This window comes from Sulfuricella sp., assembly GCF_035531155.1.
Lineage (GTDB): Bacteria > Pseudomonadota > Gammaproteobacteria > Burkholderiales > Sulfuricellaceae > Sulfuricella.
Window position 1 is genome coordinate 1 of record NZ_DATKTK010000049.1, and the last position, 47,293, is coordinate 47,293.

Annotated in this window: 46 protein-coding genes; 37 read left to right on the top strand and 9 right to left on the bottom strand. The window is 58.2% G+C overall.

The genetic code is table 11. The features are described 5' to 3' along the window. The coding region (locus VMV64_RS10405; protein ID WP_325329991.1) for a methyl-accepting chemotaxis protein at positions 1-1,623 on the bottom strand (1,623 nt) is incomplete at its 3' end. A 206-nt stretch (positions 1,624-1,829) separates the two neighbouring features. Here VMV64_RS10405 and menB point away from each other — a divergent pair. The 18 genes from menB to menD all read left to right on the top strand — a co-directional run bounded on the left by menB (position 1,830) and on the right by menD (position 21,557). Continuing rightward, complete coding sequence (gene menB / locus VMV64_RS10410; protein ID WP_325329993.1) at positions 1,830-2,645, top strand: 1,4-dihydroxy-2-naphthoyl-CoA synthase; 816 nt, start codon at positions 1,830-1,832, stop codon at positions 2,643-2,645. A gap of 102 nt (positions 2,646-2,747) precedes the next feature. Then, positions 2,748-3,641 carry a 1,4-dihydroxy-2-naphthoate polyprenyltransferase gene (locus VMV64_RS10415; RefSeq protein WP_325329995.1) on the top strand — a complete coding sequence of 298 codons (894 nt, stop codon included), beginning with the start codon at positions 2,748-2,750 and terminating at the stop codon, positions 3,639-3,641. Continuing rightward, a complete protein-coding gene (locus tag VMV64_RS10420) occupies positions 3,638-4,165 on the top strand; it encodes a TlpA disulfide reductase family protein (RefSeq protein ID WP_325329997.1) in 528 nt (175 codons plus the stop codon). The genes VMV64_RS10415 and VMV64_RS10420 overlap by 4 nt, the downstream gene beginning before the upstream one ends. Before the next feature lie 206 nt (positions 4,166-4,371). Then, positions 4,372-5,457, top strand: coding sequence for an o-succinylbenzoate synthase (gene menC / locus VMV64_RS10425; RefSeq protein WP_325329999.1), 1,086 nt, complete (start codon positions 4,372-4,374; stop codon positions 5,455-5,457). Between the two features lie 256 nt (positions 5,458-5,713). Then, a complete protein-coding gene (nosZ, locus tag VMV64_RS10430) occupies positions 5,714-8,011 on the top strand; it encodes a Sec-dependent nitrous-oxide reductase (protein WP_325330001.1) in 2,298 nt (765 codons plus the stop codon). Between the two features lie 192 nt (positions 8,012-8,203). Then, entirely contained in the window at positions 8,204-8,521 is a 318-nt protein-coding gene (locus tag VMV64_RS10435) for a cytochrome c (protein WP_325330003.1), read from the top strand. Positions 8,522-8,663: 142 nt separating this feature from the next. After that, positions 8,664-9,425 (top strand): c-type cytochrome, encoded by a 762-nt coding sequence (locus tag VMV64_RS10440; RefSeq protein ID WP_325330005.1) that lies wholly within the window; start codon positions 8,664-8,666, stop codon positions 9,423-9,425. 191 nt (positions 9,426-9,616) lie between these two features. Next, positions 9,617-10,588, top strand: a complete 972-nt coding sequence (locus tag VMV64_RS10445; RefSeq protein WP_325330007.1) for a hypothetical protein — start codon at positions 9,617-9,619, stop codon at positions 10,586-10,588. Positions 10,589-10,716: 128 nt separating this feature from the next. After that, on the top strand, positions 10,717-12,027 hold the full coding sequence (gene nosD, locus VMV64_RS10450; protein WP_325330009.1) for a nitrous oxide reductase family maturation protein NosD: 1,311 nt from the start codon (positions 10,717-10,719) through the stop codon (positions 12,025-12,027). 150 nt (positions 12,028-12,177) lie between these two features. Continuing rightward, positions 12,178-13,023 carry a 4Fe-4S dicluster domain-containing protein gene (locus VMV64_RS10455; RefSeq protein WP_325330011.1) on the top strand — a complete coding sequence of 282 codons (846 nt, stop codon included), beginning with the start codon at positions 12,178-12,180 and terminating at the stop codon, positions 13,021-13,023. Continuing rightward, on the top strand, positions 13,023-13,991 hold the full coding sequence (locus VMV64_RS10460) for a NapH/MauN family ferredoxin-type protein (RefSeq protein WP_325330014.1): 969 nt from the start codon (positions 13,023-13,025) through the stop codon (positions 13,989-13,991). The genes VMV64_RS10455 and VMV64_RS10460 overlap by 1 nt, the downstream gene beginning before the upstream one ends. Before the next feature lie 23 nt (positions 13,992-14,014). Then, positions 14,015-14,884 carry an ABC transporter ATP-binding protein gene (locus VMV64_RS10465; RefSeq protein WP_325330022.1) on the top strand — a complete coding sequence of 290 codons (870 nt, stop codon included), beginning with the start codon at positions 14,015-14,017 and terminating at the stop codon, positions 14,882-14,884. Positions 14,885-14,892: 8 nt separating this feature from the next. Beyond that, positions 14,893-15,315, top strand: a complete 423-nt coding sequence (locus tag VMV64_RS10470; RefSeq protein WP_325330024.1) for a nitrous oxide reductase accessory protein NosL — start codon at positions 14,893-14,895, stop codon at positions 15,313-15,315. A 25-nt stretch (positions 15,316-15,340) separates the two neighbouring features. After that, on the top strand, positions 15,341-16,168 hold the full coding sequence (locus tag VMV64_RS10475) for an ABC transporter permease (RefSeq protein ID WP_325330026.1): 828 nt from the start codon (positions 15,341-15,343) through the stop codon (positions 16,166-16,168). A 106-nt stretch (positions 16,169-16,274) separates the two neighbouring features. Further along, the gene (locus VMV64_RS10480; RefSeq protein WP_325330028.1) at positions 16,275-17,000 is read left to right on the top strand and encodes a class I SAM-dependent methyltransferase; all 726 of its coding nucleotides are present in this window, start codon (positions 16,275-16,277) and stop codon (positions 16,998-17,000) included. A gap of 6 nt (positions 17,001-17,006) precedes the next feature. Then, complete coding sequence (locus VMV64_RS10485) at positions 17,007-18,332, top strand: class I adenylate-forming enzyme family protein (RefSeq protein WP_325330030.1); 1,326 nt, start codon at positions 17,007-17,009, stop codon at positions 18,330-18,332. A 178-nt stretch (positions 18,333-18,510) separates the two neighbouring features. Next, positions 18,511-19,863, top strand: coding sequence for an isochorismate synthase (locus VMV64_RS10490; RefSeq protein ID WP_325330032.1), 1,353 nt, complete (start codon positions 18,511-18,513; stop codon positions 19,861-19,863). Next, the gene (menD, locus tag VMV64_RS10495; RefSeq protein ID WP_325330034.1) at positions 19,860-21,557 is read left to right on the top strand and encodes a 2-succinyl-5-enolpyruvyl-6-hydroxy-3-cyclohexene-1-carboxylic-acid synthase; all 1,698 of its coding nucleotides are present in this window, start codon (positions 19,860-19,862) and stop codon (positions 21,555-21,557) included. Before VMV64_RS10490 ends, menD begins: the two co-directional genes overlap by 4 nt. On the opposite strand, the gene napH is transcribed toward menD, so the two are convergent. From napH to VMV64_RS10510, 3 genes are read right to left on the bottom strand one after another with little or no spacing between them, the layout of a single operon-like run. Next, the gene (napH, locus tag VMV64_RS10500; RefSeq protein ID WP_325330036.1) at positions 21,558-22,409 is read right to left on the bottom strand and encodes a quinol dehydrogenase ferredoxin subunit NapH; all 852 of its coding nucleotides are present in this window, start codon (positions 22,407-22,409) and stop codon (positions 21,558-21,560) included. Continuing rightward, positions 22,406-23,179 (bottom strand): ferredoxin-type protein NapG, encoded by a 774-nt coding sequence (napG, locus tag VMV64_RS10505; protein WP_325330038.1) that lies wholly within the window; start codon positions 23,177-23,179, stop codon positions 22,406-22,408. The genes napH and napG overlap by 4 nt, the downstream gene beginning before the upstream one ends. A 12-nt stretch (positions 23,180-23,191) precedes the next feature. Continuing rightward, positions 23,192-23,440, bottom strand: a complete 249-nt coding sequence (locus tag VMV64_RS10510; RefSeq protein ID WP_325330040.1) for a chaperone NapD — start codon at positions 23,438-23,440, stop codon at positions 23,192-23,194. Between the two features lie 329 nt (positions 23,441-23,769). Between VMV64_RS10510 and VMV64_RS10515 the strand changes: the two genes are divergently transcribed. The 12 genes from VMV64_RS10515 to VMV64_RS10570 all read left to right on the top strand — a co-directional run bounded on the left by VMV64_RS10515 (position 23,770) and on the right by VMV64_RS10570 (position 34,788). Beyond that, positions 23,770-25,389 carry a cytochrome D1 domain-containing protein gene (locus VMV64_RS10515; RefSeq protein WP_325330042.1) on the top strand — a complete coding sequence of 540 codons (1,620 nt, stop codon included), beginning with the start codon at positions 23,770-23,772 and terminating at the stop codon, positions 25,387-25,389. Positions 25,390-25,477: 88 nt separating this feature from the next. After that, a complete protein-coding gene (locus VMV64_RS10520) occupies positions 25,478-26,101 on the top strand; it encodes a c-type cytochrome (RefSeq protein ID WP_325330044.1) in 624 nt (207 codons plus the stop codon). A 156-nt stretch (positions 26,102-26,257) separates the two neighbouring features. After that, entirely contained in the window at positions 26,258-26,848 is a 591-nt protein-coding gene (locus VMV64_RS10525) for a NapC/NirT family cytochrome c (protein WP_325330046.1), read from the top strand. Between the two features lie 192 nt (positions 26,849-27,040). Then, a complete protein-coding gene (locus VMV64_RS10530) occupies positions 27,041-27,952 on the top strand; it encodes an ethylbenzene dehydrogenase-related protein (protein ID WP_325330048.1) in 912 nt (303 codons plus the stop codon). A gap of 110 nt (positions 27,953-28,062) precedes the next feature. Beyond that, entirely contained in the window at positions 28,063-28,407 is a 345-nt protein-coding gene (locus tag VMV64_RS10535; RefSeq protein ID WP_325330050.1) for a cupredoxin domain-containing protein, read from the top strand. Beyond that, positions 28,397-28,741 carry a cytochrome c gene (locus VMV64_RS10540; RefSeq protein ID WP_325330052.1) on the top strand — a complete coding sequence of 115 codons (345 nt, stop codon included), beginning with the start codon at positions 28,397-28,399 and terminating at the stop codon, positions 28,739-28,741. The genes VMV64_RS10535 and VMV64_RS10540 overlap by 11 nt, the downstream gene beginning before the upstream one ends. Continuing rightward, positions 28,731-29,969 carry a cytochrome D1 domain-containing protein gene (locus VMV64_RS10545; protein ID WP_325330054.1) on the top strand — a complete coding sequence of 413 codons (1,239 nt, stop codon included), beginning with the start codon at positions 28,731-28,733 and terminating at the stop codon, positions 29,967-29,969. Before VMV64_RS10540 ends, VMV64_RS10545 begins: the two co-directional genes overlap by 11 nt. A 93-nt stretch (positions 29,970-30,062) precedes the next feature. Continuing rightward, positions 30,063-31,103, top strand: a complete 1,041-nt coding sequence (locus tag VMV64_RS10550; RefSeq protein WP_325330056.1) for an Lrp/AsnC family transcriptional regulator — start codon at positions 30,063-30,065, stop codon at positions 31,101-31,103. Positions 31,104-31,111: 8 nt separating this feature from the next. Then, positions 31,112-31,555 (top strand): Lrp/AsnC family transcriptional regulator, encoded by a 444-nt coding sequence (locus VMV64_RS10555; protein WP_325330058.1) that lies wholly within the window; start codon positions 31,112-31,114, stop codon positions 31,553-31,555. Continuing rightward, positions 31,552-32,043, top strand: a complete 492-nt coding sequence (locus tag VMV64_RS10560) for an AsnC family transcriptional regulator (protein ID WP_325330060.1) — start codon at positions 31,552-31,554, stop codon at positions 32,041-32,043. Before VMV64_RS10555 ends, VMV64_RS10560 begins: the two co-directional genes overlap by 4 nt. Before the next feature lie 82 nt (positions 32,044-32,125). Then, positions 32,126-33,289 carry a heme d1 biosynthesis radical SAM protein NirJ gene (gene nirJ, locus VMV64_RS10565; RefSeq protein WP_325330062.1) on the top strand — a complete coding sequence of 388 codons (1,164 nt, stop codon included), beginning with the start codon at positions 32,126-32,128 and terminating at the stop codon, positions 33,287-33,289. Between the two features lie 2 nt (positions 33,290-33,291). Beyond that, positions 33,292-34,788 carry a cytochrome D1 domain-containing protein gene (locus VMV64_RS10570; protein ID WP_325330064.1) on the top strand — a complete coding sequence of 499 codons (1,497 nt, stop codon included), beginning with the start codon at positions 33,292-33,294 and terminating at the stop codon, positions 34,786-34,788. A 1-nt stretch (position 34,789) separates the two neighbouring features. On the opposite strand, the gene VMV64_RS10575 is transcribed toward VMV64_RS10570, so the two are convergent. Continuing rightward, positions 34,790-35,479, bottom strand: a complete 690-nt coding sequence (locus VMV64_RS10575) for a Crp/Fnr family transcriptional regulator (protein ID WP_325330066.1) — start codon at positions 35,477-35,479, stop codon at positions 34,790-34,792. A gap of 191 nt (positions 35,480-35,670) precedes the next feature. On the opposite strand from VMV64_RS10575, the gene napF reads away from it, so the two are divergent. The 5 genes from napF (at position 35,671) to VMV64_RS10600 (ending at position 41,343) form a co-directional block, all read left to right on the top strand. Continuing rightward, a complete protein-coding gene (napF, locus tag VMV64_RS10580) occupies positions 35,671-36,201 on the top strand; it encodes a ferredoxin-type protein NapF (RefSeq protein WP_325330068.1) in 531 nt (176 codons plus the stop codon). Positions 36,202-36,242: 41 nt separating this feature from the next. Then, positions 36,243-38,765: a nitrate reductase catalytic subunit NapA gene (gene napA, locus VMV64_RS10585; RefSeq protein WP_325330070.1), complete on the top strand. Its 2,523-nt coding sequence runs from the start codon at positions 36,243-36,245 to the stop codon at positions 38,763-38,765. 34 nt (positions 38,766-38,799) lie between these two features. Continuing rightward, the gene (locus tag VMV64_RS10590) at positions 38,800-39,273 is read left to right on the top strand and encodes a nitrate reductase cytochrome c-type subunit (protein WP_325330072.1); all 474 of its coding nucleotides are present in this window, start codon (positions 38,800-38,802) and stop codon (positions 39,271-39,273) included. Between the two features lie 198 nt (positions 39,274-39,471). Beyond that, complete coding sequence (locus VMV64_RS10595; protein ID WP_325330074.1) at positions 39,472-40,047, top strand: cytochrome c4; 576 nt, start codon at positions 39,472-39,474, stop codon at positions 40,045-40,047. Between the two features lie 21 nt (positions 40,048-40,068). Beyond that, positions 40,069-41,343 carry an FCSD flavin-binding domain-containing protein gene (locus tag VMV64_RS10600; protein ID WP_325330076.1) on the top strand — a complete coding sequence of 425 codons (1,275 nt, stop codon included), beginning with the start codon at positions 40,069-40,071 and terminating at the stop codon, positions 41,341-41,343. Positions 41,344-41,391: 48 nt separating this feature from the next. On the opposite strand, the gene VMV64_RS10605 is transcribed toward VMV64_RS10600, so the two are convergent. From VMV64_RS10605 to ubiT, 4 genes are all read right to left on the bottom strand, one after another. Further along, entirely contained in the window at positions 41,392-42,087 is a 696-nt protein-coding gene (locus VMV64_RS10605) for an anaerobic ribonucleoside-triphosphate reductase activating protein (RefSeq protein ID WP_325330078.1), read from the bottom strand. Positions 42,088-42,155: 68 nt separating this feature from the next. Beyond that, positions 42,156-42,350 (bottom strand): anaerobic ribonucleoside-triphosphate reductase, encoded by a 195-nt coding sequence (gene nrdD / locus VMV64_RS10610; protein WP_325330080.1) that lies wholly within the window; start codon positions 42,348-42,350, stop codon positions 42,156-42,158. A gap of 34 nt (positions 42,351-42,384) precedes the next feature. Further along, the gene (locus VMV64_RS10615) at positions 42,385-44,433 is read right to left on the bottom strand and encodes a ribonucleoside triphosphate reductase (RefSeq protein WP_325330082.1); all 2,049 of its coding nucleotides are present in this window, start codon (positions 44,431-44,433) and stop codon (positions 42,385-42,387) included. A 184-nt stretch (positions 44,434-44,617) separates the two neighbouring features. Then, complete coding sequence (gene ubiT / locus VMV64_RS10620; protein ID WP_325330084.1) at positions 44,618-45,097, bottom strand: ubiquinone anaerobic biosynthesis accessory factor UbiT; 480 nt, start codon at positions 45,095-45,097, stop codon at positions 44,618-44,620. 210 nt (positions 45,098-45,307) lie between these two features. On the opposite strand from ubiT, the gene VMV64_RS10625 reads away from it, so the two are divergent. Both VMV64_RS10625 and VMV64_RS10630 read left to right on the top strand, forming a co-directional pair. After that, positions 45,308-45,772: a DUF1456 family protein gene (locus VMV64_RS10625; protein WP_325330086.1), complete on the top strand. Its 465-nt coding sequence runs from the start codon at positions 45,308-45,310 to the stop codon at positions 45,770-45,772. Positions 45,773-45,780: 8 nt separating this feature from the next. Continuing rightward, positions 45,781-46,626 (top strand): PA4780 family RIO1-like protein kinase, encoded by an 846-nt coding sequence (locus VMV64_RS10630; RefSeq protein ID WP_325330088.1) that lies wholly within the window; start codon positions 45,781-45,783, stop codon positions 46,624-46,626. The last annotated feature ends 667 nt before the right edge of the window (positions 46,627-47,293 follow it).

Sequence of the window (47,293 nt, forward strand, 5' to 3'; positions counted from 1 at the left end):
GGTATTCGCCAATTCTTGCAGGTTATTTGCCGCACTGGCGGTTTCGGCTGCGGCGGCACTGTTCTCTTCGGTCATTTGCGCCACTTTTTCCACCTGGCTGGCAATGTCATTGCTGGCGCTGCTCTGCTCGGTCAGGGCCGAAGAGATGTCGTTGACGACGCCGACTACCTGCTCTGCCCCGTCCTTGATCTGGATGATGGCCGAGCCGGCCTGGTTTGCCAGCGCCACGCCGCCGCTGACCTGATCGACCGCCGTTTCCATGGTGGAGACCGCGGCTTGGGCGCTGTGCTGCATGGCGGCGATCATCTGGGTGATTTCTTCCGTGGCCTTGGTGGTGCGCTCTGCCAATTTGCGCACTTCATCGGCCACCACGGCAAAGCCCCGGCCTTGCTCACCGGCGCGAGCGGCCTCGATCGCCGCGTTGAGAGCGAGCAGATTGGTCTGGTCGGCGACATCCTTGATGACCTGGACGATAGAGGAAATCTGGTTCGAATGTTGGTCCAGCTCTTCGATGGCTTGGGCGGTGTGGCGCACGGTTTCGGCGATTTGCGACATTTCCGAGGAGGCCTTGTGGATGATTTCCCCGCCCTCGGTGGAGAGTTTGCCCGATTTACGGGAAATCTCCACGGCTTCGCGTGCACTCTCGGAAACGTGATTGATGCTGACGGTCATTTCCTCGACCGCGGCCGCCATGGCGGAGGTCGCTTCGCTCTGGGACGAAGAACTGGTGGCGACCTGACCTGATGCGGCAGAAAGGCTTTGCGCCGCATCCGAGACCTTGGCCACGCTGCCGAGCACTTGGCCGAGAGTCTGCTGCAAAGCGGTCATGAGTTCGTTGAAGGCCTTGGCGGTTTGCCCGACTTCATCTTCGGTGTGGACCGGGATGCGCTGGGTGAAGTCGCCGCTTTTCTCGACCTCGGTGATGGTGGTGCGCATCTGGTTGAGCGGTCCGGTGATCGAGCGGATGATCCACCAGGCCAGGAGCAGTCCGAGCGCCACGCCACCGACGATAGCGCCGATCGAGATGGCGCGCGCGGTGGAGTTTTGGGCTTCGGCCCGGTCGAATTCTTCCTTGGCAACCCGTGTTTGCAGGTCGGTCAGCGCCTGCAGTACCTCGCTCATGTCTTTTAAGTTGGTGCGTGAGCCTTTCAGGAAACGGCTGGTGGTGTCGATGGAGAAATCGTTGTTTTTAAGCGACTGCACTGTTGGCAGCAAGGTTTCCTCGAGGAACACCTTGCGTTTTTGCATGAAGTTTTCCGCCAGCTGTTTTTCTTCAGGAGTAAGGTAAGTCGCCATGTACTCCGCCCAGATTTTGTCTAATTCGGTCTTGCTGGCTTCGATGCGTTTGACATGCTCGGAAACCGGGTGGTCATGCAGTTTGGCGACCTCGTAGCTGGGGTTGTGCTGTAAAGCGCGCAGGACTTGATCGACGTTGGCATTGAATAGTTGCGCCACCTTGGCGAGACTAGCCAGGGGAACGGTACGATCCGTATAAACCGTTTCCAGGCTGCTGACGGCAGTCGAAGTCGCGCGCAAGCCGATGATGCCGATGGCGACCATGAAAATCGTCATCAGGATGACCAGAAAAATCAGGCGTGAGCCCACGTTCAGTTTGCTTGGCATTCTTCTGCTCCAGGGCGGGGATTGCGGTTTTTTTGTGACGGCCGTTTATTTAAGTCTAAATTCTGTAACAATTGTATGCTTGGTTCATTGGCCGCGCAATCGAGCCATTAATAATGAGTGGTGTCTTGAACCGACGACGGTTTGTGAATTTAAATGCGCCCGCATATACTTGTGGCCGTCTTTCGCCAAACAAGCTGAATCGAAACATGGACTGGAAATCTGCGGGTACGTTCGACGACATTCTCTACCACCAGGCCGAGGGTATCGCCCGGATCGCCATCAATCGGCCCGAGGTGCGCAATGCTTTCCGGCCCCAAACTGTGCGGGAGCTGATGGATGCCTTTCATCAGGCGCACATGGACCCGGAAATCGGCGCCATAATATTGACCGGCGCCGGCGACCAGGCCTTTTGTTCCGGCGGCGACCAGAAGGTGCGCGGCGATGACGGTGGCTACCACGACGAGCAAGGTGTGCCCTACCTCAACGTACTGGATTTGCAGCGCCAGATCCGCAGCCTGCCCAAGCCGGTGGTGGCGATGGTGGCGGGTTATGCCATCGGCGGCGGTCATGTGCTGCACCTGATCTGCGATCTGACCATTGCCGCCGACAACGCCCGCTTTGGCCAGACCGGGCCGCGCGTCGGCAGTTTCGATGCCGGTTTCGGCGCCGGCCTGCTGGCGCGCACGGTCGGCATCAAGAAGGCCAAGGAAATCTGGTTCCTGTGCCGCCAGTACGATGCCCAGGAGGCGCTGGCGATGGGGCTGATCAACGCGGTAGTGCCGCTGGCAGAACTGGAAAGCGAAGCCGTCAAATGGTGCCGGGAGATGCTGCAGCTCTCGCCCACTGCGCTAAGGGTGCTGAAGGCGGCATTCAATGCCGATACCGACGGCTTGGCGGGTATACAGGAACTGGCCGGCAACGCCACGGCGCTGTATTACATGACGCCGGAAGGCCAGGAAGGGCGCAATGCCTGGCTGGAAAAGCGGCAGCCCGATTTCGGCAAGTTCCCGCGCCGGCCCTGAATCGTTTGAACCGCAAAGGACGCTAAGGGCGCAAGGAAAAATCAAATTCATGCATTATCTCGCGTACCTTTGCGTTCCTTGCGGTGAATGGATTTTGAACGGATGAATTCATTTCACTCTCGCATTCTTGTCTGGTTGCTGGCTGCCCGCCCCAAGACGCTGACAGTTTCCATCGTGCCGGTGATGGTCGGCAGCAGCCTGGCTTATGCCGAGACCGGCGCTGTGCTATGGCTGCCGCTACTGGTGGCGCTGGCGGCGGCGATGCTGATCCAGATTGGCACTAACTTGCATAACGATGTCAGCGACTTCGAGCGCGGTGCGGATGGCGCTGAGCGCATCGGCCCGGCTCGCGCCACCGCCTCTGGATGGCTCGCCCCTGTAGTCGTGCGGCGCGCCGCTTTCGCCTGTTTCGGCTTGGCTGTACTGCTCGGGATTTACCTGGTCTGGCATGGTGGCTGGCCGATCTTGCTGCTCGGGCTTTGTTCCGTTGCCGCCGGCTGGGCCTATACCGGTGGGCCGCGGCCGATCGCCTACAGCGCCTTGGGGGAGCTGTTCGTCTGGCTGTTCTTCGGCTTGGGGGCGGTGATGGGCAGCTATTATCTGCAAATCCTTAGTCTGGGCTGGAGCGTTTTCGTCGCTGCATCCATGGTCGGTTTGTTAGCCGCAGCCGTAATTACGGTGAACAATTACCGGGATTTCGACAGTGACCGGAAGATAGGCAAGAATACCCTGGCAGTGCGCATCGGGCGCGGCGGTAGTCAGGCAGAATATGCGCTGCTGCTGTTTACGCCCTATTTGCTGCTGCCGCTGTTGGCCCATTTGAGTCATTCCGGGTGGGGGCTCGGGCTGCCGCTGTTGTCGCTGCCCCCGGCGGTATCACTGTGGCGGCGTTTCCGGCATGAACAGCCGGGGCCGGTTTTTAACCTTATCCTGACGCAGACTGCGCAACTGCAGTTGAGTTTCGGGACTCTATTAAGTATCGGGTTAGTGCTATGACCAGACTTGTTTATTTGTTTGCACTGGTTTTTGGTTTGTTGGCTGGCGCGGGTCTGATGGCCGGTGCGTCCGTTGCTGCCGAAATGGAAGTCATGCCCTCCGCCGACCCGGTGTTTGCCGCCACGTTGACCGATTTCGACGGCAAGCCGGTGTCGCTGGCGGAACTGAAGGGGAAGCTGGTGGTGTTGAACTTCTGGGCGACCTGGTGCGGGCCTTGCCGCACGGAGATACCGCACTTGATCGAGGCCCAGGAAAAGTATGGCCCGCGCGGTATCGTGTTCATCGGCGCAGCGGTTGAGGACAATGCCGATTCGGTACGTGATTTTGGCAAGGCCTATGGCATCACCTATGCCGTAGCGATGGCCGGCAAGGACCAGGGCATTGCCCTGTTGCGCGCCCTGGGCAACAAGATCGCAGGCCTGCCCTTTACCATCGTGCTTGACCGCCAAGGCAACATCGTTGCCACCAAGCGCGGAATCATGACGCCAGCGCGCCTGCAGCAGATCCTCGATCCTCTCCTATAAAAAGCACGCAAAAAAGCACGCACCACAGAGGCACAGAGAAATGAGGTTCGCCGGGATGGGCAGTTTTATCGCCCAATTCTCAAAACAATGGATCACCCCCCTAGCCACAGAGTTAAAGAATGCGTTTGGGTCTTGTCTCTTGTTTCTCAACTCTATGCCTTTGTGTCTCTGTGGTAATTCAATTGCTATTTTCAGGATAACTTAAGGTGCGCCTTACCCACTGCACTTTCGCGCCCTATCGCTTGCCGTTGCGCCAGCCGTGGGTCAGTGCGCGCGGTGGTATCGTCGTGCGCGAAGGCTGGTTGGTCAGGCTGGTGACCGACGCGGGACTGATCGGTTACGGCGATTGCGCTCCGCTGCCGCAAGCGGGGACGGAGGATATGGACAGTGCCGCCGCATGCCTGTCGGATTGGGCTGCGACGCTAACCGGGCTGTCGCCGGAGGAGGCGCTCGGCAGGATAGCCGCTAGCGCAGCCGGGACGCCTGCGGCCTGTTGCGGTCTGGAAACAGCGCTGCTCGACTTGCTGGCGCAACAAGCCGGGCTCCCTCTGGCGCGCTGGCTTAACCCGCGTTCATCCCCCGTCGTCAAGGTGAATGCTGTGCTCGGCGGCCTGGATCGGCAGATGGTTGAGCGCGCATTGACCGCAGTGACCGAAGGTTATTCCGTTCTCAAGCTGAAGGTGGGGCTGGCGGCAGGGCATGAGGAAATCCCTTTGCTGCGCGATCTGGCGCGTTGCCTGCCGGCGGGCGTTTCCTTGCGGCTGGACGCGAACTGTGCGTGGAACGAGAGGGAGGCAGAAGATTTTCTCGGTGCATTGGCCGGTCTGCCGGTGGAATCGGTTGAGGACCCCTTTGCCAACCCGGATATGGCGGCGTGGTTTCGTTTGCAGGCTAAAGTTCCTTTCCCGTTGGCGGCGGATGAATCCTTGCAGATCATGGGCGCGGACACGGTGTTTAATCAGCCGCCGGTGCGGCGTGTGGTATTGAAGCCGATGGTGCTGGGTGGACTGGTGCCCGCACTGGCGCTGGCGCGCCGGGCGCGTGAGGCGGAGGTGGAATGCGTGGTGACGACCACGGTTGACAGTGCTGTCGGGGTGACTGCGGCCCTGCATTTGACCGCGGCCGTGGCGAACGATCTGGCGCATGGATTGGCGACTTCGTCATGGCTGGGTGGCGATGTGGGAAATTTGCTGCGAGTGGCATGCGGGGAGTTGCACCTTGGAGATTGTCCGGGGCTGGGATACATTCCCAGAGAAGAAAATGAATATTCGGAGAAAATATTTATTATTTGATATGGATCAAGATAGATGGCAGTGTTATATTACGCACATCGCGGATATTCTTGTCCTGAATGTTGGCGAAGTGGCGCTTCCGGCGCTGAAAACATTGAAATAGATGTAAATAAATCATGTTTGGCTTGATCTAAGTCAAAGATTAAAGATGTGCTATATATAAGACTATGTGTGTCAAATCGCACACTTCAGATTTTGGTTGGCATAAGTCAGGTGCAGGTTTTTTTATGTGGTTTTTTAATAACAGGAGACGTTTATGAAGCTCTTCACTAAGCAGACAGCCACGCTGGCATTAGCGGCGGGGATGGGTTTTGCAGCAGTGTCCAGTGCCTGGTCGGCGGAATCGCTGCAGGACGTAATGAAGCGTCGCGGCTTGTCACAACAGAATTTGCTGGCCGCGGCCAAAACCTACGTTCCGACCGGCGGACGCGATGAATTCATCGCATTCAGCTCTGGCGGCCAGTCTGGCCAGATGATCGTGTACGGCATTCCGTCCATGCGCATCCTGAAATACATCGCCGTGTTTACGCCGGAACCTTGGCAGGGTTATGGTTTCGATGAAGAATCCAAGGAAGTGCTGAAAGGCGGTCGCATCGATGGTAAGGACATCACCTGGGGTGATACTCACCATCCGGCGCTTTCCGAAACCAACGGCAAGTATGACGGCCAGTTCCTCTTCATCAACGACAAAGCCAACCCCCGTCTGGCAGTGCTCGACCTGCGAGACTTCGAAACCAAGCAGATCGTGGTCAACCCGATCTTCAAATCGGAACACGGCGGCGCATTCGTGACCCCGAACACCGATTACATCATCGAGGCTGCCCAGTACCCCACTCCATTTGCAAACAAGAAGTTCGTTCCGCTTGAGCGCTTCAATGAAGAGTATCGCGGTGGTGTGACCTACTGGAAGTTCGACCGCAAGGAAGGCAAGATCGACGTGAAGAAATCCTTCTCGCTCGAGCTGCCCCCTTACAGCCAGGACTTGTCCGATGCGGGTAAAGGCCCGAGCGATGGCTGGTCTTTCACCAACTCCTTCTGCACCGAGCGTTATGTCGGCGGTATCGAGAAAGGGCGTCCTCCCTACGAGGCTGGCTGCTCGGCTAAAGACACCGACTACATGCACGTGATCAACTGGAAACGGGCTGCCGAACTGGTTGCCCAGGGCAAGGCCAAGAAGATCAACGGCATGGATGTGCTCATGATGGACGTGTCCATCAAGGAAGGCGTCCTGTTCCTGATCCCGGAGCCGAAGAGCCCGCACGGCGTGGACGTTACGCCTGACGGCAAACTGATCACCGTGGCCGGCAAGCTGGATACGCACGTTTCGGTGTACAGCTTCGAGAAAATCCAGGCTGCGATCAAGGCCAAGAAGTTCGAGGGTAAAGACCCCTACGGCATTCCCGTGATCGCCATGCAGGACGCGCTGCACAAGCAGGTTCAGTTGGGCTTGGGTCCGCTGCACACCCAGTACGACTCGAAGAAGTGCGTGGCCTACACATCGCTGTATGTGGATTCCCAAGTTGCCAAGTGGGACTACTGCGAAGGCAAGGTGCTGGACAAGATCTCCATTCACTACAACATCGGTCACCTGATGACCATGGAGGGTGATACAATGGATCCGAAGGGCCATTACCTGGTGGCGCTGAACAAGCTGGCGATCGACCGCTTCAACCCGGTGGGCCCGCTGCATCCGCAAAACCACCAGCTGATCGACATCTCCAACGACAAGATGCAACTGTTGTACGACATGCCGGTTCCTCTGGGTGAACCGCACTATGTCGTGGCGATCGATGCCAAGATGCTGAAGCCTGGTGTGCGTTACAAGGTGGGTACCAACAGCCGTACCGATAAGCCAAGTGCTGGCGCGGTGCATGCCGGTGAAGAACATACCGACAAGAAACCTGGCAAGGTTGAAGTGTTCGGTACTCTGATCCGTTCGCACATCACGCCGGAAACCATCGAAGCGACAGTAGGCGATGAAGTTACCATCCACCTGACCAACCTCGAGCGTGCTCAGGACGAGACCCACGGTTTCACGGTGAGCACTTACAACGTTCACGCTTCGGCTGAACCGGGAAAAACCGTGACGGTTAAGTTCAAGGCGGACAAGGAAGGTGTGTATCCGTACTACTGCACCGAGTTCTGCTCTGCACTGCACTTGGAGATGGAAGGCTACTTGTTGGTCAAGCCGAAGGGCTACAAGGAAATCAAGGTGGCAGCAGCCAAGGCTGAGTACACCAAGGCTGACTACGACAAGCAGTTGAAGAAAATCGCTGATACCCAGGCCGTAATTGACAGCGTGGTGGGCTTTATCACCAGCCAGAATTACAAAGACTTCCCTGATGTTGTTGCACTGGTTGAAGACGCAACCGACCAGCTCAACCGCATGAAGGAATCTAAAGCCAAGCACGAAGAGGCGGCCAAGAAACAGGATTGGCAGCAAGCCACCCTGTGGGCTGAGCAGGTCTGGCAGTATCAGGTGAAAGCCGCCGACATCGGTCTGCGTGCCAAGACCTACCTGGAGCAGCATGGCTCACATAAGGTGGGTAAGTAAGCTGACTTAACTAAGCTGTAGCAACCGAGGCGGGGAGCATGGAAATGCTCCCCGCCTTTTTTAACTGTAAATTACAAATTAAATATAAAAAGATATTTGCATCCTTAATATTTTATTGATCTACATCAATATAAAAGGTAGAATTTTTGGCGCTGTAAAATGGTGTTGTTATTTTGATCATGGAGTCTAGATATGAAACTTTTACCAGTTGTTGTCGTCACAATGTCTGCCGCATTGATCTGCGGTTCCGCCTTTGCGGGTGATGGCGCAAAGCTGTTCGTAGAGAAAACCTGCACCGCCTGTCATGGCAAGGATGGCAAGAAGCCGTTGATGCCCGATTACCCGAAGATCGCCGGCCAGAACGTCAAGTACATCGAAAAACAGATGCTTGACATCAAGAATGGCGTCCGTACCAACGGTAACAGCGCGGCCATGAAGGGCGTCATGGTTATCGTGAGTGAAGCAGAGATCAAGGATATTGCAGAGTACGTTTCCAAGCTGAAGCCCTGATCAAGTTTTTTTGCAGGAACAGGAATTGTGACTGGATTGATATAAATCAATGCGCACGAGCAAGAGTATCAATTATATTAATTAATATGCATTGAATAATTGCTCTCAGGCGCTTCATGTTTTAGGAATAGAAAGGAATACGATGAATAAGTCTTTACTGGCAGCGGTGCTGTCCCTGGCGTTGGCCCCAGCAGTGGTTTTTGCAGCGACACCCGCCCCAGAGTTGCATAAAGAGGGTATCGGCGCCAAGGGCTACGTTTGGAATGAGCAGGCAGGTGAAAAAATCGAGGCACTGAAGCTCAAGGGCGACGTCAAGCGCGGCAAGGAAGCCTATGAAGTGTGCGGCGCCTGTCATCTGCCCAGCGGTTCAGGCCGTCCTGACGGTACCTTCCCGCAGTTGGCCGGCCAGCATTCCACCGTGATCATCAAGCAGATCGCCGACATTCGCGGCGGCCTGCGCGACAACCCGACCATGTATCCGTTTGCCGTGACCCTGAGCGATGCCCAGGAACTGGCTGACGTGGCTACTTACATTCAAACCCTATGCATTCCCCGCGAACACGGCATGGGTTCGAAAGATCCCGCTACCCTGAAACAGGGCGAAGAGTTGTACAAAAAGGAGTGTACCACCTGCCACGGCGTCAACGGCGAGGGTGACAAGGCGAAGTTCTACCCGGTTCTGGCCGGACAGCACTACAAATACATGCTGCGTCAAGTCACCGAAATTCGTGATGGCAAGCGCCGCAATGCCAATCCGGACATGGTGAAGATCGTGAAGAAGTATAGCGACCGGGATCTGGATGCTGTGGTGACCTATATGTCCACCCTGACCATGCCTGGGACCTTGTGCGCGGAGAAACCCGCAGGCAAGAAAGAGCATAAGGAAGAGAAGCGTAAGCATTAAGCAACCGTCCGGCGGTTGGCTGTTTAGGAAAAGCCTATAGAAAGCAGGGAGACCTGCTTTCTATAGCATAAGAATATAAGTTTCTCAGTATATTAAAAATATTCTTGCCAGGACATGTAAGACGATGTCTGTGGGGGTGGCTTTACGCCTGATTGGGCATGCGTCTGAATTCAATATGGTGAGTTAAAGCGATGAATATCGGAAAAAACCAGAATTTACTCGTCAGAGGGCTAACACTGGCCGCTTTGATTTTATTGATAGTGTCTTATTTTACGCCGATCTGGTGGGTGTCGCTGACTGCGCCGAACTACCCGAAGGAAGCTTTCCCGGATGGCATCCGCATCCATTTCCACTTCAACGGTGTGTATAACGGTTGCAAGCCGATTTCGTCAACTAGTCGCCTCGGGAAAGAAACCCTCCAGGCCGATCTGGGCGATGACTTGGCCGACCGTGCAGCTGGAGGTCCCACACCGGAGTCTGCTGAAGTCGGCTTGAATTGCGTGCATGAAATGAACACCATCAACCACTATGTGGGGATGTATCCGATCGATACCGGTGCCCCGGTGGAGGTTCCGATGTCGAAGTTTTTCTTCGGCTTCTTTGCCGTGATGCTGCTGGGGTTCATGGCGACCCAGCGCAAGCAGCAACTGATGATACTGGGCGCGGGCTTCGCTGCCGTAACCGCGTGGATGGTGGTTGACCAACTCGTTCTGGGTCATTTGAATGCTTTTGCCGATCATTACTATCATGAGGCGAGCACTTTCTTCAATCAGCCCGAGGTATTGGCTCGTTGGGTGGCCAATTTGCAGATGGCGACCAAAGCGACCATGGCGGGACTGGTGGTGGCGATGCTGATCATCATGTTGGGGGTCTGGAAAATTCGCCAGTTTTCTCTGCTGTTGGCCCTGGTTCCTGCCCTGCTTCCGCTTTTCTTCGTGCTGGATTACGCGGGCTGGTTGTGGTTTTTCGGTCATAACATGCATCCCTGGGGGGCTTTTACGGTCAAACCTTTCATGCCGACCGTGTTTGGCGAGGGCAAGGTCGCGCAGTTCAGCACCTACTCCTATCCTTATTACGGCTATGCCATTTTGCTGGCCGCGTCTGCCGCGCTGCTCCCGGCACTCCTGATTCGCCGAAAAATGATGCGGGAAGGACAGGCTTGAAGGGATAGAATGCGCAATTCCCTAGTCTAATTGATAGTGGAATTCTTGCGGCCCTTTGAGGGTTAACCCAAATTAAAGTTGAGCTTGTGATTAACTGTTTGCGAACAGCTTGTGCGTGGATATTGCTGGTGGCACCTCTTTCAGTGAGTGTTGCCGCCGAGCTTGGGGGCAGTGCCGACTTGAGCACCGCTCCCCGCGTGGATGTGGATAAGCCCGTGCAGCTGGTGCCGCTTCTCGAGCGCGATCCGCGTATCCACCACCTGCCCTCTTTCCAGAAACTGGTGGATGCCACCCCCGCAGGCGGTGTGCTTAAGCCCAAGCCCGGTCTCTATGCCGGGCCGGTTCTGGTGGATAAGCCCATCGTGATTGACGGCGGCGGCAAGGTCACCATCGACGGTGGCAACAAGGGCACGGTGTTCGTACTGCAAGCCAACAGCTCCACGTTGCGCGGCCTGCACCTCATCGGATCGGGTTCGTCGCACGATTCCGACGACGCCTGTCTGAATGTGCGTGGCAACAACAACTATATCGAGTCCCTGGTCATCGACGATTGCCTGTTCGGCATCGACCTCAAGCAAGCGAACAACAACGTTGTCCGCAACAACAAGATCAAGTCCAAGCCTGTCGAACTGGGGGTGCGCGGCGATGCCATCCGGCTCTGGTACAGCATGAACAACCGGATTGAATCCAACGATATTTCCGATTCGCGGGACACCGTGGCCTGGTATTCCAACGGCAATGTGTTCTGGAAAAACAGAACCGTCAGAAGCCGCTATTCCCTGCATTTCATGTTCGCCGGCCGGAATGTGGTAGATAACAACTACTACTACGACAATTCGGTGGGGGTTTACCTGATGTACACCGATGACATGATCGTGCGCAACAACGTGATCTCCCACTCCAACGGATCCACAGGCATGGGAGTGGGATTCAAGGAGGCTAGCGGAGCGGTGGTTGAGAACAACGAGATCATCTACTGCGGTATAGGAATTAGCTCGGACCTTTCCCCTTTCCAGCCGGACTCGACGATTCGCATCGAGGGTAACCGCATTGCCTACAATGGCATCGGCGTGATGTTCAACAGTGATCGGGAAGGCAATATCTTCAAAAGGAATGTTTTTGAGGGCAACCTGACCGACGTAGCGGTGGGAGGGTCCGGTTCGTCCAAGCGCAACGTGTGGCACGGCAATTACTGGGACGACTATCAGGGGTTCGACCGTAATAATGACCGCATCGGCGACACTCCTTACAAGCTGTATGCCTACGCGGACCGGTTGTGGATGGAAATTCCTCACGCACGGTTTTTCAAAAATGCGCCGCTGATGGAAGCGATCGATTTTCTTGAGCGGCTGGCACCCTTTTCCAACCCTGAATTGATCCTCCAGGACGATGCACCGATGTTTCACAAACCTAAGCAGTCCGTTCCACCAAAACACTGACATGAAACAGCGTCTTTTCCCGCCATGCGTCGTTGCATCCCCTTGCCGTATACCCCATACGGCGGCGGGTCTGCGCCTAGCCTGGCGAAAAAATCCATCCGTTTCATTTGTCACCGTTTTGGTGGAACGGACTGCTAGAAAGGCACGAAAGTGACAGCCGAAAAAAAACCGGCAGCCCCGAACACCGGGGTGGTCAACAAGCGCAAGCTTGAAGAACGCCGTCGATTCCTGCGCTCGATGATTCTGGGCGCGGCGGTGCTGGGCATTTCCACACTGGGCTACATTCCCGTGGCCAGTGCATGGCGCGTGCGCATGCGCCCGCCGGGCGCGCTGGAAGAGTCGGATTTTCTTTCTTCCTGCATCAAGTGCGGGCAGTGCGTCCAGGTTTGCCCGGTGGATGCGATCAAGCTCGACGACATCGACCATGGCTTCGGTGTCGGCGTGCCTTATATCGATTCGCGTAGCCAGGCCTGTGACTTCTCCTGCGATGCCGTGCAGTGCATTTTGGCCTGCCCTACCGGCGCGCTGGTTTACAAGAAACCCGCCTTCATGCCGACGCGCAGCGAGATGAAGTTGGCGAATCCGCCTATCCTGCTCGCCAAGGAAAAAGATCCCGAGCCGACCCTGAATCTCAAGGAGCGCTCCGGACTGGCTGTCCTGGTGCGCCCGGAAAAATGCCTCGCGCGCCAGGGCAAGGGTATCAAAGGGGCGGCTCGGGGGCAGGCGTTCGAGGGCGAGATGCGTTTCATGGAAGTGGACCGCTGGAAACCCATTCCGCTACGCGATCACCCTTATGATCTGGAACTGTGTGACCTGTGCGTACGCACCTGTCCGATCAAGGGGGCGATCTCGCTGGAAAGCGTGGTGGAAAATGGTGTCACTATCAAAACGCCGGTGGTGCATGAACCCTGTGTCGGCTGCGGCGTGTGCGAAATGGTGTGTCCGCCCGAGCCCGCAGCAATCGTGGTGGTAGCGCGCAAAGGCTGGAGCGCCTGATGAACAAATATCTTGAATCGGTGCGGGTAATGCTGGGCGGCGAGCCGCGCAAGCCGGGGCCCGTCGACTACACGGAAGAAGCCAAGACCATCCATTTTTACAAGAAAAGCGAGAAGCAGGATTTCGACGCGCTCAAGCTGGAGGCCCGTGCGCATCAGAAAAAAGCATACTGGCTCAAGCGGCGCTGGATCACGCTGCTCGCGGTCAACCTGCTGTTCACGGTGTCCTTCTGGCTCGATATCCAGATCCTGGAAGGAGCGCTCACCGCCTCGCGCATGCTGGGCTTTCACCTGATCGACCTGAACTCCGCATTGCAAGTGATGCTGGCGCACAAGCACATCATCGTCAACCTGTTCATCGGTACCGGCACGGTCTTCGTCCTGTGGCTGCTGGTGGGCGGACGCACCTTCTGCTCCTGGGTCTGTCCCTACCATTTCCTGGCGGAAAATGCCGAGCGGCTGCACGTGTACCTGGTGGAAAAAAAGAAGATTACCGACCATGCCTTCCATCGTGGCGTGCGCACCGTGTTCTGGGTGCTATTCGCCCTGATGGCGATCGTCACCGGCTATACCGTGTTCGAAACCATCTCGCCAGTCGGCATTTTGAGCCGTGCGCTGATTTATGGCCCAGGGCTCGCGCTGGGATGGGTGGTGTTGCTGCTGCTGTTTGAGGTATTCTACTCGCGGCGTGCATGGTGCCGCTACATCTGCCCGATTGGCCTGACTTACGGCATGGTCGGTGTGTTTTCGCCCTTGCACGTGACCTACAAGCTGGCCAATTGCCATCATGAAGGCGAATGTCGCAAGGTCTGCGAGGTGCCTCATGTGCTGGATTGCGTCATCAAGGGCCGTGCGACGAACGCCCAGCTGGACATCGGTGCCGACTGCACCCGCTGCGGCATGTGCATCGATGTCTGCCCAAGCGGTGCCTTGGCATTCGAGATCAAGGGTCTGAGAAAAATAATGTAGGAATTGAAGCAGAATACTAAAAAATGATCAATTTCAATCACGTTTCAAAGACTTTCAAGCGCAACCAGGTTCTCGATAATATCGATCTGAATATCCAGCTCGGTGAGCGGATTGCCCTGGTTGGCTCCAACGGCGCCGGAAAAACTACCCTGATCCGCTGCCTGCTTGGTGAATACGTCTACGATGGCGAGGTCACGGTAAATGGGCTGGTGCCACGGCGCGAGCGCACCAAGGTGCTGCAAAAGATCGGCTTCGTGCCGCAGTTGCCCCCTCCTCTGAAAATGCCTGTTGGCCAGCTGGTCGGCTTTGCCGCGTCGCTGTGCAACAGCGAGCGGAAGCGCATGGAAAACGTCGCCGCGCGTCTGGGCCTGGATTTCAGCAAAATCACGCACCTGCCTTTCGTCAAACTGTCCGGCGGCATGAAGCAAAAACTTCTGATCTCCATCGCCATGGGGCGCGATACCAATATCCTGGTGATGGACGAACCGGCTGCCAACCTCGACCCCGATGCGCGCCACATTTTTTTCGAGTTGCTGGCGGAGCGGCTGCAAAACACCACCATGCTGATTTCCAGCCACCGTCTGGATGAGGTGGCGCCCCTGGTCAATCGCGTGCTGGAGATGGATCGCGGCAAGGTCGTTCTGGACGACAGGGTGGCAGAAGACGCCTCGCTTTCCGGCAAGCTGGCCTGCCACCTGACGTTGCGCCGTCCCGAGGAGGCCATCGCCAAGGCGTTGACGGGCTGGGGTTTCCGAGACGCCGGTAACGGCACCGAGTGGGAAGGCATGATTGCCGGCCCGGATCGCCTGCGCTTCCTCGGCGTGCTGTCGCGCTATGTCGGGCTACTGACCCAGATTTCCCTGGATGAAATCGAGCGGAGCGTAGGGCAATGATGCGCCTGATGGCAAGAATATTACTGCTGGGTGCGATGGCCTTGTTTTTGGTTGCCTGCTCGCGCGAGCAGGCAACCGGCCCGGTCGAACTCAAGTGGGACCGCGATACCTGCGTTCGCTGCAGCATGGCGATCAGTGACCGGCAGTACGCCGTCCAGGTGCGTGGCGGACCGAAAAAGCAGGTGTTCAAGTTCGATGATATCGGCTGTGCAGTGCACTGGCTCAAGGATCAGCCCTGGGGCAACGATACGGCAATGGAAATCTGGGTGGCGGATTATCGCAGCGGTAAGTGGCTGGATGCCCGTGCCGCCTATTACGTGACCGGCAAGCGCACGCCCATGGGCTACGGTTATGGCGCCACCGACGAAGCGCTAGCCGGCAGCATTGGTTTCGACGAGGCCAGGAAGCAGCTGCTGGCCAAAGATAAATAAATAACGATAAATTCAAAGACCGAATATGAAGCATCTCTGGCTCACCGCTAAACTCGACATCGTGGAATCCCTGCGCGCGCGCTGGTTCATGATTTACTCCCTGGTCTTCGGCGGCATTGTCGCGCTGCTGTTCGCCTTCGGTTTGACCGAGTCGCGCGTGCTCGGCTTCATCGGGCTTTCCCGCCTTCTGGTGACCTACATCCAGCTGTCCATGGCGATCCTGCCGATTTTCGTGCTGATCACTACCGTGCGTTCGGTGGCCGGTGACCGCGAGGCGGGCGTGTTCGAATACCTGCTGTCCCTGCCGGTTTCGCTTTCCGCCTGGTTCTGGGGCAAGATCGTCGGGCGCTACCTGGTGGTGTTCCTGCCGGTGTTTGCAGCGATGGCGGCGGCGGCGGGTTGGGCTATGATCAAGGAAGTCGAGGTGCCGTGGGAGATGTTCCTGTATTACACCGGCCTGCTTGCCGCCATTTCCTGGTGCTTTCTCGGCATCGGCATGCTGATTTCCACGCTGGCACGCTCGATCGACGTTGCCCAGGGTGCGGCTTTTCTGGTTTGGCTGACCATGCTGTTGTTCCTGGATTTGATCCTCCTGGGCATCCTGATTCAGGGGCATATCGCGCCCGAAGTGGTTGTCGCCGTGGCCTTGGCCAATCCGCTACAGGTGTTCCGCACCGCCGCGCTGATGCTGTTTGACCCGCAGCTGGTGGTGATCGGCCCGGCGGCCTACGTTATTTTTGATTATTTCGGCGGCCCGCTGTTCAAGATTTATGCCTTGGTCTACCCGGTGGTGCTGGGCACGGTGGCGGCTACCGGCGGCTTCTTGTTGTTCCGCCGCGGCGATTTGCCCTAAGAGCCTTGCTAGAAAACAAACCGCAAAGACGCGAAGGCGCAAAGAAAAGCTGAACCTTTGCATATCCTTTGCGTCTTCGCCCCTTCGTGGTTAGGATTTTCCCTTCATGCCTGCTGATCTTTCCCATACCTTCGGTTACCAGGACGTAGACCAGGACGAGCGGCGGCGCCGCATCCGCCGGGTGTTCGCCAGTGTCGCCCGGCGCTACGACCTGATGAACGACGTCATGAGCTTTGGCGTCCACCGCCTGTGGAAGCGTTCCCTGGCGCACGCCGCCCATCCTTTGCCGGGGCAGGTCATTGTCGACCTGGCAGGCGGCACCGGGGATGTGGCCAGACTGATGGCCGCTGGCAACCGGCAGGTGATGGTGTGCGACCCGAGCCTGGCGATGATGGGCGTAGGCCGTGAGCGCGGCATCCCCCACGTTGCATGGCTCGCCGGCAGCGGCGAGGGCATTCCACTGGTCTCATCTTCGGTGGACACCATTACCATCGCTTTCGGCATCCGTAACGTCACCAGTCTGGAACACGCGCTAACAGAGGCGTTGCGCGTACTCAAGCCGGGCGGCCGTTTTCTGTGCCTGGAATTTTCCCGCCCGTGGGCCCCGATCAGACCCTTCTACGACCTGTTTTCGTTTGCCGTGATTCCCCGTCTCGGTGCATGGATAGCGCGCGAACCGGAAGCCTATACCTATCTGGTCGAGTCCATCCGCCGTTTCCCCGACCAGGAGGCGTTCAAGAGCGCCATGGAACAGTCCGGATTCGCCGAGGTGAGCTACCGCAACCTGAGCTTCGGCATTGCCTGCCTGCATAGCGCGACGAAAGCCGAATAAACCACCTTGAACCTGCTCGCTTCCTGGGTCAATCGAGTGGCGGCCACCGGCCCCGACGCGGTAGCGCTGGTCCTGCCTGACGAAACCCTGAGCTACCGTCAGCTACTCGATCGCGCGCACACCCTGGCACAACAGCTTGAGTGCACGCAGGGAGCCGTGCTGGCATTGCAAGTCGCATCGATGGCCGAGGTGGCTCTTTCCGCCCATGCCGCTTCCCGGCTTGGCCGTCCATTTTTTCCGCTTAATCCCGCACTTTCTCCGCAGCGCCGCGATGTGTTGCTGCAAACAGCTGGCGGGCCGGTAGCGGATGGCATCGAATTGTTGATCGCGACCAGCGGTACCCAAGGCGAGCCGAAAGCCGTGATGCTGGGTGGTGCGAATTTGCAGGCCGGGGTGCTGGCCTCGCGCAGTCGCCTGCCGCTGCAAGCGGGGGACACCTGGCTGGCCTGTCTGCCGCTCTACCACATCGGCGGCATGGCGATCCTCTACCGTTGCGCCGAGGTCGGTGCGGCGGTGGTGCTGCATGAGGGTTTTGACCCGCAGCGGGTCTGGAATGACCTCGAAAAACACCTTATCACCCATATTTCGCTGGTGCCGGCGATGCTGGCCCGGCTGCTGGATATAGGCCGCGACTCGCCGCCGCCTGCGCTCAAATACGCGCTGATCGGCGGCGGGCCGCTGTCCTCGGCGTTGGCGGAACGTGCCCGCGCTGCAGGCTGGCCGGTATGCGCCAGTTATGGCATGTCCGAGACCGGCTCGCAGGTGGCGACCCTCTGCGATATTCCGCAAGGCTGGGTTCCCGGCCAAGTCGGTTCGCCCTTGCCGGGGTTCGAAGTGGAAGTGGTGGGCGAAGACGGGCGGCCTACCTCCGGCATTGGCCGCATCCGCATCCGCGGGGCTGCGGTCATGGCGGGGTATGCCAGCCCGCAGCGGCAAATGGGGCTGGGGCTCGATCAGGGCTGGTTCACCAGCAGCGATCTGGGTCGTATCGACTTGCAGGGCAACCTGACCGTGCTGGGCCGCCATGACGACATGCTGGTGAGCGGCGGAACCAACGTTCATCCCCAGCAAGTGGAGGAGGTGCTGAAGCGCTGCCCGGGTGTCGCGGATGCCGCACTGACCTCGGTGGCGGATGATGTCTGGGGCGACCTTCTGGTGGCGGCCGTGGTTGCCGAAGCGGACGACGAAGCACTGGAAAAATGGTGCCGCAACGAGTTGACCGGTGCAATGCGCCCGCGGCGCTTTGTCCGCCTCCCAGCGCTGCCCCGCAATACGCTTGGCAAGCTGGACCGGCAGGCGCTGCGCGATTTGGTCAGGCAAAAGTTGGAGTAGAATTAACCTGGAAACTGCAGTTCATTAACCGCAAAGACGCGAAGGCGCAAAGATAGCAGGAGCAAAAAATCCATCGGATTTTCGTCTATCGAATGATTGGACAGATTCCGATAACACATTGTTTTTCTTTGCGCCTCCGCGCCTTTGCGGTTCAACCGCTTTTTTAGAATAAAACATCATGGCACAACCGGCACACCGCACTCCTTCCTTGCTGCAAGCCCTGGAAACGCGCCTTGGCAGCTTGCTGCGCCAGTATGGCGGGGGCAGCGGATTGCTGAGCCTGACGCTGGAGACGCCGGGACTGGCCTTTGACCGATTGCCTGATGGCTTGCACGATTGCAGCTACTGGGCCCGGCCTGCGGACGGCCGTTTCCTGCTCGGCCTGGGCGTGGCGGCCAGCGTCGAGGCACAAGGCGAAGGGCGATTCCGCGCCCTGGATGCCGCCTTCGCTGAATACCGCCGCCTGTGGCAGGCGGTGGATGCGGATGGGCTCGGATTCCAGCCGGCCGTTCTGGCCGGCTTTGCCTTCGGCCAGGAAGGGGCGGGAGATGTGCCCAATTCACGCCTGACGATTCCGACTCTGCTGGTGCAGCGGCATGAAGAAATCTGCGCCATGACTTTCACCTGCGACCGGGGCGGCGCACCGGATGCGGTGCTGGCCGGCTGGATGGCGCTGGCTGGCGAGGTGGTGGCGGCTCTGGATCGAGAGGCTCCCCCTCCGGTTAGCGTTTCTCTGCAGAGGCTTTCCAGCCAGCCCGACGACGCTGTCTGGCTAGCACGGGTGGCGCGCGCAGTGACGGATATCCGTGCCGGAGAACTCGACAAGGTGGTGCTTGCGCGCAGCATCCGCGTCCGTTCAACGCAGCCGTTTGTTCCCGCCGCGCTGATGGCGGCGCTGGCGACGCGCTACCCCGGCTGCATTCATTTCACCCATTTCTTCCCAAGCGGCGGCGTGCTGCTCGGGGCCACGCCGGAGTCGCTGGTATCGCTTGCCGCCGGGCAAGTGGTGAGCGATGCCCTGGCGGGCACCGACTGGCAGTCCGGGCGGCTGGACGACGACAAAAGCCTGCACGAGCACCGCCTGGTAGTGAACGCGATTGTCCGCGCCCTTGAACCGGTATGCGGATTCCTGCAAATTCCTGCCCGACCGAAGGTGTTCGAGCTGCAGGAACTGCGTCACCTGCGCAGCGTGATCCGGGGAGTTGCCGACTCGGGCGTGAGCTTGTTGAATCTGGTCGAGCGGCTTCATCCGACGCCGGCGATAGGCGGTGCTCCCGCCCGGGGCGCGCTGGACTGGCTGGCGCGCCACGGCGAAGCACGGAGAGGCTGGTACAGCGGCGCTACCGGCTGGATAGGATACGATGGTGACGGCGAGTTCGCGGTGGCGCTGCGCTGTGCCTGGCTGGACGGCAAGGAGGCCGAACTGTGTGCCGGTGCGGGCATCGTCGCCGGTTCCGATCCCCGCACCGAGCTGGAAGAAACCGAGGCCAAGCTCAACGCCATGCTGCGTGTGCTGGGAGGACAGGCGTGAGCGAGGTCGCCGCTGCCAACCTACGCTGGGCGATGGCGCTGGTGAATGGCCTGGCTGCGGCAGGAGTGGGGCATGCCGTGATTTCTCCGGGTTCGCGCTCGACACCGCTGGCGCTGGCTTGCCTGCGTCATCCGCACCTGCGCACCTGGATCCAGGTGGATGAGCGCAGCGCGGGTTTTTTTGCGCTCGGCCTGTCCAAAGCTCACCGCCGCCCGGTCGTACTCATCTGCACCTCCGGCTCGGCGCCGGCCAACTGGTTTCCCGCGGTGATCGAAGCCAATCACGGCTTGATTTCCTTGATACTGCTGACCGCCGACCGCCCGCCTGAGCTGCGCGGCTGTGGCGCCAACCAGGCCATCGATCAGGTCAAACTGTTCGGTGATCAGGTGCGCGCCAGCCACGAATTGCCGCCGGCGGAAACGACGGAGGCAACGCTGCAAAATCTGGGCTGGCTGGCTACTCGCGCGGTGGACCAAAGCCGTTGGCCGCTGCCCGGACCGGTGCACATCAATGTGCCGCTGCGCGAGCCGCTGGTGCCTTCGGGCGCCTTGCCGGAATATGCAGTGGCAGCCATGCCGAAAACGGTGAGCTATCCGGCCATGTTGCCGCCATCGGATGAAATCGCCTGCTGGGCTACGGAGCTGTCCGGCAGACCGGGGCTGATCGTGTGCGGCGAGGGCGAGCATCGGGATGGCTTCCCCACTGTGCTGGCGCAACTCGCCGAGCAACTGGCCTGTCCGGTGCTGGCCGATCCGCTGTCCAATCTGCGCTTCGGTGCACATGACCGCTCCCGCATTTTCAGCCGTTACGATGCCTTCCTGCGGCGCCCCAAATTTACCGAAACGCATAGTCCGGAATGGGTGCTGCGCTTCGGCGCCATGCCGGTGTCCAGGCAGTTGCAGAACACCCTGGCGGCCTGCACTGGGGCAAGGCATTTTCTGGTGGAAGCTCACGGGCGCTGGCCCGATCCGCTGCATCTAACCACCCGACTGCTGCGCGCCGATGCCGATGCGGTATGCGCAGCCCTGGTCGCGGCGCGGCCGCTTCCGGCACCCGTTGCGTGGCTGGCGGATTTTGCTGCAGAGGAGCGCTGCGTCGCCGAGTTGGCGCCAGCCTTTGCGAAACCGATCGAGGCCGAGGTGGTGGAATCTCTGCTGCATCAACTTGCGGGGGGGTGTCTGTTCAGCGGCAATTCCATGGCGATTCGCGATCTCGACAGCTTTGCTGCGGGCGGCGAGGCGCTGCTGCGCATCGTCGGCAACCGCGGCGCCAGCGGCATCGATGGCAATGTGTCCACCGCGCTGGGCTTGTGCGCTGCGCTGGGCAAGCCGGTGGTGGCGCTGCTGGGGGATCTGGCTTTCTATCACGACATGAATGGTCTGCTGGCTGCGCGCGGGATGAACATCACCTTTGTCGTGTTGAACAACGGTGGCGGGGGGATATTCAGTTATCTGCCACAGGCCGGTCTGGAGGATTTCGAGCGTGCCTGGCTGACGCCGACCGAGCTGGATTTTTCCCATGCCGCCCGGATGTACGGTCTTGAATACCAGAAGGTGGAATGCGGCGAAGATTTCGACGCCGCGCTCGCGGCGGCGCTGGAGCACGACGGGCCGGATCTGATCGAGGTGACGGTTGACCGGGAAGTCAGCGTCGCCCGCCACAAGGCCTATTGGGCGGCGGTGGCGAGCGGCTGATTATTTGGCGGAACGCAAGCCGAAGCGGAACACGTCCTTCGAGCACACGTCGATGCAGCGCCCGCAGTTGGTGCAGTTGGGCGAGAGGATGGCCGGGCCGACATTCTGTTTCGCCCCCTTCAGCGCCGGCCTGATCACCTGCGGTTCGGGGCAGACTGCGAAGCAGTCCATGCAGTCGTTGCACGCTTCGCGCTTGGCGGCGCTGACCCGCAGCGGGCTCCATTTGCCGAGCAGGCTGTAGAACGCGCCGACCGGGCAGACGTGGCCGCACCAGGCGTTGGCGCTGACGAACAGATCGAGCAGGAACACCGCCAGCACGATCGTCCAGGTCATGCCGATGCCGAAAATCAGGCCGCGGTGGAGCATCGATACCGGGTTGATCAGCTCCCAGGCAATAGTGCCGGTGACGGCCGCCAGCACCATTGTCATTGCCAGCACCCAGTAGCGCAGCTTGCGCGAGATGTGCGCGCCGCCCTTGATGCCGAGGCGACCGCGCAGCCAGGCCGCCGCATCGGTGACCAGATTGACCGGGCAGACCCAGGAACAATAGACGCGCCCCCCGACCAGGAAGTAGAACGCCAGCACGATGGCAACGCCGATCAGCGCCAATTTTTCCGGCATATGGCCGGCCAGCAGCGATTGCAGCAGGACGTAGGGATCGGCCAGAGGCAGGGTGTTGAGCGTCAGGCTGTAGGCGAGGTTGCCCTTGACGATCCACAGGCCGGCGAGCGGTCCGGCCAGGAACAGGGCGAGAATGGCGAGCTGCGAGCTGCGCCGCAGGATCAGCCACTTGTGGCTGGCGAACCAGCCCTTCTCGGCAACCGCTTCGGCGCCGATGGCGCGCGCGCTCATGGGTTATCCTCCGGGCGGCGGGTCGGCATGGTGATGATGTTCTGGTCGTCGATCAGGGACTTGCCGGCCTTCTTCTTTTCTTCCCAGCCCAAGCGGTAGTGGCCGCCGAGTTCGCCTTTGGCGAGCTTGATCGGATAGACCTTGATCGCGGCCTCTTCCAGCACGCACGCCTTTTCGCATTTGCCGCAGCCGGTGCAGGCGTCGGAATGCACCGTCGGCAGGAACATGGCGTGTTTGCTGGTGCGCTGGTTATGCACCGCTTCCAGGGTAATCGCCTTGTCGATCAGCGGGCAGACGCGATAGCAGACGTCGCAGCGCATGCCGAGGAAGTTGAGGCAGGTTTCGTGGTCGACCAGCACCGCCAGCCCCATTTTCGATTTGGTGATATCGGTGAGCTGATGGTCGAGCGCGCCGGTGGGGCAGGCCTTGACGCAGGGAATGTCCTCGCACATTTCGCAGGGCAACTCGCGCGCCACGAAATAAGGCGTGCCGGTGGCGACGTTGTGCTCGGGCTTCGCCAGTTCCAGGATATGGTAGGGGCAGTCGCGCACGCACAGCCCGCAACGGATGCAGGCGCCCTGGAAATCGGCTTCCAATAGTGCGCCGGGCGGACGAATGGCAAGCGGCGGCAGTGCCCTGGATTGCTTGGTATAGAGTGCCAACCCGGTTCCCATCAGGCCGACGGTACAGGCGGTCTTCGCCATGTCGATCAGGAACTGGCGCCGCGAAGCCTGCCTGGCGCCGGGTGTTTTGCCGTGGGTGTCGTTCATTTGCTTGAAACGCTATGCCGCTTCTTCGGTGTCCGGCTCGAAATGATGGTAGACCATAGCGGTGGAGAGTACCCCCGGGGTTTTGCCGATTTCATCGAATATATCCGTGATTTCCCGGTCGCCGGGTTTTTCGATGGTGACGACCATCTTGCCTTCGGCGCTGGCGGCATGGACTTCCACGCCGGGGATTTTCCCCAGCTGGGTGCGAACCCTATCGATTTTGTCCGGACTGGCATGAACCACGATGCCTGAAATGTTCATTGTTGGCCTTTGCGATGATGACAATATTAACTTTAAGCTGTTTGTGGCCAGCTTGCGCCCAAGGTTTTTTTATCGCCTTGACGCAAATCAAAAACGCTTAAATTCTTGTCTGCCTTATCAGTCCGGTCTCAGGCGAGGCCTTGAAAAATCGGGGGTCGTAGGATTCCCTTTAGAATTTGAGGAAATGTTGATCTAAGTCAAGGCCACCATTATTCGAGTGGGGGATTATTTGCACATCGTGTAATCGACACGAGTCGTGGTGTTAAATGCGCTTCCTGTTATTGGAAAGCGCAATGCAATCTTCACTCGTAATAATAGGGGGTTTTGTGATGAAAATGTTTACCGTTTCCGCGCTGGCGTTGGCCATGGCCGGAGTGTTCAATGTAGCATACGCTGCCGATGAGCCAAGCTTGTCGCCGGAAGCCAAGGCTGCGAGCGCGAAGCTTTATTTCGAGCGTTGTGCCGGTTGCCACGGTATTTTGCGCAAGGGGGCCACGGGTAAAAACCTGGAGCCTGCGAATTCCATTAAGCTGGGCCATAACCGCCTGGAGAAGATCATCTCCTACGGTACGGAAGGCGGCATGGTGAACTTCGACGATATCCTCACCAAAGAGGAAATCTCGAACATGGCCACCTACATCCAGCTAACGCCTGATACGCCGCCGGAGTGGGGCATGAAGGACATGATGAACAGCTGGAAGCTGGTCATCAAGCCGGAAGATCGCCCCAAGAAGCCGATGAGCAAGGTCAACCTGAAGAACGTGTTCTCGGTGACGTTGCGTGATACCGGCGAAGTGGCGCTGATCGACGGCGACACCAAGCAAATCTGGGGCATCGTCAAAACCGGTTATGCCGTGCACATTTCCCGCGTGTCCAAGTCCGGTCGCTATGTCTATGTGATCGGCCGCGACGGCAAACTCGACCTGATCGACATGTGGTTCGAGAAACCCACCGTGGTGGCAACCCTGAAGGTCGGCATCGAAGCCCGCTCGGTGGAAACCTCCAAGTTCAAGGGCTACGAGGACAAGTATGCGATCGCCGGTGCCTACTGGCCGCCGCAGTACGTGATTACCGAGGGCGATACGCTGAAGCCGCTGAAGATTGTGTCCACCCGCGGCATGACGGTAGACGGCGAGTACCATCCGGAGCCGCGCGTGGCCTCTATCGTGGCGACCGAGGGAAAACCTGAATGGGTGGTCAACATCAAGGAAACCGGCATGATCAGGCTGGTGGATTACTCGGACATCAAGAACCTGAAGGAAACCACGATCGAATCCGCCAAGTTCCTGCATGACGGCGGCTGGGACTCGACCAAGCGCTATTTCCTGGTGGCGGCAAACACCTCCAACAAGGTGGCGGTGGTGGATACCAAGACCGGCAAGCTGGCTGCGCTGGTGGATACCAAAGCGCGTCCTCACCCTGGCCGTGGCGCAAACTTCGTGCATCCCAAGTTCGGTCCGGTATGGGCGACTTCCCACTTGGGTGCCGACGTGATCACCCTGATCGGAACAGACCCCGTCAAGCACAAGCAGTATGCCTGGAAAGTGGTTCAGGAGCTGAAGAACCACGGCGGCGGCTCGCTATTCGTGAAGACACATCCGAAGTCCAATCACCTTTGGGCAGATGCCCCGCTGAACCCGGAGAAAGATCTGGCCGAGTCGGTGACGGTGTATGACATCAGGAACCTGGATAAGCCGCCGGTTGTCATCAACGTTGCCAAGATGGCTGATTTGCCCGAATCCAAGGCGGTCAAGCGCGTGGTGCAGGCCGAGTACAATGCAGACGGCACTGAAGTCTGGTACTCGATCTGGGCGGGCAAGACCGAACCGTCCGCGATCGTGGTGATAGACGACAAGACGCTCAAGATGAAGGCCGTGATCAAGGATCCGAAGCTGATTACGCCGACCGGCAAATTCAACATCTTGAACACCCAGCACGACATCTATTAATTGTCAGGTTGAACCCGGGGCTGGCACCCCGGGTTTTTCACTCTGACTAGAGTTATTGCTAAATAATATATTGGAACGGTGACAGATTATGATGAAAAATTACACTGGATATGGATTGTTGGCAGTTGGTGCCCTATTCGGCTTTTCTGTTGCAACAGGCGCAAGCGCCGATGTGAGCAAGCTGACCGAGAGTTGTGTCGGCTGTCATGGCAAGGGTGGCTCCAGCACGGAGGCGGCTATTCCGAATATCAGCAGCTATTCAACAGAATATATGACGGGTGCCTTGAAGCTATACAAGAGCAAGGAACGTCCCTGCCCGGAGGTCAAGATTCCTGGCGGTGCCAAGAAGGGCAGCAAATCAGATATGTGTCAGGCGGTCAAGGACTTGAGCGACAGCGATATCAAGCAAGTAGCAGAATATTTTGCCGAGCAGAAATTTGTTCGCACCCCGCAGAAGTTTGATCCGGCATTGGCGAAGAAGGGTAAAGGGCTTCACGATAAGCTTTGCGAAAAATGCCATTCCGAAGGCGGCAGTGTGGCAAGTGACGACTCTGGTATTCTGGCGGGCCAGAAGATGGCTTATCTGGATGAGCAGATCAAGTTCTTTACTGAAGGTAAGCGACCCATGGCCAAAAAGATGAAGCCGAAGCTGGAAGAACTGGACAAGGCCGGTATTGAAGCCGTTATTCATTATTATGGCAGCTTCAAGTAATACGCATGACGCTCGATGACGCCTGGGAAGCGCAAGCATCCCAGGCATATTCGGAAGAAAAATTGAGCCATTGAGAATGGCGCCATATGGCGTGTTCAGTAATATGGCATTTCAACTGGTTGAATGCGGCTGTAGCACTAAATTAAAGGGTTCGGTATGTCGGATGCACAAAATTCTAGAAAAGGCTGGTGGGTGGCGCTGCGTAGCCCTAGCGCCCGTTATTCGTTGTTGACGTTGCTGGGCGGGGGCTTCATTGCGGGTATTGTTTTCTGGGGTGGCTTCAATACCGCGATGGAAGCGACTAATACGCTTGAGTTTTGTCTTTCCTGCCACGAGATGAAGAATACCGTTTATCAGGAATACAAAACAACCATCCATGCCTCGAATCGCACCGGCGTGCGCGCCGTCTGTTCCGATTGCCACGTTCCCAAGGACTGGATTCACAAGATGCAGCGCAAGATTCAGGCGAGCGGGGAAGTATGGGGCAAGCTGACGGGCACCATCGATACCAAGGAAAAATTCGAGGCCAAACGGCTGGAACTGGCGAAGCATGAATGGGCCAGAATGAAGAACTCGGATTCGCGCGAATGTCGCAACTGCCACAGCTACGCGGGGATGAATATGGAGGTGCAGGACAAGATGGCCAAGAAGAAACATACTCAGGCCGCAGAGCCAGGCTCTGGCAAGACTTGTATAGACTGCCATAAGGGCATTGCTCATAAGCTGCCCGAAGGCGCACCCGAATAAAGACTGAGTCGGGTCTGATTCAAAAGCGCCAAGACGGTGTAAATGTTTGAAGGGAAGAAGGGAATATGCCCGGACGACTTGCCTGAATAGTTGATACCCGGGGAGCTCTTGCTCCCCGATGCATTCTTGAGAGGCAGAATTTAAGTAATCTTGTTCAATGGTTGTGAAATCAATTGTGATAAAGGGAATGCGATGATCAAGCCTGTGATTGCTGTTTCTGCATTAAGTCTGGCCATGGCGGGTGCCATTGGGCCTGTATTCGCCGCCGATGTGGGCCAGGCGCCAGCCAAGAAAATTGTCGTATTTTACCCGGGTAGTTCGGGTATGGAGTGGATATTGACGGGCACCGAACATGGGGGCGCAAAGGCCGTCAAAAAGGGCGAGCCGTGCACGGGCTGTCATGTCGATGAGAAAACCGGGATGAACGAGTCGGCCGAAATCGGAGCAAAAATTCTTTCCGGGGCAAAATCCAAGAACACGGCACTTGAGCCCGACCCTATCAAGGGCAAGCCGGGCAGCATCCCGGTGAGCGTGCAAGCCTCTCATGATGCTGATAACCTGTATCTACGCTTCACCTGGAAGAATACCGGCTTTCATAGCGGCAACAAGATGGATCCTGACAACCCCCTCAAGCTGGCGGTCATGCTGGAAGAGATCGGCAAGGTCGAGCTTGATTCCACGGGAGGGTGCTGGGCAACTTGTCATAACGATGTGCGCACCATGCCCGGTGTTAAGGATGACAAGAAAACCAAATATGTTAAAGACGGTAATTTGGCTGCAGGCAAGTTCTTCGATATTTTTCAGTTCAGGAGCGGCAGTGGACAAAAGATGGCCGATGGACATATCGCAGACAAGCGCGTGATGGAAGGTGGGAAGGCGCTGCAGGAAGCCAAGGGTGAGTTGAGTGGCGATACCTGGACGGTTAATTTTACGCGCAGGCTCAAAGGCGGTGATGGCGACGTGGCGCTACAGCCAGGCAAGGAATACAATTTCGGCTTCGCCATTCATGATGACTATACCGTAGGCCGTTACCACTATGTCTCATTCGGATACACGCTCGGCCTGGATAATGCAGGCGCCAGTATCAACGCAGTAAAACAATAATTCAAGCACGGGCGGGGCAGGCCCCGCCCGCATTCACGCAGTAGTATTCAAGAAAAGGGGATGCGGCCCGCGCCGTTGCAGGTGTTTTCTTTTTTTGCGAAGAGAGGTGAATGACGATGAATTCCATAGCGATTCGAATGTTCAAGATTGCGGCTTCCGCCGCACTTGTTTTGACGGTTGGCCTGGCTCATGCGGGCGAGGTTGTCGAGGTCAGCATCGAGAAAATGAAGTTCGAGCCGCAGCAGATCAAAATCAAGCCGGGCGCCACGGTAAAGTGGGTCAATAATGAGAAACGCAACAACCATTCCGTCTGGTTTCAGAAAGAGGGCTTCCCGGAGTCCGAACGGTTTTTTCCTGGAGAGTCCTGGCAGCGCACTTTTGATAAACCGGGTGTTTACCCTTACCTTTGCGGACCTCATCCTGAAATGACCGGAGTCGTGGAAGTTGCCGAATAGATTTTCCCGGATTTGCCGGATCAGCGGGTTATTGCTCTCGGTGGTTTTCCCCGGCATGGTCTTTGCCGATTTGCCTTCTCCCGCGCGCCAAGCGGAGTTACTTAATCTGGTGCGCCAGGATTGCGGTTCCTGCCACGGGCTGCGGCTTGAGGGCGGGCTCGGTCTGCCGCTTACCCCGCAAGCGCTCAGGGAAAAATCTCCCGAGGTGCTGAAGCAGACCATCCTGCATGGGCGCGGCGGCACGCCGATGCCGCCGTGGAACCCGTTCCTGACCGAGGCTGAGGCCAGCTGGATAGTCGATATTCTGTTGAAGGGACTACCCGATGCACATTAATTCCTTTTTTGTCGCCAATTTCCACGAATTTTCACGAAATGATTCAGGTCGATTCGTGTTCGTTCGTGGCCTGCTCTTGTTTCTTACCGTTTTCGGTCTTGCCGGCTGCGCCACTCCGCAACTGCGCGGCACCGGCGACCTTGGGGTGGTCATCGAGCGCGCCGCAGGCAGCATCCAGGTGGTGGAAACCACTCGCCGCACCCGGCTTGGCCAAATTGTCGGCCTGGGTGACTTGTCCCATGCCTCGGTCAATTATTCTCGCGACGAGCGCTATGCTTTCGTGTTCGGCCGCGACGGCGGGTTGACCAAGGTGGATTTGCTTGAAATGCGTATCGTCAAGCGCGTGATGCAGTCGGGCAACAGCATCGGTGGCGCGATTTCCCAGGACGGCAAACTGATCGCGGCGGCGAACTACACGCCCGGCGGCGTCAAAGTGTTCGATGCAGAAACGCTCGACTTGGTGGCTGACATTCCCGCTATCGACGATGCGGGCAAGCCCTCCAAGGTGATTGGGCTGGTGGATGCGCCCGGCAACCGGTTTGTGTGGAGCCTGTTCGAGGCGGGTGAAATCTGGGTGGGCGACCTGCGCGACCCGGCTAGACCAAAACTCACCAAGTTTAAGAATATCGGCAAGGAGCCCTACGACGCCATGATTACCGCCGACGGGCGCTATTATCTGGCCGGGCTGTTCGGCGAGGATGGGTTGGCATTGCTGGATTTGTGGAATGTGGCGGCCGGCGTGAAAAGGGTGCTGAACGGTTACGGCAAGGGTGAGCAGAAGCTGCCGGTGTACAAGATGCCGCACCTCGAAGGTTGGGCGGCGACCGGCAATGAATTGCTGGTGCCGGCGGTGGGGCGACATGAAGTTCTGGTCATTGACCAGAACAAATGGACCGAGGCCGGGCGCATTCCCGTCCACGGCCAGCCGGTGTTCGTCGTGGCGCGCCCGGATAATCGCCAGGTATGGGTCAATTTCGCTTTTCCGCACAACGAGGTAGTGCAGGTGATCGATGTGCCGAGCCGCACTATTGTTAAGACATTGAAACCGGGCAAGGGTGTGTTGCACCTTGAATTCACCCCCAGGGGCGAACAGGTTTGGGTGTCGGTGCGCGACGAGAATCGGGTGGAGATTTACGATGCCGAAACCTTCGAAAAAATCGGTGAGTTGCCGGCCGACAAGCCCAGCGGCATTTTCTTTACGCCGCGCGCCCACCGCATCGGTCTGTGAGTGACCGAATAACCGGAAACTTGACCTAGAGCAAGGCTAGCCCTGAATGGGTAGTGCACACTGCTTTCATCCTGTTGCCGGCGAGGCCCTAAAATGACGGAGCTCGAACTTCATCTGCTCAACGATTTCCAGCGCGATTTTCCGCTGGTGCCGGCGCCGTTCGGCGTGCTGGCCGGACGTTTGGGGGTAAGTGAAGCCGATGTGCTGGAAACGCTAATTCAGCTTCAGGCGCGTGGTGCGGTGAGCCGGGTTGGTGCGGTGTTCAGACCGCATAGCATCGGCTCCAGCGCGCTTGCCGCGCTCGCCGTTCCTGCGGCGGAGCTCGATGAAGTGGCGCAGCTGGTGAACGGCTACGCCGAAGTGAATCACAACTACGAACGCGAGCACCACTATAACCTTTGGTTCGTCGTCGCCGCCGCCGACGAGGCGCGGGTGCGCGAGGTACTGGGCGAGATTGAGCATCGTACCGGCTGCCCGCTCCTGCATTTGCCGATGCTTGAAGACTATCACATCGATCTCGGCTTCGACTTGGTCCAGCCGCATCAGGGGCAACGTAGCGCTACCGCGAGGCGTGCCCCCTCCCCGTCGGATACGCTGCACCGGGCGGCTGTGCCGCAGCCATCCGAAACTGCGCTGATTGGCGCGGTCCAGCAAGGACTGCCGCTGGTGCCGCGTCCCTACGCGGAAATCGGGGCGAGCATTAACCTCACCGAGAGCGAAGTGATCGCCGGGCTCGCGCACTTGGCGGAACAGGGCATCATCAAGCGCATGGGGGTGGTGGTGCGCCACCATGAGCTCGGCTATCGCGCCAACGCGATGGTGGTATGGGACATTCCCGACGACCGGGTCAGTGCGCTGGGGCACTGCATCGGCAAGTTCGATTTTGTCACACTGTGCTACCGGCGGCCGCGGCGTTTGCCGGCCTGGCGCTATAACCTGTTTTCCATGATTCATGGCCAGAACCGCGACGAAGTGCTGAGCCTCGTGGCTCAGTTGAAGGAGCGGTGCGGCCTGCAGGATATCGCCCACGAAGTATTGTTCAGCCGTCGCCGCTTCAAGCAATGCGGTGCCCGCTACGTGGCAGATTCTGCCCCGGAGCAGGCTACCCTGCGCAACGTGGCCAGCGGGAGCTGAATATTCCGATGGATGAGTTGGACCGGGCAATCATCAATTCCCTGCAGGGCGGCTTCCCTGTCTGCGACCGCCCCTTTGCCGAGGTCGCGGCGCGGCTCCAGACCACCGAGCCGGAGCTGATTTCAAGAATTGACCAGCTTCTGAAGCAAGGAATTCTATCCCGCTTCGGCCCGATGTACCATGCGGAGCGCATGGGCGGAAGCCTGAGCCTGGCAGCGATGAAAATCCCGGAGTCCGATTTCGAGCGGGTGGCGGCAATCGTCAACGCGATGCCACAGGTCGCGCATAATTATGCGCGCGACCATGTGCTCAGTATGTGGTTCGTGCTCGCCACCGAAACACCCCAGGATCATGCGGAGGCGCTCAGGAAGATCGAACAGGAAACTGGTTATCCGGTCTATGACATGCCCAAGATCAAGGAGTATTTTGTCGGACTGAGGCTGGCGGTATGACACTCGAAGCCCCACTCGACGAGATCGACCGCCGTATTGTCCTGGCCACCCAGTCCGGCCTGCCCTTGGAGCCGCAGCCTTATCACGCGGTTGCCCGGCAGGTTGGGATTTCCCCCGAAGAGGTGATGGCGCGTATGCGCCGCATGCTCGAAACCGGCATGATCCGCCGTATCGGTGCGGTGCCCAATCATTACGCCCTGGGCTACAAGGCGAATGGCATGACGGTGTGGGATGTCCCCGATGAGAAGGTGGACGAACTGGGTGAACGGGTCGGCGCGCTGGATTTTGTCAGCCACTGCTATCATCGCCCGCGTCATCTGCCGGATTGGCCTTATAATTTTTTTGCCATGGTGCACGGCCATGACCGTGGTGAGGTGGAGGAGCAGGTACGCCGTATCGCAGAATTGCTCGGCGACGCCGACCGTGGCCATGAGATTCTTTACAGCACGCGCATCCTGAAGAAAACCGGGTTGCGGATAAGCGGGTGAGGAGTAATGAATCAAGAGTGATGAGTGAAGGGCGGTTTGTACCCATCGCCCCTTACTCATCACCCACTACCAGAGGTTAACTATGTTTCGTATTTCCCAATTCATGCAGGAAATTGCCCAGCCCACGCCACTCGGGTCGAAGCGCAATCCGCCCGGGCCGGTGGTGATCTGGAATTTGATCCGGCGCTGCAACCTGACCTGCAAGCACTGCTATTCGATTTCGGCGGACAAGGATTTTCCCGGCGAGTTGTCCACCGCGGAAGTTTTTACCGTGATGGACGATCTCAAGCACTTCCGAGTGCCGGTGCTGATCCTGTCGGGCGGCGAGCCGCTGCTGCGCCCGGATATTTTCGAGATTGCCCTCCGTGCAAAAGAGCTGGGATTCTATGTGGGTCTGTCGAGCAACGGCACGCTGATCGACGAAAGTAACATCGACCGCATCGCTGCGGTGGGGTTCGACTACGTCGGAGTGAGCCTGGACGGCATTCAGGAAACCCACGACAAATTCCGCCGCATGGCGGGTGCGTTCGACAAATCCATGCACGGCATCCGCCTGTGCAAGTTGCGCGGCATCAAGGTCGGCATCCGTTTCACTCTGACCCAGGATAATGCGCACGATTTGCCAGGCTTGCTGCAATTGATGGAAGAAGAAGATCTGGACAAGTTTTACCTGTCGCACCTCAACTATGCCGGCCGGGGCAACAAGAACCGCAAGGACGATGCATTCCATCAGACCACCCGGCAGGCGATGGACCTGTTGTTCGATACTTGCTGGCGTTACCAGAAAGAGGGCCGGCATAAGGAATTTGTCACCGGCAACAACGATGCCGACGGGGCCTATCTGCTGTTCTGGGTGCGGCGAAATTTCCCGCAGCTTGAAGAACATGTCCGCGCCAAGCTGGCGCAGTGGGGCGGCAATTCCTCCGGCGTCAACGTCGCCAATATCGACAATCTGGGGAATGTCCATCCCGATACCATGTGGTGGAACTACAATCTCGGCAATGTGCTCGAGCGGCCGTTCTCGGAAATCTGGATGGACACCTCCGACCCTATCATGGCCGGGCTGAAGGCGCATCCGCGCAAGGTCGGCGGGCGCTGCGGCGCATGCCGGCATTTCGATATCTGCGGCGGCAACACCCGGGTACGTGCCTGGCAGGTGAGCGGCGACCCGTGGGCGGAAGACCCCGCCTGCTATCTGGATGATGATGAAATCGGCATCGCTGTTGAGGCGGCTACTGAAAGTTGAAAATGATCAAAAAATCTCTGTGTCTCTGTGTCTCTGTGGCGGGTTTGTTCTTGGCGTTTGCCGCCTACGCCGGTCAGCCGGTTGAAAAAAACTACGCCGACCACTGCGCTTCTTGCCACGGCGCAGAGCGCCTGGGCGGCGCCGGGCCGGCGCTGCTGCCGGAGAATCTGGAGCGCCTGCGCCGGCCCGAGGCGTTCAAGACCATTGCCGAAGGGCGCATCGCCAGCCAAATGGCGGGCTTCGCCGACAAGCTCGCCAAGGACGAGATCCAGGCGCTGGTGGGCTTGATCTACCAGCCGTTGGCCAAGGCGCCGGTGTGGGGCGCGGACGAGATCATTACCTCGCATCTCCAGCACGTCACCGAGGCTCTGCCGGATAAGCCGGTATTCGACGCCGACCCGCTTAACCTCTTTGTGGTGGTGGAAGTGGGCGATCACCACGCCACCATCCTGGATGGCGACAAGTTCGAACCGATCCACCGTTTCCAGACCCGCTTCGCCCTGCACGGCGGGCCCAAGTTCTCCCCGGATGGCCGCTTTGTGTATTTCGCCTCGCGCGACGGTTGGGTCAGCAAGTTCGATATCTACAACCTGAAAACCGTGGCGGAGGTGCGCGCCGGCATCAACACCCGCAACATCGCCGTTTCCGGCGATGGCAAGACGGTGCTGGTGGGCAATTACCTGCCTCATTCGCTGGTGCTGCTGAATGCTGAGGATCTTACCCTGATCAAGGTGATTCCAACTGCCGATCGGTCCGGCAAGACTTCACGGGTTTCCGCGGTGTACCAGGCCGAACCGCGCGGCAGCTTCGTCGCGGCGCTGAAGGATGTGAAGGAGGTGTGGGAGATTCCCTACGGGGATAAGGATTTTCCGGTGCGGCGCATCGCCGTGGATAACTATCTGGATGACTTCTTTTTCGATCAGACCTACCGCCACCTGATCGGCGCATCGCGGGACGGGCAGAAGGGGCAGGTGATCGATCTCGATTCCGGCAAGAAAGTGGCGGAAATCGATTTGCCGGGCATGCCCCACCTGGGTTCCGGCATTACTTGGGAGTATCAGGGTCGTCCGGTGATGGCGACGCCCAATTTGAAAGAAGCGCTGGTGAGCGTGATCGACATGACCACCTGGCAGACGGTGAAGCAAATCAAGACAATCGGCCCCGGCTTCTTCATGCGCAGCCATGAAAACACGCCCTATGCCTGGACCGACGGCTTCAGTAGCGGCAACCCGGCCAGTCGTGACGCGATGACGCTGATCGACAAGCGCACCCTGGAAGTAGTGAAAATTCTTCGCCCGATTCCGGGCAAGACGGCGGCGCACGTGGAATTCACCCGCGACGGCAAATATGCGCTGGTCAGCGTGTGGGAGATGGATGGCGCGCTGGTGATCTACGATGCGGCCACCCTCAGAGAGGTCAAGCGACTGCCGATGAAGAAACCATCCGGCAAGTATAACGTCTACAATAAGATTACTCGCTCAGCCGGGACCAGCCACTGATTTACTGCTGGCCGTAGGCGCGGAGTTTGCCCATATCCAGGATGGTTACGTCCTTGCCTTTGACATTGATCAGACCGGCTGCGGACAAGTCGTGCAGGACCCGGGAAAAGGTTTCCGGCGAGATGTTGAGGCGCGAGGCGATCACGGTTTTGCTGGCGGTTAGATTGACGTGTAGATCCTTGCAGCTGTCAGGATTGTCGCAGTCATGTTGCAGCAGGTAGCCGATTACTCGCTGGGTGCAGGAGCGCAAGCTGTAGGCTTCAACATCGCCGATCAGGCTGTGCAGCCTGCTGCTTAGCCCGGCCAGCATCTTGCGGCAGAAAATCGGATCGCGCTCGATTCCATCGAACACGGCCGTTTTGGAAATATGCAGCAGCAGGGAATCGGCCAGAGCCTGGGCATAGACCGGGTAAGGCATGCCCATGAACATCACCGCTTCCCCGAAGGTTTTGCCGGGGCCAACCAGATGCACCACCTTTTCCACTCCCTGCGGCGATGAGAATGCCAGCTTCAACTGGCCGTGAACCACGACGTAAAAGCCCTGGGACGGATCACCCCGCTGAAACACTATTTCCCCGCGCGTAGTGTGCAATTCCCTGGTGTTTTGCGCGATCCGGCCGATTTCTTCCGGGCCCATTTGCTTGAACAGGGGGAGATTGGCCAGAATTGCGTGAACCTTGGTGATGCTCAAATCATTTCCTCTCGGGAGTCGGTCAGTATCGCTGCGGGGTAAGCAACAGAAAATACTACCGATTTACATATCGGAATGCAATTTTATGCAGTGTAGCGTGCTTGTAGGTTTGGTTTGTCGCAAGATATTCGAAATATTTGATTTATGTCAAGGCCGGTGAAACCGTTTGCGCGCAATCTTATTCCCACGATATGAAAGTGGGATTATGTCCTGTGACAAACGGCATTAGCCGCGCGCAATTTATCCGCGGGAATTTCAATGGATCCAAGCAAGTAATCCGTCCGCCTTGGGCGGTGGCCGAGCCGGATTTTGTGGAGGCATGCAGCCGTTGCGGTGACTGCGTTGGAATTTGTCCCGAGAAAATCCTGGAAACCGGTCGGGGCGGCTTCCCCCAAGTGAATTTTTCCAAAGGAGAGTGCACTTTCTGCGGCGACTGCGCTGGGAAGTGCACAAGTGGCGCCTTGAACAAGCGGAATTTCGATGCGCCCTGGCCACTATTGAAGGCCATCATCGAACCATCCTGCTTGGCCCTGAAGCAAGTGGTGTGCCACACCTGCGGTGAGTCCTGCCCGGCTGGCGCCATCCGCTTCAGAATTTCTGTCGGCGCGGTTGCCCGGCCGGAAGTTGATCCTGCGGCCTGCACCGGCTGTGGGGCGTGTTATGGGCCATGCCCGGTTTCCGCCGTAACGATCGGCGAGATACTTGCGGAAGCGGCTGCTTGAACGATTTTGGGAAACGATGATTTTTTGCGAGGAGGTCTTAAATGAAGTTGACGCGACGGGAATTTATCAAGACCAGTGCAGTAGCCGCGACGGCCGTTGCGGCTGGGGTGACGGTGCCGGGCGTGCGGGAAGCGCTGGCGGCGGGCGGCGATACCGGCATTAAATGGGACAAGGGCGCCTGCCGTTTCTGCGGCACCGGTTGCGGCGTGCTGATCGGCACTAAGGGTGGCCGCATAGTGGCAACCCAGGGCGATCCGGATGCGCCGGTCAACAAGGGCCTGAACTGTATCAAGGGCTATTTCCTGTCCAAGATCATGTATGGCAAGGATCGCCTGACCACGCCTCTGCTGCGGATGAAAGACGGCAAGTTCGACAAGAACGGCGAATTCACCCCGATCAGCTGGGATGCAGCCTTCGATATCATGGAGCTGAAGGTCAAGGAAACCCTGAAAGCCAAGGGCCCGACCGCCATTGGTATGTTCGGTTCCGGCCAGTGGACGGTTTGGGAAGGCTACGCTGCCGCCAAGCTGTTCAAGGCCGGTTTCCGCTCCAACAACCTTGACCCCAACGCCCGCCATTGCATGGCTTCCGCCGTGGCCGGCTTCATGCGCACCTTCGGCATCGATGAGCCGATGGGCTGCTACGATGACGCCGAGCACGCCGATGCCTTCGTGCTGTGGGGCTCCAACATGGCCGAGATGCACCCGATCCTGTGGTCGCGCATTACCGACCGCCGTCTCACCGCGTCGCACGTCAAGGTGCATGTGCTGTCCACCTTTACCCACCGCAGTTGCGAACTGGCGGACAACGAGCTGATTTTCACGCCGCAGTCCGATCTGGCGATCCTCAACTACATCTGCAACTACATCATCCAGAACAAGGCGGTGAATGAGGATTTCGTCAAGAAGCATGTCAACTTCAAGAAGGGGGTGACCGACATCGGCTACGGCCTGCGCCCCAACCATCCGCTCGAGCAGGTTGCCGGCAATAACGGTTACCCCGGTGCCGATGGCAAACCCAAGGGAGACCCCAACAAGGCTGCGCCGATCACCTTCGACGAGTTCAAGCAGTTCGTTTCCGAATACACCCTGGACAAGGCCCATGAAATCTCCGGTGTGCCCAAGGACAGGCTGGAGGAACTGGCCAAGGCTTATGCCGATCCCAAGACCAAGGTGGTGTCCTACTGGACCATGGGTTTCAACCAGCATACCCGCGGCACCTGGGTCAACAACATGATCTACAACGTCCATCTGCTGGTGGGCAAGATCTCCGAGCCCGGCAACGGCCCGTTCTCGCTGACCGGCCAGCCCTCGGCGTGCGGTACGGCGCGCGAGGTGGGTACTTTCTCGCATCGCCTGCCCGCCGACATGGTGGTGATGAACCCGAAACACCGTGAAATTGCCGAGAAAATCTGGAAGCTGCCCGCTGGCACCATTCCCGACAAGCCCGGTTTCCACGCCGTGCTGCAAAGCCGCATGCTGAAGGATGGCAAGCTCAATTTCTACTGGACTTCCACCACCAACAACATGCAGGCGGGGCCCAACGTCAACGGCGAGGTCTATCCAGGTTGGCGTAACCCGGCCAACTTCATCGTCGTGTCCGACTGCTACCCGACCCTGTCAGCGCTGGCTGCCGACCTGATCCTGCCCTCTGCGATGTGGATGGAGAAGGAAGGCGCCTATGGCAACGCCGAGCGCCGCACCCAGTTCTGGCGCCAGCAGGTCAAGCCGCAGGGCGATGCGCGTTCCGACCTGTGGCAGTACATCGAATTCTCCAAACGCTTCAAGGTGGAGGAGGTGTGGCCGGCGGATTTGATCGCCAAGATGCCGGAATACAAGGGCAAGACCCTGTACGACGTCCTTTACGCCAACGGTCAGGTCAACAAGTACCCCATGGCGGATATTCAGAAGGGCTACCCGAACAGCGATTCCGAAATGATCGGCTTCTACCTGCAAAAGGGCCTGTTCGAGGAATACGCCACCTTCGGTCGCGGCCACGGCCACGATCTGGCCGACTTCGAGCAGTACCACAAGGCACGCGGCCTGCGTTGGCCGGTGGTGGACAACAAGGAAACCTTGTGGCGCTTCCGCGAGGGTTATGACCCTTATGTGAAGAAGGGCGAAGGAATCAAGTTCTATGGACACCCAGACGGCAAGGCGGTGATTTTTGCGCTGCCCTACCAGCCGGCCGCCGAGCAGCCTGACAAGGAATACGATCTGTGGCTGTGCACTGGCCGCGTGCTGGAGCACTGGCACACCGGCTCGATGACGCGGCGCGTGCCGGAGCTGTACAAGGCATTCCCGGATGCGCTGGTGTTCATGCACCCGGATGATGCCAAGAAGCGCGGCCTCAAGCGCGGTGACGCGGTGAAGCTGGTGACCCGTCGCGGCGAGGTGATGACCCGTGTCGAAACCCGCGGCCGCAACAAAATGCCGGTCGGGCTGGTGTTCATTCCCTTCTTCGACGAAAGTCGCATGGTGAACAAGCTCACGCTGGACGCGACCTGCCCCATTTCCAAGGAAACCGATTTCAAGAAATGTGCGGTTAAGGTGGTGAAGGCCTGAAGCCAGGCTAAATATTGACTCGATGGAGGATCAAATGAAGATTCATTACTCGTTGACCGCGACAATGCTCGCTGCGGTTGCTGCTGTTCTGTTCGTGGCGTCCTGCGCCACTACTCCGGCGGAGAAGGCCGATGTGAGGGGACTGCGTCCAAACCAGCTGACCGAACAGGATTTGGTGCCAGCCATGACTGAATATGTCGGCAAGACGCCTGGCGAGCAGGAAAGGATAGTGCGCAACTTCGAACAGCAGCCGCCGCTGATCCCGCACAAGATCGATGGCTATCGTATCGATTTCAAGGCGAACCGCTGCCTGGAGTGCCACGACCGGCCTTTCTTCAAGGAGGAAAACGCACCCAAGATCGGCGACAGCCATTACCGGGACCGGGAGGGCAAGGAGCTGAAGCATATCTGGATGGGGCGCTACAACTGCACCCAGTGCCACGTGCCGCAGGCCAACGCGCAACCGCTGGTGAGCAACACTTTCCAGTCGATCAAGGCCGGAAACTGAGCTTTTGCGCTACAACCATCCTCCGCAACAGAAATCACTGTTGCGGAGGATTTTTATTGTAGTACACTAAACTTGACGGAATAGTCCGAATTAAGTCCTGCGGGTTCACAGAGGGCTTAATCAGCGGCCCCGCGAATAGCGCCAAGGATATGGTGCGTTGGTTGTCGTAATATCAATAACCGAATAAAAGGAGGAACAATGAATCTCAAGCTGATCAATTTTGCTTTGCTTGCAGGGGGGCTCGCTGTTAGCTCGTCGCTGTGGGCGGCCCCTTCCACGCCCGCGATGCTATCGAACACCTGCGCGGGTTGCCATGGCACCAATGGCGCCAGCGCAGGCCCGAGCATGCCGATCATTGCCGGCCAGCCTGCCGCGTATATCGAAGACTCCATGAAGAAGTTCAAGAGCGGGGAGCGGCCTTCCAGCATCATGGGTCGGCTGGCCAAGGCTTATACCGACGACGACTTCAAGGCGATGGGCGAATTCTTTGGCGACAAGAAGTTCATCCGTCACAAGCAGGATGTTGATGCAGCCAAAGTGGCCAAGGGCAAGCAGGTGCATGAGCAGAACTGCAAGAAATGCCATCAGGAAGGCGGGCGCGAGTCCGAGGATGGCGGCGTGATTGCCGGCCAGTGGAAGGAGTATCTGCAGATTAACGTGAGCGATTTCCAGTCGAAGAAGCGTCCAATGCCGAAGAAAATGGCGGAAAAATTCGAGGGCTTGAGCCAGGATGAACTCGATGCCCTGATTAACTTCTACGCAAGCCAGCAATAACGGTATCCGGAGGATAACAACATGACTATGAATCGCAGAAGTTTCATTAAATTGGTGGGTGCCGCCACTGGCGTTGGACTGGCCGGTGCGCCCTTTATCTCGAACGCGGCTGAAATCATGCCGAAGAAGGGGCGCCGCGTTGTAGTGGTTGGCGGCGGTTACGGCGGCACCATCGTCGCCAAGTACATCCGCATGAACGACCCTTCCATCGAAGTGGTGCTGATCGATCGCGACAAGATCTTCATTTCCTGCCCGTTCAGCAACCTGGTGATTGGCGGCAGCCGCAAGCTGGACGAAAACAAGATCACGCGCGAGGGCTTGGCTTCCAATCACGGTGTCAAGCTGGTTTACGATGAAGTGACCGCAGTGGATACTGCCGCCAAGAAAGTCGTTCTTACCGGCGGCACCCTCAGCTATGATCGCCTGGTGCTTTCTCCCGGCATCGACTTCCGCTTCGAGGAAATCGAGGGCTACGACCCGGTAACAACGCCAAAGGTCATTCCCCACGCCTGGAAAGCCGGCGAGCAGACCCTCCTGCTGCGCAAGCAGTTGGAGGATATGCAGGCAGGCGGCACGGTAGTGCTTTCGATCCCGGTGACCCCGTTCCGCTGCCCGCCCGGGCCCTATGAGCGGATCAGCCAGATCGCCTGGTACCTGAAGAGCCACAAGCCGGGTTCCAAGATCATCGCCCTCGACGCCAATCCGGATATCGTGTCCAAGGCCGGCCTGTTCCGCAAGGGATGGGCGAAGCACTACGACGGCATGATCGACTACCGCGCCGCCAACAAGGTGGTCAAGGTCGATGCCAAGAAGCGCAGCGTCGATACCGGCGTGGAAGAAATCGCCGGTGCCGTGGTCAACCTCATTCCGCCGCAAAAGGCCGGGCTGATTGCCCACAAGGCGGGCGTGGTGGGCGAGGACAAGAAATGGTGTCCGGTCAACCAGGTGACCTACGAGTCCACCATCGCCAAGGATGTCCACATCATCGGCGACGCCGCCATCGCTGGCGCGATGCCGAAGTCGGGCTACTCCGCCAATTCCCAGGCGAAAGTGTGCGCGCTCAACATCGTGCAGTTGATGAACGACAAGGACCTGATTGACCCCTCCCACGTGAACGTCTGCTACAGCTATCTTACGGACAAGGAAGCCGTCACGGTTTCCGCCGTTTACAAAGTGGCGGAAGGCAAAACCATTGCCGTGCCGAATTCCGGTGGCGTATCGCCGGATCTGTCCGAGCTGGAAGCAATCTATGGACGTAGCTGGATCAAAAACATCCTGACCGAGATGTCTACCTGATCTTTCTGGGTAGATGCAAGATCAAGCCCCGCGCGTGCGGGGCTTTTTTTATGCGTACCGTACGGAGAAGGTTTCGAACATCGCGCCGATGCGGCTGCATAAGGCATCGTCCAGAAGTCCCCGGGCTGAGTAAGTGCTGACTGCTGCGTCGGCGCACCCCTGGGGCCTGAATTCCTGTAGTACGTAATGTTTTGCGCCCAGCCCGCGCAATTCCTCTGCCAGGCGCAGTATTGAGTCCGGGGTGTGATACAACGGGTGTGCCGTGGTGCGAAATTCATGCGGAATGCCGCTTTCCAGCAGTAGCCCAGCGCTTTCCCAAGCCTTGTCACCGCTTTCCGGGGTGTTTGTTACCTTGGCATAATCCGCGAGGCAGGCCTTGATATCCATGCCTACCCAGTCCAGGCTGGGCAAAAGTTCTTTCAGGCGTGATGGATAAGTGCCGCCGGTATGCAGCCCGATTTTGAAGCCGAGGTCGCGGACTTCGCTGATGGCGGATTGGATGTTGTTTTGCAGGGTAGGCTCCCCGCCGCTGAATACGACCGCATCCAGCAGTCCTTGGCGACGGTGCAGGAAATTCATTACTGCCGACCAATCGAGTTGGCCGTTATCGCGGGGGATAAGATGGGGATTGTGGCAATAGCCGCAGCGCCAGGGACAGCCCTGGCAAAATACCACCGCCGCCAGGCATCCGGGGTAATCAGTGCTGGTCAGCGGGGTAAGGCCACCGATTTGTAGGGTAGACAAGATGAGCTACAAGCAGCGAAAAATGCAAGAGCGGTTGAACGCTCTCGCACCTTTCGGGCATGCCGAAACTAAGCGGCCAGCTTGGCGCGGCATTCCTGGAAGTACTTGCGCTCGTAATGCTCGCCTTTTTTGCCGATGTTGAACGATGCCACAGGTCGATGGTAGCCCATTACGCGGGTCCACACTTCGCAGGGCTGGCGCTCCTCGTCGGTCAAAACGATTTCATCGGTATTGAGGTTGGTCTGGTTGGACAGATCGGTCATGGCACTCTCCTTTAGTGATGTTATAGGTAGTTGGTCAGGCGGCGGCCAACTTTTTGTTGCGCTTTTCGGCCAGGCGTTCCTGGTCGCATTTCGGGCAGTATTTATGTTCGCCATCAAGATACCCGTGCTGAGGGCAAATCGAAAATGTCGGCGTAATCGTGATATAAGGCTGGCCGAATTGTTCCAGGGCGCGGCGCACTAGCGTCTTGCAGGCTTCCGCGCTGGTGATGCGCTCGGTCATGTAGAGGTGCAGCACGGTGCCGCCGGTGTATTTCTTCTGTAACACTTCTTGCCGCTCCAGCGCCTCGAACGGATCGTCGGTGAAGCCGACCGGCAGTTGCGAGGAGTTGGTGTAGTAGGGCATGTCCTTGGTGCCGGCCTGGATGATGTCGGCGAAGCGCTTGCGGTCCTCTCTGGCGAAGCGGTAAGTGGTGCCTTCAGCCGGAGTCGCTTCCAGGTTGTACATGTGGCCGGTTTCTTCCTGGAAGGCGAGCATCCTGGCGCGCACGTGATCGAGCAGGCGCACCGCGAAAGCGTGGCCCCATTCGGTCGTGATGTCGTGCTCGTCATGGGTGAAGTTGCGGATCATCTCGTTGATGCCGTTGACGCCCAGCGTGGAGAAGTGATTGCGCAGCGTACCGAGGTAGCGCTTGGTGTAGGGGAACAGCCCCGCGTCCATGTGGCGCTGGATCACCTTGCGCTTGATTTCCAGGCTGTTCTTGCCGATTTCGAGCAGTTCGTCGAGGCGGCTGAGCAGGGCCTCCTCGTTGTTCTGGTAGAGGTAGCCAAGGCGGGCGCAGTTGATGGTGACCACGCCCACCGAACCGGTCTGCTCGGCGCTGCCGAACAGTCCGTTGCCGCGCTTCAGGAGCTCGCGCAGGTCGAGCTGCAGGCGGCAGCACATCGAGCGTACCATGTTGGGCTTGAGCTCGGAATTGATGAAGTTCTGGAAGTAGGGCAGGCCGTATTTTGCCGTCATCTCGAACAGCAGGGTGGCGTTTTCGCTTTCCCACGGGAAGTCCGGCGTCATGTTGTAAGTCGGGATGGGGAAGGTGAACACCCGTCCTTTGGCGTCGCCGGTGGTCATCACCTCGATGTAGGCGCGGTTGATCATGTCCATCTCGACCTGAAGATCGCCATAGCTGAACGGCATTTCCTTGCCGCCGACGATGTGGATTTGCTCGCGCAGGTCTTCCGGGCAGACCCAGTCGAAGGTCAGGTTGGTGAACGGCGTCTGGGTGCCCCAGCGCGACGGCACGTTGAGGTTGTAGATCAGCTCCTGAATGTACTGCTTGACGCAGGAATAGGGCAGGTTGTCATTGCGGATGAAGGGCGCCATGTAGGTGTCGAAGGAGGAGAACGCCTGCGCGCCGGCCCATTCATTCTGCAGGGTGCCGAGGAAGTTGACGATCTGGCCGACGGCGGAAGACATGTGCTTGGGCGGGCCGGCCTCGACCTTGCCCGGCACGCCATTGAGGCCCTCGTGGAGCAGGGTGCGCAGCGACCAGCCGGCGCAGTAGCCGGCCAGCATGTCCAGGTCGTGCACGTGGATGTCGCCCTCGCGGTGAGCGACGCCGACTTCCGGTGGGTAGACATGGTTGAGCCAGTAATTCGCCACCACCTTGCCGGACACGTTCAGGATCAGGCCACCCAGAGAGTAGCCCTGGTTGGCGTTGGCGTTGACGCGCCAGTCCATCTGGTCGAGGTATTCGTTGATCGAGCTTTCCACATCCACCACCGTTTTGCGATCCAGGCGCAGCTTGGTGTGCTGTTCGCGGTAGACGATGTAGGCGCGGGCAGTCTTGAGGTGGTTGGCGGTGATCAGCACCTGCTCGACGGCGTCCTGGACTTTCTCGATGTGCGGCGGCTCGGCGCGGAATTTGTGGATCAGGACCTTGACCACCTGGGCGGTGAGCAGGAATGCTTCGTTGGCGTCAAAATCACCGGTAGCGGCGCCGGCCCGCTGGATAGCGGAACGGATTTTTTCCGAGTCGAACGGGGCTAACGTGCCGTCGCGCTTGAGGACGCCCTTGAGAAGTGAAACCAGATTGATGCTGCCGCTTTCCGGCTGATTGTCTGCCATTGCTCTGTCTCCTGACTTGTTTTTGTGAGATTGGTCTTTGCGCTACGCTCCGGGGAGCAGAATAGCTTGGTTGACAAATATCATAAACCACTAGATGTTGTGATTTTTAATTAAATTTACTCACTATCTAGTGGTATGTCAAGAAGAGATGCGGGGTTTGTTATCCCGAATGAATGGCAAAAAATTAACGCCCAGCGGCAAGCAGGCGGGACGCGGCTTTTTCCAATACCGGGCCGGGCATGAGCTGGGATAGTTCCAGTTTTGGCAGTTCTACCGCGTCGAGCGTATTCTTGGCGATCAGCCCGAGTTCGGTATCGCCCTCCACCACTAGGCGACGGCTGAAAAACAGGGTGTCCGGATCTTCCTTGCGTGTACCGAGCATGATGAAATCGTAAGCGCTGGCGCTGATGGTCAGATCCGGTGTTTTCCCCTCCTTGCAGGCGACAAAGCCGGTAGCGTTGATGGAGAAGAAAAAGCTGACGCCCACATCGGTCACGCGGATGCTGATCAGCTTGCCATGCAGCGGTTCCAGCAGATCGGGCTGGATGATGCGGCCCAGCGCCAGATTCAGCGCCTGGCTGAAGAGCAGCGAATGTGGGTAGGCTGGCAACAGCGACAGAGCCGCGCCAAATGGTTTGGGGAATTTGAAAGCGGGCAGGTTCATGGGGTTGTTCCTTCAGTAGACTAGTTCAGGATCATTTTATCCGGTTTGTAGGCTGAGGCCAACGCCCCATCCGGATTTGTGCTGAAGGCGCTATCTTCGCTTGACGATTAAAAAAGCGTATAATCAATCGCTTATATTTTGTATGCCCTAGGTAACCCTAGGCTTTATCTGGATGGCGGTGTTTTTGGATGAATGAGATCGGAGTGAGCAGTGATCAATAATGATGTTTTACGCAGCGTTCGATATGCGCTGGATCTTGGCGATGCAAAAGTCGTGGAGATCATTAAGCTGGCCGGGCGTGACCTCGCGCAATCCGACCTCGCGAGCTTCCTGAAGAAAGAGGATGAAGAAGGCTTTGTCGAGTGCGACGACGAGGTCATGCTGTCGTTTCTGGACGGGCTGATCATATACAAAAGAGGCAAGATGGAGTCCAGGGCGAACCAGGATAACAAACCGGAACGACTGACCAACAACACCATACTGAAAAAACTGCGGGTTGCCTTCGAGTTGAAGGAAGAGGACATGCATAAAGTTCTGGAACTGGCGGGGTTCAGTGTATCCAAACCTGAACTGAGCGCGCTGTTTCGAACGAAAGGGCATAAAAACTACCGGGCATGCGGCGATCAGCTCCTCCGGAATTTTTTAAAGGGCCTGACCATTCGTCACCGAGGCTGATTGAAAAGATGAAAATTCCGAAAAGAATGGAACCGCTGGTCGAAGACGGCCTGGTCGACGAGGTCATCCGCCAACTCATGAGCGGCAAGGAGGCGATGGTCTTCGTGGTCCGTTGCGGGGAAGAGATACGCTGCGCGAAGGTGTACAAAGAGGCCAACAAACGCAGCTTTCGCCAGAGCGTGGATTACACCGAAGGCCGCAAGGTGAAAAACAGCCGCCAGGCCCGCGCCATGGAGAAGGGTTCCAAGTATGGACGCAAAGCGCAGGAGGAGGCGTGGCAGAGCGCCGAAGTGGACGCCTTGTACCGCCTCGCCGCCGCCGGCGTGCGCGTGCCCAAGCCGTATAACTTCCATGAGGGCGTGCTGCTCATGGAGCTCGTGACCGACGACAACGGCAATGCCGCCCCCCGGCTCAACGATGTGGCGCTGACCGAAGAGCGCGCCAGAGAGTACCACCACGCATTAATCCAGCAGGTGGTGCGCATGCTCTGCGCCGGCGTCGTCCACGGCGACCTGTCCGAGTACAACATCCTCGTCGGCAGCGACGGGCCGGTCATCATCGACCTGCCGCAAGCGGTTGACGCTGCTGGCAACAACCACGCCAGCAGCATGCTGGACCGGGACGTCACCAACCTGGCGAACTACTTCGGCCAGTTTGCCGCCGACCTTAAGACTAGCGACTATGGCAAGGAGATCTGGTCGCTCTACGAGAGCGGCGAGCTGCACGCCGAGGTCAAGCTGACCGGTCGCTTTGAGCGCATTGTAAAGCCGGCTGATCTGGTTGGGGTGATGCGGGAGATTGATGATGCACGGGCTGCGGAGGCGGCGCGCTTGGCGCGGATTGCCGTCGTGTAGTTCGCAGAACGTTTGAATTCACTTGTCTGCGCGGTTTTTCGCGCAGGTCCGGTTGATTGCCGGGTTATGCGGCACGTTGAGTTACCTCAACGTACATGACTTCAAAGCACGGCGGAAGCGATACAACGTTCAGCGAGTTACGCGCGAACGCGTTTTCATAGAGCCGGACGATTGGGCCGGTAGCAGAATGTCGAAGGTGTCCGACTGCGCTGAACGAAGTATTGTGGTCATCGCGGAGCAATGAATTGCGGCCGTGGTACGAATCCACGATTCGACTGTCTTTGAGTTCCACAGTCATTTCGCCGTACATAGCCGCGATGAAATCGTGCTGCTCGGTGCCGAAAATCTGCATGGGGTCGAGATTGTTGTAGACTAAAAGGATGCTAGGTGCTCCGAGTTTTGCGCCGACCTGAACCTGCTTCCGTGAGTCAAAAATCTTCTGTCGGATGTGGGACCCAACGGTCCTTGAACTGACACCTTGCGACATTTTAAAATTATCGTCTTCGTCAATTTGCTTAACTTCAAAATCAGTAGTGTCCGGTTAACTTGCGAATTCGTGCGCCGAAGCCAAGCATTGGCGCGGGCTACGGAGCAATTTATTTTGGTGCCGATTTGAAATCAGTTTTCTCATATGCAGGTTCGCGTAACTTCCAGAGATCGATTTCTC

Coding starts and splice junctions, on each gene's coding strand:
- menB (WP_325329993.1), top strand. CDS start 1,830: ATGGACTGGAAATCTGCGGGTACGTTCGACGACATTCTCTACCACCAG.
- VMV64_RS10415 (WP_325329995.1), top strand. CDS start 2,748: ATGAATTCATTTCACTCTCGCATTCTTGTCTGGTTGCTGGCTGCCCGC.
- VMV64_RS10420 (WP_325329997.1), top strand. CDS start 3,638: ATGACCAGACTTGTTTATTTGTTTGCACTGGTTTTTGGTTTGTTGGCT.
- nosZ (WP_325330001.1), top strand. CDS start 5,714: ATGAAGCTCTTCACTAAGCAGACAGCCACGCTGGCATTAGCGGCGGGG.
- VMV64_RS10435 (WP_325330003.1), top strand. CDS start 8,204: ATGAAACTTTTACCAGTTGTTGTCGTCACAATGTCTGCCGCATTGATC.
- VMV64_RS10440 (WP_325330005.1), top strand. CDS start 8,664: ATGAATAAGTCTTTACTGGCAGCGGTGCTGTCCCTGGCGTTGGCCCCA.
- VMV64_RS10445 (WP_325330007.1), top strand. CDS start 9,617: ATGAATATCGGAAAAAACCAGAATTTACTCGTCAGAGGGCTAACACTG.
- VMV64_RS10460 (WP_325330014.1), top strand. CDS start 13,023: ATGAACAAATATCTTGAATCGGTGCGGGTAATGCTGGGCGGCGAGCCG.
- VMV64_RS10465 (WP_325330022.1), top strand. CDS start 14,015: ATGATCAATTTCAATCACGTTTCAAAGACTTTCAAGCGCAACCAGGTT.
- VMV64_RS10470 (WP_325330024.1), top strand. CDS start 14,893: ATGGCAAGAATATTACTGCTGGGTGCGATGGCCTTGTTTTTGGTTGCC.
- VMV64_RS10475 (WP_325330026.1), top strand. CDS start 15,341: ATGAAGCATCTCTGGCTCACCGCTAAACTCGACATCGTGGAATCCCTG.
- VMV64_RS10480 (WP_325330028.1), top strand. CDS start 16,275: ATGCCTGCTGATCTTTCCCATACCTTCGGTTACCAGGACGTAGACCAG.
- VMV64_RS10490 (WP_325330032.1), top strand. CDS start 18,511: ATGGCACAACCGGCACACCGCACTCCTTCCTTGCTGCAAGCCCTGGAA.
- napH (WP_325330036.1), bottom strand. CDS start 22,409: ATGAGCGCGCGCGCCATCGGCGCCGAAGCGGTTGCCGAGAAGGGCTGG.
- napG (WP_325330038.1), bottom strand. CDS start 23,179: ATGAACGACACCCACGGCAAAACACCCGGCGCCAGGCAGGCTTCGCGG.
- VMV64_RS10510 (WP_325330040.1), bottom strand. CDS start 23,440: ATGAACATTTCAGGCATCGTGGTTCATGCCAGTCCGGACAAAATCGAT.
- VMV64_RS10515 (WP_325330042.1), top strand. CDS start 23,770: ATGAAAATGTTTACCGTTTCCGCGCTGGCGTTGGCCATGGCCGGAGTG.
- VMV64_RS10520 (WP_325330044.1), top strand. CDS start 25,478: ATGATGAAAAATTACACTGGATATGGATTGTTGGCAGTTGGTGCCCTA.
- VMV64_RS10525 (WP_325330046.1), top strand. CDS start 26,258: ATGTCGGATGCACAAAATTCTAGAAAAGGCTGGTGGGTGGCGCTGCGT.
- VMV64_RS10530 (WP_325330048.1), top strand. CDS start 27,041: ATGATCAAGCCTGTGATTGCTGTTTCTGCATTAAGTCTGGCCATGGCG.
- VMV64_RS10535 (WP_325330050.1), top strand. CDS start 28,063: ATGACGATGAATTCCATAGCGATTCGAATGTTCAAGATTGCGGCTTCC.
- VMV64_RS10545 (WP_325330054.1), top strand. CDS start 28,731: ATGCACATTAATTCCTTTTTTGTCGCCAATTTCCACGAATTTTCACGA.
- VMV64_RS10550 (WP_325330056.1), top strand. CDS start 30,063: ATGACGGAGCTCGAACTTCATCTGCTCAACGATTTCCAGCGCGATTTT.
- VMV64_RS10555 (WP_325330058.1), top strand. CDS start 31,112: ATGGATGAGTTGGACCGGGCAATCATCAATTCCCTGCAGGGCGGCTTC.
- VMV64_RS10560 (WP_325330060.1), top strand. CDS start 31,552: ATGACACTCGAAGCCCCACTCGACGAGATCGACCGCCGTATTGTCCTG.
- nirJ (WP_325330062.1), top strand. CDS start 32,126: ATGTTTCGTATTTCCCAATTCATGCAGGAAATTGCCCAGCCCACGCCA.
- VMV64_RS10570 (WP_325330064.1), top strand. CDS start 33,292: ATGATCAAAAAATCTCTGTGTCTCTGTGTCTCTGTGGCGGGTTTGTTC.
- napF (WP_325330068.1), top strand. CDS start 35,671: ATGAAAGTGGGATTATGTCCTGTGACAAACGGCATTAGCCGCGCGCAA.
- napA (WP_325330070.1), top strand. CDS start 36,243: ATGAAGTTGACGCGACGGGAATTTATCAAGACCAGTGCAGTAGCCGCG.
- VMV64_RS10590 (WP_325330072.1), top strand. CDS start 38,800: ATGAAGATTCATTACTCGTTGACCGCGACAATGCTCGCTGCGGTTGCT.
- VMV64_RS10595 (WP_325330074.1), top strand. CDS start 39,472: ATGAATCTCAAGCTGATCAATTTTGCTTTGCTTGCAGGGGGGCTCGCT.
- VMV64_RS10600 (WP_325330076.1), top strand. CDS start 40,069: ATGACTATGAATCGCAGAAGTTTCATTAAATTGGTGGGTGCCGCCACT.
- nrdD (WP_325330080.1), bottom strand. CDS start 42,350: ATGACCGATCTGTCCAACCAGACCAACCTCAATACCGATGAAATCGTT.
- VMV64_RS10615 (WP_325330082.1), bottom strand. CDS start 44,433: ATGGCAGACAATCAGCCGGAAAGCGGCAGCATCAATCTGGTTTCACTT.
- ubiT (WP_325330084.1), bottom strand. CDS start 45,097: ATGAACCTGCCCGCTTTCAAATTCCCCAAACCATTTGGCGCGGCTCTG.
- VMV64_RS10630 (WP_325330088.1), top strand. CDS start 45,781: ATGAAAATTCCGAAAAGAATGGAACCGCTGGTCGAAGACGGCCTGGTC.